This is a genomic window from Bacillus cereus group sp. MG16 (genome assembly GCF_040459875.1).
Classification (GTDB): Bacteria; Bacillota; Bacilli; order Bacillales; family Bacillaceae_G; genus Bacillus_A; species Bacillus_A paranthracis.
In genome coordinates, this window is sequence record NZ_JARVHE010000001.1 from 610,001 (window position 1) to 667,671 (window position 57,671).

The following is a 57,671-nucleotide window of genomic DNA, read 5'->3' on the forward strand; positions in this document are numbered from 1 at the left end:
ACCGTGTGCCTACAAATAGTCAGAGCCCATTAACGGGTGATGGCGTGCCTTTTGTAGAATGAACCGGCGAGTTACGATCCCGTGCGAGGTTAAGCTGAAGAGGCGGAGCCGCAGCGAAAGCGAGTCTGAATAGGGCGTTTAGTACGTGGTCGTAGACCCGAAACCAGGTGATCTACCCATGTCCAGGGTGAAGTTCAGGTAACACTGAATGGAGGCCCGAACCCACGCACGTTGAAAAGTGCGGGGATGAGGTGTGGGTAGCGGAGAAATTCCAATCGAACCTGGAGATAGCTGGTTCTCCCCGAAATAGCTTTAGGGCTAGCCTTAAGTGTAAGAGTCTTGGAGGTAGAGCACTGATTGGACTAGGGGTCCTCATCGGATTACCGAATTCAGTCAAACTCCGAATGCCAATGACTTATCCTTAGGAGTCAGACTGCGAGTGATAAGATCCGTAGTCAAAAGGGAAACAGCCCAGACCGCCAGCTAAGGTCCCAAAGTGTGTATTAAGTGGAAAAGGATGTGGAGTTGCTTAGACAACTAGGATGTTGGCTTAGAAGCAGCCACCATTTAAAGAGTGCGTAATAGCTCACTAGTCGAGTGACTCTGCGCCGAAAATGTACCGGGGCTAAATACACCACCGAAGCTGCGGATTGATACCGAATGGTATCAGTGGTAGGGGAGCGTTCTAAGGACAGTGAAGTCAGACCGGAAGGACTGGTGGAGTGCTTAGAAGTGAGAATGCCGGTATGAGTAGCGAAAGACGGGTGAGAATCCCGTCCACCGAATGCCTAAGGTTTCCTGAGGAAGGCTCGTCCGCTCAGGGTTAGTCAGGACCTAAGCCGAGGCCGACAGGCGTAGGCGATGGACAACAGGTTGATATTCCTGTACCACCTCTTTATCGTTTGAGCAATGGAGGGACGCAGAAGGATAGAAGAAGCGTGCGATTGGTTGTGCACGTCCAAGCAGTTAGGCTGATAAGTAGGCAAATCCGCTTATCGTGAAGGCTGAGCTGTGATGGGGAAGCTCCTTATGGAGCGAAGTCTTTGATTCCCCGCTGCCAAGAAAAGCTTCTAGCGAGATAAAAGGTGCCTGTACCGCAAACCGACACAGGTAGGCGAGGAGAGAATCCTAAGGTGTGCGAGAGAACTCTGGTTAAGGAACTCGGCAAAATGACCCCGTAACTTCGGGAGAAGGGGTGCTTTCTTAACGGAAAGCCGCAGTGAATAGGCCCAAGCGACTGTTTAGCAAAAACACAGCTCTCTGCGAAGCCGTAAGGCGAAGTATAGGGGGTGACACCTGCCCGGTGCTGGAAGGTTAAGGAGAGGGGTTAGCATAAGCGAAGCTCTGAACTGAAGCCCCAGTAAACGGCGGCCGTAACTATAACGGTCCTAAGGTAGCGAAATTCCTTGTCGGGTAAGTTCCGACCCGCACGAAAGGTGTAACGATTTGGGCACTGTCTCAACCAGAGACTCGGTGAAATTATAGTACCTGTGAAGATGCAGGTTACCCGCGACAGGACGGAAAGACCCCGTGGAGCTTTACTGTAGCCTGATATTGAATTTTGGTACAGTTTGTACAGGATAGGCGGGAGCCTTTGAAACCGGAGCGCTAGCTTCGGTGGAGGCGCTGGTGGGATACCGCCCTGACTGTATTGAAATTCTAACCTACGGGTCTTATCGACCCGGGAGACAGTGTCAGGTGGGCAGTTTGACTGGGGCGGTCGCCTCCTAAAGTGTAACGGAGGCGCCCAAAGGTTCCCTCAGAATGGTTGGAAATCATTCGTAGAGTGCAAAGGCATAAGGGAGCTTGACTGCGAGACCTACAAGTCGAGCAGGGACGAAAGTCGGGCTTAGTGATCCGGTGGTTCCGCATGGAAGGGCCATCGCTCAACGGATAAAAGCTACCCCGGGGATAACAGGCTTATCTCCCCCAAGAGTCCACATCGACGGGGAGGTTTGGCACCTCGATGTCGGCTCATCGCATCCTGGGGCTGTAGTCGGTCCCAAGGGTTGGGCTGTTCGCCCATTAAAGCGGTACGCGAGCTGGGTTCAGAACGTCGTGAGACAGTTCGGTCCCTATCCGTCGTGGGCGTAGGAAATTTGAGAGGAGCTGTCCTTAGTACGAGAGGACCGGGATGGACGCACCGCTGGTGTACCAGTTGTTCTGCCAAGGGCATAGCTGGGTAGCTATGTGCGGAAGGGATAAGTGCTGAAAGCATCTAAGCATGAAGCCCCCCTCAAGATGAGATTTCCCATAGCGTAAGCTAGTAAGATCCCTGAAAGATGATCAGGTTGATAGGTTCGAGGTGGAAGCATGGTGACATGTGGAGCTGACGAATACTAATAGATCGAGGACTTAACCATATAATATGTAGCAAATGTTATCTAGTTTTGAAAGAATATAAAAAACTTGTTGACTTTCAAAGTTAAATAAGTTACAATAATTCTTGTCTTAAATGAATACAGTCTGGTAATGATGGCAGAGAGGTCACACCCGTTCCCATACCGAACACGGAAGTTAAGCTCTCTAGCGCCGATGGTAGTTGGGACCTTGTCCCTGTGAGAGTAGGACGTTGCCAGGCAAATGGAGGATTAGCTCAGCTGGGAGAGCACCTGCCTTACAAGCAGGGGGTCGGCGGTTCGATCCCGTCATCCTCCACCATTTAGCCGACTTAGCTCAATTGGTAGAGCAACTGACTTGTAATCAGTAGGTTGGGGGTTCAAGTCCTCTAGTCGGCACCAGAAATCATGGCGGTTGTGGCGAAGTGGTTAACGCACCGGATTGTGGCTCCGGCATTCGTGGGTTCGATTCCCATCAGTCGCCCCATTTTTCTTAAATAAATTAATATGCGGGTGTGGCGGAATTGGCAGACGCACCAGACTTAGGATCTGGCGCCTTTGGCGTGGGGGTTCGACTCCCTTCACCCGCACTTTTAATTAAATAACTCATACATGTCTTGCGGAAGTAGTTCAGTGGTAGAATACAACCTTGCCAAGGTTGGGGTCGCGGGTTCGAATCCCGTCTTCCGCTCCAATTTTCAATATGACATGCCGGGGTGGCGGAACAGGCAGACGCACAGGACTTAAAATCCTGCGGTGGGTGACCACCGTGCGGGTTCGACCCCCGCCCTCGGCACCATATGCGCCCGTAGCTCAATTGGATAGAGCGTTTGACTACGGATCAAGAGGTTAGGGGTTCGACTCCTCTCGGGCGCGCTTTTATTAACGGGAAGTGGCTCAGCTTGGTAGAGCACCTGGTTTGGGACCAGGGGGTCGCAGGTTCAAATCCTGTCTTCCCGATATTCCCAAAAAACATGGGGCCTTAGCTCAGCTGGGAGAGCGCCTGCCTTGCACGCAGGAGGTCAGCGGTTCGATCCCGCTAGGCTCCACTTATTTTAATATCATTTATGGCGGTGTAGCTCAGCTGGCTAGAGCGTACGGTTCATACCCGTGAGGTCGGGGGTTCGATCCCCTCCGCCGCTACCATAAAGGACCTTTAGCTCAGCTGGTTAGAGCAGACGGCTCATAACCGTCCGGTCGTAGGTTCGAGTCCTACAAGGTCCACCATTAGAAGTTTATATCTCGGAGGTATACCCAAGTTCGGCTGAAGGGATCGGTCTTGAAAACCGACAGGCGGCGAGAGTCGCGCGGGGGTTCGAATCCCTCTACCTCCTCCATTTTTTCTTAATTAAATATTTTATCGTCGCGGGGTGGAGCAGTCTGGTAGCTCGTCGGGCTCATAACCCGAAGGTCGCAGGTTCAAATCCTGTCCCCGCAACCAAGGTCCCGTGGTGTAGTGGTTAACATGCCTGCCTGTCACGCAGGAGATCGCCGGTTCGACCCCGGTCGGGACCGCCATTTTTACATAAAGGCTCGGTAGCTCAGTCGGTAGAGCAGAGGACTGAAAATCCTCGTGTCGGCGGTTCGATTCCGTCCCGAGCCACCATTTTGAAGTCGCAAGCCGGCTTAGCTCAATTGGTAGAGCAACTGACTTGTAATCAGTAGGTTGGGGGTTCAAGTCCTCTAGCCGGCACCACTTTCAAAATGAGCCATTAGCTCAGTTGGTAGAGCATCTGACTTTTAATCAGAGGGTCGAAGGTTCGAGTCCTTCATGGCTCACCATTTACAATTTAATGCGGGTGTAGTTTAGTGGTAAAACAAGAGCCTTCCAAGCTCTGGTCGAGAGTTCGATTCTCTTCACCCGCTTTTCAATTATGGGCCTATAGCTCAGCTGGTTAGAGCGCACGCCTGATAAGCGTGAGGTCGATGGTTCGAGTCCATTTAGGCCCACCATAATTGTTCCGCAGTAGCTCAGTGGTAGAGCTATCGGCTGTTAACCGATCGGTCGTAGGTTCGAGTCCTACCTGCGGAGCCATATTTATAGAGAAGTACCCAAGTGGCTCAAGGGGCTCCCCTGCTAAGGGAGTAGATCGCGAACGCGGTGCGAGGGTTCGAATCCCTTCTTCTCTGCCAGTAATTGGCCCGTTGGTCAAGTGGTTAAGACACCGCCCTTTCACGGCGGTAACACGGGTTCGAATCCCGTACGGGTCATATTAAAAGAGATAGCATAATCTGCTATCTCTTTTTTGTTGTGTAAAAGTGGACTTTGGATAGTCTGCTTTTTTTTATAGATTTCTTGTATACTTTTTTCTATTTAGATCGTCTAAACTAATAGAAAGGAGAGGGCGGTGGAGTATGAAAAAGTCATTATAGAATCATCTAGAAGCATTTATAGATACTTGCTTAAAATTGGAGTAACACCAGCAGAAGCAGAGGATATCGTTCAAGATACGATACATAAAGCGTTAGTATCTGTACCGAATATGAAAATTAAGTATATAAAAACATGGTTATTTCAAGTTGCGATTAATAGGCATCGTGATGTAGCAAGAAGGCAAAAGCGTATTGAAGAAATTCCAATTGAATCTGTTCAATTAATCGGATCAAAAGGATTAGATGAACCGCTTTTAAGGAAAGAGCTTCAAGTAGAAATACAAAGCATACTTGGAAAGATGAATCCAGTATATAAACATATTCTTTTATTAAAGTATGACTATGAACTCTCATATAAGGAAATAGCAACCGTATTAGAGATGAAAGAAGAGACAGTACGTGTTTCTTTATATAGGGCTCGGAATGAGTTTAAAAAGCTGTATGGGAGGTTTGAAGATGGGCAGAGATGAGTTTGATTTTGATATAGATTCAAGTAAAGTATCAACAATGTTGAAGAAGGCGAAGCGAAGACAATTATTAAAAATAATCGTAATTTCAATTGCACTTTTTATTGTTTTATTCTTCGGTTCTATTATAGGAATTTCACAATTGAATAATAGAGCTTATCTAGCCATGGATCGTGACGTAAATATGATAAGACATATTACAAGGCCTAATACGGAAAGAGGCGTAGCAATTACTTCAAACGGTTTATTTAAAAGCACAGTAGAGTATAAAACGTATAAAGTTATTGAGGGGAAACCTGTTAAGTGGGAAGATGAAGTGTATGAGTATAAAGTTTGGAATACATTCCGCCGATTATCAAATGTAAACCCATTAACAATAGCAGATAATGTTGTAGTGGGAAATGAACGTATTAATAAAACAAGTGAATTGTATAATAATCAAACGATGGAAAGAGAGATGCAGTTTTATCTTCCATTTGCTTCATATAATAGTTATATAAATGATATAGAGAAAGTGAAGGGTGAAAATAAAGTAGCTGAATTGGCTATATCTTTTGATAAACCACATAAGGTGTCTGAAATAAAAAAGATGCTGCCAGAAGGGATTCATCCTGTTTGGTATTGGGTAGATACGTATGATGATAAAAAATCATATTCTATTGATGATATGACCGAAAGTGCTTATAATGTGTACGGCTTTAAAGCAAAACAAGGTGATATTGAATTTGGAAATGGAACAGAAAAAGATTTTCTTTTAGCAATTCAAAATGGGATTGAGCAAAAGGGAAAGTATTATGAGGAATATAAACGTATATATGATTACTTAAGAGGGAAGAAAACAAAGCCAAGCGAGGAAGATGTAAAAGTTATTGGAGTAGTTGTAACAGGAACCGCTGCGGATTTACAGAAGTTAAATGGTCAAAATTACGTAAAGGCTGCTGTGTTAGGAGCTACCGCGGAAAATAAATAATATATAGAAGAAGCTGTCTCTAAGTAGAGGTGATCTACTGGAGACAGCTTTTTTATGTTGTCATTATTGTCGAGTTTTGTCGGTAAGTCGATATATTGCAAAAATCGCCGATATAATTTGAGTTACGGTCGATAAATTTCAATAATCGGTGATATATTTGGAGTTACAGTCGATATATTCTAAAAAACGCCGATATAATTTCACTTACCGACAAAACCACAAGAAAATCCCTTTCACAATCTAAAGAAAACGCCTCCATTGAAATGGATTCCACACCTATTCCAATAACTTTACACTTTATGTGAAAAAGTTCACAAATAGGTCATAATTTGTGAAGTAATTCACAATGATACGTGCTACAATATGAGTGTAAAGAAGTTAAACAACATTAAATTAGTATTTTAATTAATTACTTAAACAATCATAAAAAATAGATGTGAACAATAGAGAGGGGAAATTACCATGAAAAAAGGTATCAATCGCGTAGTATTAGTAGGAACAGGAGCTGTAGGTTGTAGTTACGCTTACTCAATGATCAACCAAGGCGTAGCTGAAGAATTCGTATTAGTAGATGTTAATGAAGCAAAAGCAGAAGGGGAAGCAATGGACTTAAGCCATGCGGTACCATTCTCTCCATCACCAACAAAAGTTTGGAGCGGTAGCTATGCAGATTGTAAAGATGCAGATTTAGTAGTCATCACTGCTGGATTACCACAAAAGCCAGGTGAAACTCGTTTAGACTTAGTTGAGAAAAATACAAAGATCTTTAAACAAATCGTTCGCGGTATTATGGATAGCGGATTTGATGGAATCTTCTTAATCGCAACTAACCCAGTTGACATTTTAACTTACGTAACTTGGAAAGAATCTGGTTTACCAAAAGAGCGCGTAATTGGTTCTGGTACTACTTTAGACTCTGCTCGTTTCCGTTACATGTTAGGTGACTACTTGGATGTAGATCCACGTAACGTTCATGCTTACATCGTTGGTGAACACGGTGACACTGAACTTCCAGTATGGAGTCACGCTACTATCGGTGTACAAAAACTAGAAACAATCTTAGCTAACAACGAACAGTACAAACAGGAAGACTTAGACAAAATCTTCGAAAACGTACGTGATGCAGCTTACCATATCATCGAGCGTAAAGGTGCAACTTATTACGGAATCGGTATGTCACTACTTCGTGTAACTAAAGCAATCTTAAACAACGAGAACAGCGTATTAACTGTATCTGCATACCTTGAAGGTCAATACGGTGAGAAAGATGCTTACGTAGGTGTTCCAGCTGTAATTAACCGTGAAGGTGTACGTGAAATCGTAGAGCTTGAGTTAAATGAGGATGAAAAAGCGAAATTTGCTCATTCTGTAAAAGTATTAAAAGAAACAATGGCACCAGTACTATAATAATAATTGCTAAATAATCCAGAAGTGGGGAACTACTTCTTACTTCTGGATTTATATATAATTTAATATAAATTCCTTTTCCGGTTTCCCTTGTATACCCCCAATATACCCCTTTTGCTGGATCAGGGTCGTTTATAGAAAAGAGCACTCTACTTTGCGTAGAGTGCTCTTTATTATTATCATTTTTTAGGCGTTAATCCCAATTTCTTTAAAATATCTGCCAGTGTACCGCTTTTTGATTTTTCAACAGGTGTTTGTGATTTAGATGCATCAGGACCTTTCTTCAAGAAGTTCTTTTCAACGAAGCGAATATCTTTTTCGTCAACAATACCATCTTTATTTAGGTCACCGTCTTTCACAGATACTCCTTTTTTACCATAGTTGCTAGCGATAATTTCAGCATCTTTTATATCAATTACTTTATCGCCATTTACATCACCGGCAAGGTTTTCATCAAGGTGTGCATAATAATATTGGCCAAGTAGCTTACCGTCTTTTTCAGTACCAAGTTTCGTTGTTAGTCGGCTTGTTAAATGCCCTGGAACCTCTACGTATAAGTTGTAGTCGCGTTTATTAACAGGAAGTCCATTTAGTTTGAAGTATCCGTATTTATCTAGTGAGCCTTCAAACTTATGACGGTAAGAATCTGTTGCATATACTTTTACGCCAAGCTTTGTATAATCGAATTTCTCATCTAAATATCCACGTTCATTTAAGAATGCACCAGGCTTAATATTTCCTTCTACTAGTGAGTTTAAGGACATTACTGAGAATGATTGATCTTGAAGGACGCGCATTCTATTTGGCTCTGTTTCTCCTGGCTTCCAGTATACAAACACTGGTGACTCTAATTGAGCATTTGCTTCATAAAACTCATCGTTTTCTACTTTGAACGTTACATCAATGAACGGGAAATCACCATCTAATCCAGTGAAGTTTTTGTCATCGATAGCACCGCCAACTGTAACAGAGCCTGCTTCTAGTTTCGGTTCATTTACTTTTGCTGTTACCCCTTTTTCAGAAAGAAGTTTTTCAAAAGCAGGATTCAATTTCGCATTTGCAAATTTGAAGTTCTTTTCTAGGAATTTTACGTTAAATTCTCCAGCAACGAATTGTTTTACGTGTTTCGCGTTTAGGGTTACTGTGAACTCGTCCCCTTTATATACTTCTTTTTTATCATAACTAGCCTTTGCATATTGAGCTCCTTGCGGGATAAACCAATAATTATTTACACCGCTTGGATAGTCAGGACCTGCAGTTGCATAATCGAAAATATATACGCCTGTGTTCATTGGACCTTCCACTTTAAAGGATTCAGGAGTAATGCCAACTTTAAAGTCTCCGTTTGCATTAATAGGTAAAAACTTATGCAAGTATGGAGAATAGTCATAATACATAACGCCATTCGCTTCTTGCGTAATGTTTAACCCTTTTCCTTTTAAGTAGTCAACGTTTGAATCATACACATTTCCTTTAATCCATAACGCTTTTTTACCATCTTCTACTGTATAATTTTCTTCATTTAATTCATAAATACCAGGTTTTAATCCAGTTAATTTCACTTCTGGTGGTGTATTATCAATTACGACATAATCACCTTTCACACGTGCTTTTCCAGCTTTATCATAGCCAACAAACTCAATTGTGTAGTCTCCTTCTGGTAAGTTGATTTTCACATCACCAATTGGTTTTGCAGGATCATTTGTAAAAGGATACACTTTTCCGTTAAAGAAGGATTCTAAGTAGTAATACACATCCGTTTTTAGGCCACTCGTGTTTAACGTTCCAATGAAGCCGAGTGCTTTATTTGTTTTCGAATCTTTCACGATAAGGTCTAACGTTTCAAGTTCGCTATTTAATTGGAATGCCCCGTGAACATATGATTCACCATATGGATTAAACTTTGATGTATCAGTTGAAATAGCTTTTCTTGATAATATTGCATTTTCAATACCAGGTTCTGATACACGAATAGAGAACGGAATTTGGTACGTTTCTTCTTTATTTTTCGTATTTGTAATATGAATATATCCTTCATATCGGCCTTGTTTTACACCGGCTGGAACATTAATTTTTGCTTCAATTACACCTGATTTGCCAGCATCAAGTGTAATTGTTTCTGGAACAGAAACTTTTACACCGTTTGCGGTAGCGTCGTTAATAGAAGAAGATGCTGGTGTATAAGAAATTTCTGTTTTAAATTCTTTTTTCTCTTGTTTATTATGGTTTTCCACTTTTATATTTCGTTTTTGTTCAAGAGCTTCACCGTCTTTTTGATAGAACTTCCCGAATGCAATGGATCCAGTTTCTTCAGGGACTTCAATTACTTCATCATTTACAACTGTTTTTGTTGTATCTAGCACTTTAAAACTAGTTTCCGTATGAACAGCGTTGTACGCATCTACTCGTCCAGCTCCAACTTCATATACGGAATACTTTTCTTTTAAATCATCAGCTGTGTTCATAAGAGACGCCTTTACATCGAATGGAGAGTAGTCTGGGTGTTCTTGTAAAATAAGAGCAGCAACGCCCGCGATATGAGGAGAAGCCATAGATGTTCCTTGCATACGCTCGTAGGAAACGTCATAGTTTTCGCCCTCTTGTGGGTCGTTAATATATTCAGGTACTGTTGAAAGTACAGCAACACCAGGCGCTGTAATATCTGGTTTAATATCATCATTTGATGTAACAGGACCGCGTGAGCTAAAGTCTGCAAGATGATCGCCTTCTGTTTGAATATAACTAAGTTCGTCAAAGGTAAAGGATGTATTACCTTGTTCGATTTGAGCTTTTAGTTTTTCACCGTCTTCTTTCGTTAGGCGGAATGCGGGAATGTATTTTGTACTTTCGCCAACGTAGAAAGGAATTTCTCCGTCCACATTGTTATAAATAATAACGGCTTTTGCACCAGCTTGTTTTGCATTCGCAATTTTTTCATCAAATGACAGTGTACCGCGTGCAACGAGAGCGATTTTTCCTTTTACATCTTTTTTACTAAACTCGTCAGGCGTACCAATTCCTACAGATTCAATAGGTAAAGTTTGCCCCTTGAAATCTTCTATTTTATCAGTAAAGTTTTTGCCGAATAAAATTAGGTTAGGAAATTGTAATTGCCCAGCATGACCTGATAGTTTCGGTAAGGAAATAGAGCTATCACTTGCGCCGACCGTAATCGCAAATGGAGAAGCACCTGGTGATCCGAGTGTCGCTGGATTTGGACCAGAGTTTCCAGCAGCAACGACTGTAACAACACCGGAAAGCATCGCGTTATTGACAGCGATAGAAGTAGGATCAAGCGGATTGTTGCTATCGTCACCTAACGATAAGTTAATAACATTCATGCCGTCAGAAATAGATTTATCGATTGCAGCAATAATACCAGAACTATCGCCACTTCCGTATGGACCGAGTACACGATAGTTATACAGTTCAATGTCAGGTGCAACACCTTTTACTGCGGAATCTGATGTGTTTTTCTTTTGCGCAGAAACGATACCTGCTACGTGAGTACCATGCGCGGTGTAGAAGGAAGAGCCACGATCATCAAATTCAGGAGCGCCAGATTGTTGCCACTCTGTATAAGTTGTTTCCATCGGATCTGCATCGTTATTAATAAAGTCCCAACCTTTTACTGAGTTTGGATCTACCTTGCTAGAGTCTTCGCCAGGTTTTGCGCGATAGCCCTTATACACGTCTTTTAGGTCAGGATGATTGTAATCAATACCTGTATCTAATACACCAACTTTAATTCCTTTTCCGGTAATGCCTTCGCTATGTAACTTATCGACCCCAATTTGCGGAATACTATCTGTTAGTTTTTGAGGTGCTTTCTGCTCTGCTTGTTTTGGTAAATTTAGTTTCACTTCATAATCTTTCCAAATACGCTTTACAACGCCAATTCGTAACAATTCTTCTACTGTATTTGCAGGTAACGTCAGCGCAACACCATTTATCGCATGTTTATAAGAACGTTTAATTTGTACAGACTGGAAATTCCCTGACTTTACTGATGGGCTAAATTGATAAAGGCGTTTTAGTCCTTTTTGAAATTCCTCATGTTCTTGATCAATACGCGCTTTTATATTTTCAGGAGCAGCTTGTAATCCTTTTTCTTTTTGTTTTAATTCATTAATCTTTACTGGAGCCGTTTGAAATTCTACAATGATATTTACTGGTTCAGAACTACTTGTATTAATATCTGGCGAGATAGTAAAACCAGGGTTAGCATCTAACGTTTGTAATGCCTGACGCTGTTCTTTAGAAAGTTTTGATAGTAAAGACTGGGCGTTTGAAGAGTCAATTTGGTTAATAGGATTTTCAGCAAGTACATTGAACGGAAGGGCAGTTGAAAATAGAACGCCAGCCGTTACAATTCCGGTAACAAAACGATTTTTCTTTTTCATGTATAAGCCTCCGATAATTTATATTTTAAAATTTATTTCTCCGTGCCTGGTGTTTGCTCTGCATGGAATGTCCAGTTTAGCTGTAAGGAATCACCCTGGAATTTATTTTGATCTTGTTCGTTGTCTTCAAAGGAGAAGAGCACGTGTAAATAATCTGTTTCACCAGATTTAATACCGTCTATTAAGTTATGACGTTCTAAAGAAGTAGCCACATCCTCAGGTTTCATAGTTTTTAATTCTGATAGTTTTGTTTCCCACAAAATTTCATGATCATCGTTTGGATTAGATGGCTTTCCATCATTCACTAAAAATTTGACGATGATGTGATCGCCTAAATCTTCACCATCATTATTTTTCTTTGCATCTGTAACTTCATAGGATGTTTCAAGTGCTACTTTTGCAATATCCAATGACCCTTTATTTTCAAGCGTGAAATTTTTTTCAATAAAGTCACCTGGCTTTAAATCTTTCACATCAACGATTACACTTGGATTAATAGAAAGGTCTAGTGTTCCAGCTTGAAATGAGTTACTAGATGTTTCAGAATCACTGAAGTAGGCGAATACACCGCCGAATGTAAGGGATAAGCCGAGCGTTGCGGTGACAACTCCCATTCCAACCTTTTGTTTTAATGACATAAGAAAGCCCCCTAATTAAATTTTTATAGCGACTGCTCGTAACAAGGATAAATAAGTAAACATAGTAGTCCACTATGAATTATAGTTACGAAAAGTTGCTGTTCTTTATTGAGAACAAGTATATGCTTATCAATTTTCCATTTCAATACAATTGTGACGAAAAATGTTGAGAAACATTTTTTTATGGTAGATTATTTTGTTGCGATTTCAAGTGGAAAATAGCATGAAAAAGGGGATAAAACTAATAAAATAAATGTTGAGAAATAAATAGTAAGATGAAAAGTTAGTAAAAAATAAAGCGTTTTCAATGAATATTCGTCAAAATTCGATATTTTAAATAGAAATGTGAAAAAAATTCAACATTTTTAAGAAAAAAACGTATGTTTTTTATAAATTAACAAGGATATTTCAGTTTTTCGCAGAATTGGTAAAGTATAAAAAAATTCTGTCATCTTAGTGAGGTGAGCATATTGAGTGTAATAAATTGTGAAGAAGTGAAACGAGATGAGTTTCATACAGAAAAGTACTATGACAGTTATAACATCTTTGGCGCACATATTGTGACGGAAGATGAGATGCGAGGTGTACGATTTACAGTATGGGCTCCTCATGCGAAAGCAATGAGTGTTGTTGGAGATTTTAATGAATGGGATTATGAGCAACATAAGATGCTACAAGTGACAGAAGAGGGAATTTGGTCCCTATTTATACCGCATATTGAAGAAAAAGAAATATATAAATATGCGATTGAAACGATGGCTGGTGATGTCATTCTCAAGGCAGATCCGTATGCTGTGTATGCAGAAGTAAGACCGAATACGGCATCTGTAGTTTTTGATATAAAGGGATACGAATGGAATGATAAAAACTGGAGTCGTAAGAAAAAGAAAAAATCGGTTTATAAAGAAGCGATGACAGTTTATGAATTACATTTCGGTTCTTGGAAAAAGAAAGAAGATGGAACACTGTACTCTTACAGGGAAATGGCAGAAGAACTCATTCCTTATGTGGTGGAACATCAATTTACACATATTGAAATTATGCCGCTTGTTGAGCATCCATATGATCGTTCTTGGGGATATCAAGGAACGGGATATTATGCAGCAACGAGTAGATTCGGCACGCCACATGATTTGATGTATTTTGTCGATGAATGTCATAAATATGGAATCGGTGTCATTTTAGATTGGGTGCCGGGGCATTTTTGTAAAGATGCTCACGGTTTATATTTGTTTGATGGGACACCGACTTATGAATATAAAGATAAAGATGTGCAAGAAAATCCAGTATGGGGAACTGTTAACTTTGATTTAGGAAAGAGGGAAGTACGTAATTTCTTAATTTCAAATGCGTTATTTTGGATGAGATATTTCCACATTGATGGTTTCAGGGTGGATGCAGTTGCAAACATGCTGTACTGGAATAAAGAAGGACAAGAGCAAAGTAATGAGCACGCTGTTTCATTTTTACGAGAGTTAAATGAAGCTGTGTTTGCAGAGGATGAAGATTTTCTTATGACAGCAGAGGATTCAACAGCTTGGCCACTTGTAACAGCTCCAACGTATGAAGGTGGGCTTGGATTCAATTACAAATGGAATATGGGCTGGATGAATGACGTGCTGAAATATATGGAATGTGCGCCAGAGTACAGAAAATATATTCATGATAAAATGACGTTCTCTTTACTATATGCTTACTCTGAAAATTTCATATTACCGCTTTCTCATGATGAAGTCGTTCATGGGAAAAAGTCGTTATTAAATAAAATGCCAGGAGACTACTGGGATAAGTTTGCTCAACTTCGTTTATTATATGGATATTTCTTTACTCACCCAGGAAAGAAATTACTTTTCATGGGAGGAGAATTCGGGCAGTTTGATGAGTGGAAAGACCTTGAAGATTTAGATTGGAATTTACATGATTTTGAAATGCATCGTTATATGCATGATTACTTTAAAGAGCTCATAGCATTGTATAAGCGCTCCAAACCACTTTGGCAGCTTGATCATTCGCCTGAAGGTTTTCAGTGGATTGATGCTAATAATAATGAGCAAAGTATTTTCTCTTTTATCCGCCAAGGGGATAAACAAGAAGATGCGTTAGTTGTCGTATGTAATTTTACGAAAGCTACATATGAAAACTATAAAGTAGGTGTACCAGATTTTGAGTATTATAACGAGATTTTAAACAGTGATGCTGAGCAATATGGCGGATCAGGGCAAGTAAATAAGAAACGTCTGAAGGCGATTCAAGAACCGTTTCATAATCAAGCAGCACATGTAGAAATTACAATTCCACCATTTGGCGTATCCATATTACGACCAGTGAAGACGAGAAAGGGGAGCAAAAAACAAGATGGCTCAAAAACAAAAGTGCGTAGCAATGTTACTAGCAGGGGGAAAAGGTAGTCGATTAAGTGCATTAACAAAAAATTTAGCCAAGCCAGCTGTTCCATTTGGTGGTAAATATCGCATTATTGATTTTACGCTAAGTAACTGCGCGAATTCTGGTATTGAAACGGTTGGGATTTTAACGCAATATCAACCGCTAGAACTTCATAATTATATCGGAATCGGCAATGCGTGGGATTTAGATCGAGTAAGCGGTGGAGTCACAGTATTACCTCCTTATGCGGAGTCTTCGGGTGTGAAGTGGTACACAGGTACGGCAAGTGCCATTTATCAAAACTTAAACTATTTAAGTCAATATGAACCAGAGTATGTTCTCATTTTATCAGGTGACCATATTTATAAAATGGATTACAGTAAAATGCTAGATTACCATATTGAGAAAGAAGCAGACGTTTCCATTTCTGTTATTGAAGTGCCATGGGATGAGGCGAGTCGCTTTGGCATTATGAATACGAACGAAGAGATGGAGATTGTTGAATTTGAGGAGAAACCGCAATTTCCAAGAAGTAATCTTGCATCAATGGGAATTTATATTTTTAACTGGGCGATTTTGAAAGAGTATTTAGAAATGGATGCAAGAAACCCTGAATCTAGTAATGATTTCGGAAAAGATGTGCTTCCGCTTTTATTAGATGAAGGGAAGAAGCTAATGGCGTATCCGTTTGAAGGATATTGGAAAGATGTTGGTACAGTGAAGAGCTTATGGGAAGCGAATATGGATTTACTGCGCGATGAAACATCACTGAATTTAAACGACCGTGACTGGCGTATTTATTCTGTTAATCCAAACGAACCGCCTCAATATATTGCTGAAAAGGCAAGAGTAGAAGAATCACTTATTAACGAAGGATGCGTCATCGAAGGGGACGTGAAGCATTCTGTATTATTCCAAGGGGTGACGGTGGAAGAAGGTAGTATGGTTATTGATTCTGTCGTTATGCCAGGAGCGAAGATTGGCAAAAATGTTGTGATTGAAAGGGCAATTGTTGGATCGGAAATGGTTATTGAAGATGGAACAATTATTCGTCCGGAAAAAAATGTTGACGATGTAGTACTTATTGCTGAAGGGAAATAGAAAAGGGGGATGAAATGAATGGGAGAAAAAATGTTAGGAATTATTAATGCAACGGGAAGTTTTCCTTCCTTAAAGAAAGTAACAGGGCATCGTTCACTAGCGGCGTTACCGTTTGGGGGCCGTTATCGACTCATTGATTTCATGCTTTCAAATATGGTGAATTCTAATATTCATAGTGTGGCAGTTTTTACAAGCCATAAAAACCGTTCACTAATGGATCACGTTGGTTCAGGCAAACAGTGGGATTTAGATAGAAAACGAGACGGACTGTTTTTATTCCCGCCAAATTGCCAATGTGATCAAGATGAATTTGGATCTTTTGCACATTTTAGAAGACATATTGATTATTTTCTAAGAAGCAGAGAAGAGTACGTCGTGATTACGAATAGCCATCTCGTAACAGCATTACATTTTCAAGCAGTGTTAGAGCGACATATACATACGGCAGCTGATATTACGGAAGTTTGCCATGAAGGAGTTTCGCTTCAAACATACGTGTTAAAGAAACAATTATTGTTAGATTTATTTGAGTCATATAAAGATGTGGAGCAATATAGCTTATTCGATGTAGTGAGAGAAAAGCGCGGAAAATCACTACATATTGCTACATATGAGCATACAGGATATGTAGCTATTATTGATTCGATTGAAAGTTACTATAAACATAGCTTAGAAATTTTGCAACCTGCTATTTGGAAGCAACTATTTAAGAAAGAAGCACCGATCTTTACGAAAGTAAAAGATGAACCACCAACTCGTTATGTAAAGGGTGCAGCTGTGAAAAACACAATGATTGCAAACGGCAGTATTATTGAAGGTGAAGTAGAAAATAGCGTTGTCTCCCGTTCTGTTAAAATTGGAAAAGGTTCAATTGTTCGTAATAGCATTATTATGCAAAAGAGCCAAATTGGAGATAATTGTATAATAGACGGTGTTATTATTGATAAAGATGTGAAAATTGGTGACGGTGTTGTTTTAAAAGGAACTGCCGATGAGCCATACGTTGTAGAAAAAGGAAGCATTCAAAACAGTACGATTAATAGTTATTCTTAAGAAATCAGTGGGGGTTTTTCCTCCACTGATTCAAATTTTAATTTAAATGAAAACTCGAAGGGAGGAAGCTGCAAGGGAAGTAGTATAAGCTTTTCGTGCAGTGGGACAACAAGTGAATATTTTATTTGCAGTATCAGAATGTGTACCATTTGTTAAATCGGGAGGATTAGCTGATGTAGCAGGTGCGCTCCCAAAAGAGCTAAAAAAATTAGGTGTGGACGTTCGCATTGTACTCCCGAATTATAGTCTTATTCCGCAAAAATTAAGGGACGGATGTACGCTACATAAAGTAATTAACGTCCCGCTTGGCTGGAGAAATCAATATTGTGGAATTTTAAAAGGTGAGCAAGACGGGATTACGTATTACTTAATAGATAATGAATATTATTTTAAGAGGGATTCTCTGTATGGTCATTATGATGATGGAGAGCGTTTTTCTTATTTCTCGAAAGCAGTATTAGAGTGTATTCCGCATCTTGATTTCGAAGTGGATGTTCTTCATAGCCACGATTGGCATACAGCCATGGTGAATTTTTTACTGCGTGAAAAGTATCAAGATAACCCGTTATATGAGCATATTAAAACGGTATATACGATTCATAACTTGCAGTTCCAAGGTGTATTTCCTCCTGAAGTGATGTACGACTTGTTAGAACTTGGTGATGAATATTTTCATAGTGAGCAGTTAGAGTTTTATGGAAATGTGAACTTTATGAAGGGCGGTATTATCGCTTCTGATCAAATTACAGCGGTTAGCCCGACGTACAAAGAAGAAATTCAATATGAATTTTTCGGTGAGAAGTTAGATGGATTACTGCGAAAATATAATGATAAGCTTAGTGGCATTGTAAATGGAATTGATACGAGCGTGTACAATCCAGAAACGGATTCGTATATTACTGCTCAGTACGATGCAGGTTCATTATATGAAAAGAATGAAAATAAACGCGCGTTGCAGCGTTATTTTGGTTTGCCAGAAAAAGAAGATACACCAATTATTTCAATGGTAACGAGATTAACGAAGCAAAAAGGTCTTGATTTAGTACGTACTGTATTCCGAGAAATAATGGAAGAAGATGTACAATGTATTATTTTAGGATCAGGTGATTCGGAATATGAACAATTCTTTGAGTGGATGGCATATGAGTATCCTGAGAAGGTAAAAGTGTATATCGGCTTTAATGAGGAGTTAGCGCACCAAGTGTATGCGGGAAGTGATTTATTCTTAATGCCATCACTGTTTGAGCCGTGTGGCCTTGGACAACTTATCGCATTAGCGTATGGTACGATTCCAATTGTAAGGGAAACAGGCGGATTAAATGATACGGTACAATCTTATGACGAAGAAACTGGAGAAGGAAATGGTTTCAGTTTCACGAACTTTAATGCACATGATATGTTGCACACGGTTCGTCGTGCAATTGAATTTTATCATGATAAACCGGTATGGGATCAGCTTGTAAAACAAGCGATGACTGAAGATTATAGCTGGGAGAAATCAGCTCTTGCTTATAAGAAATTGTATAAAAGTCTCATGGAATAACTTGTAGGTGGTGAAGAGATGTTTACTCATGTTGAAAGTTTCAAATCAGCTTTTCTAGAAAAGTTAGAGACGATGTATGGTAAAAGTTTCAAAGACTCTACAACTCGTGATCAATACAATACGCTTGGGTATATGGTACGTGAGTATATGAATAGTCAATGGATTGCAACGAATGAAAGTTATCGGTCTGGAGAGCGAAAGCAAATGTATTACTTATCCATTGAGTTTTTACTTGGGCGTTTGCTTGGAAGTAACATATTAAATTTAGGCATCAAGGATGTATGTGAGCAAGGGCTTTCTGAGCTTGGAATTTCGTTGCAACAATTAGAAGAGGTGGAAGCAGATGCAGGTCTTGGAAATGGTGGACTTGGACGGTTAGCAGCCTGTTTCCTTGATTCACTTGCATCTTTAAACTTACCAGGTCATGGGTGCGGAATTCGTTACAAACACGGCTTATTTGATCAAAAAATTGTTGATGGTTATCAAGTTGAATTTCCAGAACAGTGGCTTCTTCATGAAAATGTATGGGAAGTAAGAAGGCATGATCAAGCTGTAGAAGTAAGTTATTTCGGCAATGTTGAACCGCTCTACATTGATGGGCGTTTAGAATTCAGGCATACAAATGCAGAAGTAATTATGGCCGTACCATATGACGTTCCAGTAGTAGGTTATGAGACGAGTACTGTAAATACACTTAGACTTTGGAATGCGGAACCAGTTCCTTTCCCACAAAATTGCAAAGATATTTTGAAATATAAGCGTGAAACAGAGGCGGTATCGGAGTTTTTATATCCAGATGATACGCATGATGAGGGGAAAATACTTCGTTTGAAACAACAGTATTTCCTCGTATCAGCAAGCTTGCAAAATATCGTTCGTATGCATAGAGAAAGATATGGTGACCTTCGTCAATTACATGAGAAAATTGCGATTCATATTAATGATACCCATCCAGTTTTGGCGATTCCAGAACTGATGCGTATTTTATTAGATGAAGAAAAACTAGCATGGGAAGAAGCTTGGCACATAACGACGCAAACGATTTCTTATACGAATCATACGACGTTATCAGAAGCTCTTGAAAAGTGGCCAATTCACATTTTTAAACCGTTATTACCGAGAATTTATATGATTATTGAAGAGATTAATGAACGTTTCTGTCATGAACTTTGGGAACGTTATCCGTATGAATGGCATCGCATTGAAGAGATGGCGATTATTGCGCATGATCTTGTGAAAATGGCTCATTTAGCAATTGTCGGTAGCCATAGTGTAAACGGTGTAGCAAAAATTCATACGGAGATTTTAAAACAACGTGAAATGCGATTGTTTTATGAGTTTTATCCAGATAAGTTTAATAATAAAACGAATGGAATCGCTCATAGACGCTGGTTAATGAAGGCGAATCCGCAACTGACAAACCTTATTTCAGAGGCGATTGGAACAGAGTGGAAGAAAGAACCGATTAAGCTTCAAGAGCTACAATTAGTTCAATACGATGCGAGTTTCCAAGAGAAATTTGCAGAGGTAAAACAAGAGCGTAAAGAGATTTTAGCAGCGCGCATTCATCATACAATGGGGATTACAATTGATCCTAATTCTATTTTTGATGTGCAAGTAAAAAGACTGCATGCTTACAAGCGACAATTATTAAATGTTCTTCATATTTTATACTTGTATAACCGTTTGAAAGAGGATGCTAGTTTTACATTTTATCCGCGTACTTTTATCTTTGGAGCGAAAGCATCACCTGGCTATTACTATGCGAAAAAAATTATTAAATTAATAAATGAACTTGCAAGGAAAGTGAATAACGATCCGTACGTAAGCCAATATATGAAAGTTATCTTTCTAGAAAACTATCGAGTGTCTGTAGCGGAAGATATATTCCCAGCGGCCGATGTAAGTGAACAAATTTCAACAGCGAGTAAAGAAGCATCCGGAACAGGCAATATGAAATTTATGATGAATGGTGCGATTACGCTCGGCACGTTAGACGGAGCGAATATTGAAATAAAAGATAGAGTCGGTGATGATAACTGTTTCATTTTCGGTTTAACAGCCGAAGAAGTTCTTCATTACTATCAAAATGGTGGATATCGTGCAAGTGATTATTATCACCACAATGGGCACATTAAGAAGGTAGTAGACCAGTTAACGAATGGTTTCTTTGCACAGTCGGGAGCTGAATTTGAAGCAATTTACGATTCTCTTGTTATTCAAAATGATGAATATTTCGTTCTGCGAGATTTTGGCCCATATGCGGAAAAGCAAGAAGCTGTTGGTAGAGCTTATGAGAACCGAACGAAGTGGCTCGAAATGTCGATTTTAAATATTGCACAATCTGGTCATTTTGCGAGCGATCGAACGATTTTACAGTATAGTAATGAGATTTGGGGTATTGGTAATACAGTTACGCAAATTTAAAGAGATTGCTACGTTGGAAAAGATTATATGAAATTTATATCGGCGATTTTTAAGATATATCGGTTTACCGACAAAATTTAACACTAATAAATAAACCGAGCTTAAACTCATTAAGCTCGGTTTTCTTTTTTGCTTAAGAAAGAAATGGGATTGCAGTATATATGATACCTGTTCCATCATATTCTCCTGTCGCAAAGTATGAAAATGTAAAGAAACCTGTAAACGTAAAAATTACAATGAGAAAAAGTGCAAAGATAAATTTTAGCATGTAAGGTCCCCTCATCCAAAAGTAACTTCATATATTATTATAGTATAAGGATATTTAATTTCCAATTGTTTACTGGTTAAAAATGAGAAGTCAGACATGTTTTGTATGTTGTCATGGCATGATTATTTGCAATCGATTTTGTGTTTTTTGTAAAAGTCATGTTGTGATGAACGTGTGCATATTCCCAGTCTTGGTCATTAAAATTTATGTTTCGAGGAGGAAGAAGTGGAACGACATCAAATAAATTGACGAAACGAAAGCTACTAGCTACTTGCAGTTTATAATAATTCCGAAAGGCGATATCTCCCACTTTTGGGGAGGCAAATGTATACAGACCGTACTGTGCGAAGGCAGTGTTTATACGCGCATCGAGTATATGTAGTGTAGCGAGTGCGCCGCCTAAACTATGCCCTGTTGCAAGAAGTTTCTTATGGGCTGGTAATGATACGAGCATATCCATAATAGAATCTCGGCAAGATTCATAAATGGAAAGAAAGCCGTTATGGACATTTCCGCTATTTAAAGCATATGGATATGGTTTTTGGTTAACGAGTGAATCGATAATCCAGTCTGTATCTGTTTGTGTCCCGCGAAAAGCTACAATAACGGTATCCTCAGATTCTAGTATGAATCCGAACCATTCTGTCGTTTGAATGGTTTTTCCTTGAAAGCCTTGTACATATTGAAAACCATCTGGTATTTCAAAAATCCCATTTTGTTTATATTGTTCATACGTTAACTCACAACAAGAAGCTAACAGTATGGCAGTATCTTTATCAAAGGATAAAGGAGTACGCATTAAGGGAGCCTCCTTAAGAAAAGGTATAGTTCAATATATGCAGTGAGGGACTTGATTCATTCTTTTAGAAAAAAACCTTAAAACTACAGTTACGTGAGGGAGTATTATATGATTCGAAGTGGTTTGTATAGTCCACCTAAATAAAAAGAGCCCTATAAGGGCCCTGTTTACTCTTTTCCATCTAATAAACGACCAAGTCCACCTAAAACGCTACCTTCACCAGTGCTTTGCGCTGCTGGGCTTGTCAGACGTGCTGCTAAGCGGCTAAGTGTTAAGGACTGAATCCAAACTGTTCCAGGTCCTTCTAACGTTGCGAAGAATAAACCTTCGCCGCCAAATAGAGCTGTTTTTACTTTTCCAACGAACTCGACATCGTAATTAACGTCTTTTGTCATGGCAACGAGACAACCTGTATCAATGCGAAGTTTTTCGCCAGGCTTTAATTCACGTTTGTATACAGTTCCGCCTGCATGCATGAAAGCAAGTCCATCACCTTCAAGTTTTTGCATGATGAAACCTTCACCACCGAAGAAACCAGTTCCTATTTTTTTCGTAAACTCAATGCCGATAGAAACGCCTTTTGCGGCACAAAGAAACGCATCTTTTTGACAAACTACTTTCCCTTGATATTCTGTTAAATCTACAGGAATAATTTTACCCGGATAAGGAGCAGCAAAGGATACGTGACGCTTGCCGTGACCTGTATTTGTAAATACAGTCATAAACATGCTTTCCCCTGTAACGAGACGCTTACCAGCGCCCATTAACTTTCCGAATAAACCTCCAGATGGTCCAGAACCATCCCCGAAGATTGTTTCCATTTCGATGTAATCTTCCATCATCATCATTGCGCCAGCTTCTGCAATAACGCTTTCTTCTGGGTCTAACTCAATTTCAACAAACTGCATATCATCGCCGTATAATTTATACTCGATTTCATGTGCTCTCATTTTTTTCACCTCGTATGTAATAGATATTTATATTGTACAGAATTTAATAGGATTAGAATACTTTAGTTTTGTTAATTTTCAAATAAAGTGGGAGGACCCAAAATTGGTTGTCAGCTCTCATCAATCGGGCAGTCAGCAAATAGCGAGATAAAATATGAATATGGAAGTTCAACATTATATTAAAATTATAAAAAAATAATGGAATGAAAGTGTTCTCATTTGACGTTTTGGATATAGCGTGATATAGTGAAGTCACTATTGAGCTACATAATGTGGTACGGAAATAAAGCACGTTGAATTAAAGGCTGTAAGCTTGTTATACATTCATGTCCTTTATATCCACCTTTTCATGTGGATTCATAGTTTCATTTTTATTTAGGAGGTACATGACATGCAAACAGGTAAAGTTAAATGGTTCAACAGCGAAAAAGGTTTCGGTTTCATCGAAGTTGAAGGTGGAGACGATGTATTCGTTCACTTCTCAGCTATCCAAGGTGACGGATTCAAAACTTTAGAAGAAGGTCAAGAAGTTTCTTTCGAAATCGTTGAAGGTAACCGTGGACCACAAGCTGCTAACGTTACAAAAAACTAATTAGCTAGCGATAAAAAGCATTCCGATTTTCGGAATGCTTTTTTTATTCTTTGGAACTCGACTCATTTGAAGATAATTCGCCCTTAAAGGTGCGGTCTTCAAAGTCATCAAGCATTTGTTCATATTCTTCATGCTCTTCTGTAGCGAAAACTTGCAGATTTTTCCCATGCATATCTGTACCGATAAAGTTTTCGAAATCCTCTACGTAGCCTACATTTTCTTCGCTATTTACGTACATGCCATTGTAGTTTTTTGAATCTTGTCTTTCTAAATCGGACGGCGTTTCGGATGTTCCATAATTGGCAACATCTTGCCATGCATCTTCTGCATCATATTCAACAGAACGATCTTCGTCATGTTTGTGAAAAGAAGGAGACAACACTTCTTCTTCGACTGGTCGTGTATTCATATTTAACTTATTTGTTGCGTGCTGGATGCATGTTGTAGCAGTCGGCATTGCTTCTAATCTTTCAAATGGAATTTCTTCACCAGATACTTCGCAAATGCCGTACGTACCCGCTTCTATTTTTTGCAGGGCATGTTTCGTATCCTCTAGCTGTTTATGCCAAAGTTCAATAAGTCCGAAGTCTTTTTCGCGTTCATATAGCTCTGTTGCCATATCAGCGGGATGGTTATCATAGCTAGATAATTCTCCAACAGATTCACGTTCAGATGCACGATCTTCATTTTCGTGTGTTTGTATCGTTTGTTCTAGTTCTTGCTTTTGTTTTTCTAAAACGGATTTAAATTGATTTATTTGTTGTGGAGTTAACATAGTCGTCCACCTTCCTACAATTCAGTTTCTTTACATAGTATGAGCGTTGCGAGTAGGAATTATGAGCTGAAATTGGTATATGAAAAAGGAGCTGCATTAGCAGCTCCTTCTTATAGAAAATATCCAAGCAATAATCCGATTCCCATGAGGAGACCGAAGATTGTATTTGTTTTTGCTGTTGCTATCATCGCAGGTACCATTTCCATTGGAATGCTTTTGCCGATAAAGCCTTTCGTCGCTTTAAATGCTTTCGGTGCACTTAAAAATACGATCAGCATCCATGGTGATACGATGCCCACGATAATTAAAGCAATTGTCCAAATGTAGGAAACGATGAACATAGAAGCAAGTACACCAACCGCTCGCTCGCGTCCAACGAGAATGGCTAACGTTTTACGACCGTTTTCTTTATCACCATCTAAGTCACGGATGTTATTAGCTAGTAAAATGGCACCAATTAAAATGGAGCTTGGAATAGATAGTAAAACGACTTCTGATGTTACAGTTCCAGTTTGAATAAAGAATGAAATCCCGATAATAATGACACCCATAAATAATCCGGCTGTTAACTCTCCAAATGGTGTATAGGCAATTGGAAGTGGACCGCCTGTATAAAGGTAAGCAACGGCCATACAAACAAGACCGATTGCAGCAAGCCACCAGCTAGAATTCATACAAATATAAACACCTAATAGTATTGCGATGCCGAAAAATCCAAATGCTAAGTTAAGCACTGTTTTTGGCTGAATGCCATCGCGAACGATAGCGCCGCCGATACCAACTGAACCTTCGTGATCAAGTCCTCTTTTGTAATCAAAATATTCATTAAACATGTTTGTTGCTGCCTGAATGAGAAGACAAGCAAGAAGCATTATAAGGAAAAGAGGGAGATGTATTTGATTTATACCTCCGACCTGCATTGCATAGGCTGTTCCGATGAAAACAGGAACGAAAGCTGCTGTTAATGTATGGGGACGTAGTAAACTCCACCAAATGCGCCAGCCTGTTTGCTTGCTTGGCTTTGGCGCCGTAGGAGAGGAATTCGTTTCGACGTTCATTTCCATGTTGAATCCTCCTTTGGTCACATATTGTACACAACTAAGTGTAGAAAAAGCATCATTTAGTGTCAACGTTTATTTTCTAGGAAGAGAAGGTGAATTTCTCAGAAATGCTAAACGTTGACAGGCCTTTCGTTTGAGGTGTATCTTAAAATCAAGCGTAATTATGACTATTTTTCGCCCATAGGGGGGAGACAATTGTGATTCAAACGAAACAAAAAGGCTTGCAGGAAGTTCTAAGTGCAGCCATTAAGCATGCAACTGATGAAAAAATATTGGTTAGTTTTGTAAAAAAAATAGACTGGATGGATCCACTTCTGTTTTATGCAGCAGGAAAAAGGATCTCATTCGAAAATAGATGTTATTTTGCAGACCCAGCTCAGCATGTAATATTTGCTGGAATTGGTTCTGTTTTCACTATAGCAACTGCTTCTCACAAACGCTTTCAAACTGCTCGTGACGAGTGGGATAAAGTAAAAGAGAAAGCATTTGTACAAAGAGAAAGATACGAATTTGGAACAGGTCCTCTTTTATTTGGTGGATTTTCATTTGACCAAGAAAAAGAGAAAACAGATTTATGGAAAGAATTTGATGATACGACATTTTCACTACCAGCATTTTTATTAACTGTAAAAAATGAAAAAGCATGGTTAACAATGAATACATTCGTTTCAGCAACAGATTGTGCAGAAACTCTTTATAACAAAATTGTTTCTTTAGAAGAGAAAATTTTTGAGGAGAGTAAATGTGCACTAGAAGGATCGAAATTAACAGTTACTTCTAAAGTAGAAGTGGATCCGAAAGGCTGGATGAAGTCCATTGAGAAAGTGCAAGATGAGATGAAGCAGGGGAACGTGCAGAAGGTTGTATTAGCGAGGGAGCTAAAAGTAGAGATGAATCATCATATTGATTCTGCGCTTGTTTTAGAAGCACTTCGCATTGGGCAACCAGATTGTTACGTATTTTCTTTTGATTATAAAGGAGCATGCTTCTTAGGAGCGACGCCAGAGAGATTAATTCGTAAAGAAGATGAGAAGTTTACTTCAATGTGTCTTGCTGGTTCAACTGGTCATGGTCAATCTATAGAAGAAAGTAAGCAAAATAGTGATGCGCTTCTTCATGATGAAAAGAATTTAGCTGAACACGGTTATGTTGTGAACATGATCAGGTCGGTATTAAATGAGCACTGCGAATCCGTTAATATTCCGGAGAGTCCCGGTCTATTAACAACGAAAAACTTAATTCATTTATATACGCCTGTAGAGGCAAAAGGCGACGCGAGTCTTTTAACGATGGTAGAAGAATTACATCCAACACCAGCTCTTGGCGGGACACCTCGTTTAGAAGCGATGAAACTAATTCGTGATGTTGAATTGTTAGACAGAGGATTATATGGTGCACCGATTGGCTGGATAGATGATGAAGGAAATGGTGAATTTGCGGTTGCACTTCGCTGCGGATTATTAAATGGCGAGAAAGCATCCTTATTTGCCGGTTGCGGGATTGTAATTGATTCAGTACCGCAACTTGAATATGAAGAGACAAGTTTGAAGTTTAGACCGATGCTTGGTGCTTTGGAGGAATTAATGAAATGAACAATCATATAGAAGCATTATCATATTATTTAGGCGCGTTCGTGGATGAACTGACGCGTCTAAATGTATGTGATGTTGTCATTAGTCCAGGCTCACGGTCAACGCCGATTGCTCTACTAATGGAACAACATGAAGGAATGAACACATATTTACATGTAGATGAAAGATCTGCAGGATTTTTTGCGCTCGGTATCGCAAAAGCGAAAAAACGACCGGTTGCATTATTATGTACGTCAGGAACGGCTGCAGCGAACTACTATCCAGCTGTATGTGAAGCTTTTCATTCGCGAGTGCCGCTTATCGTCTTAACGGCAGATAGACCGCATGAATTAAGAGATGTCGGTGCACCACAAGCGATGAATCAAATTAATTTATACGGCACGTTTGTGAAGCAATTTACAGAGATGGCACTTCCAGAAGCGAATGAGGCGATGTATCATTACGCTCGCATGACAACGCAGCGCACGATAGCAAGCGCGCTTTTAGCACCGCAAGGACCTGTTCATCTTAATTTTCCGGTTCGCGAACCGCTTATCCCGGACTTCTCATTAGAAAGTTTATGGGATAAAGGACGCGGAGAATATACAGGAGTAGTTCAGCGAGGGAACGCGGTGATGCCGAGTGAATATGTAGATTCTCTTGTAGGGCGCCTTTCACATATGGAAAAGGGGCTTATTATTTGTGGAGATGATAGTCATTCAGAAATCGCAACGTTTGCAACGCAACTAGCTGAAAAAACGGGATATCCAATATTAGCGGATCCACTTTCTAACATTCGTAGCGGGCACCACGACAAAACGATGGTAATTGACTGTTACGATACATTTTTACGAAATGAATTGTTAAAAGAAACGTGGAAGCCGGACGTTTTAATTCGCTTCGGTGGTATGCCTGTTTCGAAAGCATTAACGCAATTCATTAAAAAACAGACGAAAGCCGTTCATATCGTTGTTGACGAATCTGGACAATGGAGAGATCCGGCTCTCGTTGCAACAGAAGTTGTCCAAGCGAGTGATATTGCATTTTGCAGTGCACTAATAGAAAAAATGCCAGTTATGAAAAAGAATGATTGGTCCCAAATGTGGCAACATATAAACGAAAAAACGAAGGAAACACTTCGTGAAATGGAAACATATGATACGGCATTTGAAGGAAGAGTCATTACAGATATTGTCCGCGTATTACCAGAAGGGGCAACGTTATTTGCAAGTAATAGTATGCCAATTCGTGATACAGATTCTTTCTTCTTCACATCTGATAAAGACATTCAAGTAATGGCAAATCGCGGTGTAAATGGGATTGATGGAATCATTTCGACAGCTTTAGGAGCGAGCATGATTTGTGATCCGCTCGTATTAGTGATTGGTGATTTATCATTCTATCACGATTTAAATGGACTATTAGCTGCAAAGTTACATGAATTAAATATAACGATTGTCGTTGTAAATAATGACGGTGGTGGTATTTTCTCATTCTTACCACAATATGAGAAAAAGGAACATTTCGAATCATTATTTGGAACTCCAATTGGGCTTGACTATGAGCATGTTGTTAAAATGTACGGTGGTTCATTTAGCCGTGTAAATGGTTGGGAGCAATTTCGAGAAGAGGTACAAAAAGGAACGACGACAAAAGGTTTACACGTTGTAGAAATTTGTACGAACCGTGATGAAAACTTAACATTGCACCGTAAATTATGGGCAAAAACGCAGGATGTAATTACTACATCCTTACAAGGTGAATCAAAATGAACGTAACGCTGCAAGGTGTATCGTATGAATATGAAGTAGTCGGAAGCGGGGAACCACTTCTACTTCTTCATGGTTTTACGGGAAGCATGGAAACGTGGCGTTCTTTCGTTCCTTCTTGGAGCGAGCAGTTTCAAATCATTTTAGTAGATATTGTTGGGCACGGAAAAACGGAAAGTCCTGAAGATGTGACGCATTATAATATTCGAAATGCGGCATTGCAAATGAAAGAACTACTAGATTATCTTCATATTGAAAAAGCGCACATACTTGGCTATTCAATGGGCGGTAGACTGGCGATTACGATGGCGTGTCTATATCCAGAATATGTATGTTCTCTTTTATTAGAAAACTGTACAGCTGGGCTTGAAAGTGAAGGTGAGCGAAAAGAACGCTGTGAAAAAGATGAGCGACTTGCTCAAAAAATTGAGCGAGAAGGCATCGAAAGTTTTGTATCGATGTGGGAAAATATTCCGCTGTTTGAAACGCAAAAACGTTTAGCACAAAACGTACAAGAAGCAGTGCGAAAAGAACGACTTGCTAACAATCCAAAAGGGCTTGCAAATAGCTTGCGCGGTATGGGAACAGGGGCTCAGCCTTCATGGTGGAATGAGCTACAAAACTTAAAAATGCCTGTTCTTTTAATGAACGGTGAGCATGATGAAAAGTTCTTTCGTATATTAAAAAATATCGAAAAATGCGTCTCTGACGCGAAATTTGTCAAAATTGATGGCGCTGGCCATGCAATTCATGTGGAACAACCGGAAAAGTTTGATACAATAGTAAAGGGATTTCTAAAAACTATGCAGTGATGCTTTTTTCAGTTAAGAATGAAGTTACACTTATAGAGGAGATCAGAAATATACAAGGAGGTAGTTGTAATGGCTATTGAATGGGTAAAAGAAGGCAATTACGAAGATATTATTTATTCAACATACAATGGTATCGCAAAGATTTCGATTAACCGCCCTGAAGTACATAACGCATTCCGTCCTAAAACGGTAATGGAGTTAATCGACGCTTTTGCACATGCTCGTGATGATGCAAATGTTGGCGTTATCATTTTAACAGGTGAAGGTGGACGTGCATTCTGTTCTGGCGGCGACCAAAAAGTTCGCGGTCATGGTGGATATGTAGGTGACGACCAAATCCCTCGTTTAAATGTATTAGACTTACAACGTCTAATTCGCGCAATTCCTAAACCAGTTATCGCAATGGTAGCAGGTTATGCAATCGGTGGTGGGCACGTACTTCATATCGTATGTGACTTAACAATTGCTGCAGACAACGCTGTATTCGGACAAACAGGTCCTAAAGTAGGAAGCTTTGACGGTGGATACGGAGCTGGTTACTTAGCTCGTATGGTAGGCCACAAGAAAGCTCGCGAAATTTGGTACCTATGCCGTCAATACAACGCGCAAGAAGCGCTTGATATGGGCTTAGTAAATACAGTAGTACCATTAGAACAACTTGAAGCAGAAACAGTACAATGGGCACAAGAAATTTTAGCAAACAGCCCAATGGCACTTCGTTTCCTAAAAGCTGCATTCAACGCAGACACAGACGGTCTAGCTGGTATTCAACAACTAGCTGGAGATGCAACGTTATTGTACTACACAACTGACGAAGCAAAAGAAGGTCGCGACGCATTCAAAGAAAAACGCAGTCCGGACTTCGGTCAATTCCCTCGTTTCCCGTGATCAAACTAAAAGCGGAAGCAGCTCGTTCAGAATGTGAGGGGGATGGAGCTTCTGACGTAGAGGCGCTTTTTGCCTCGTAGGAAGAAGTGAAGCCACCGAACATTCTAGCCGCTGTAGCTGGATGAGATAAAAAGCGAAAGCGGCTCACTTAGAACAAGAGGGCGTTGGAACTCCTGACGTAGAGGCGCTTTTTGCCTCGTAGGAAGGCGTGAAACGACCGACTGTTCTAGCCGCGCTGTAGCTGGATAAGATCAAACCGGAAACAAAACAACTAAGAGACTTGATGTCATATCAAGTCTCTTTCTTTCATGAAAGGAGAATGAGTGATGGAGACGATGCCAAATTGGTTAATTCAACGTGCATTTTTAACACCAGATCGCACTGCAATTGAAATAGAGAAAGAGAAAGTTACTTTTATGCAGCTACATGAAAAAGTAGTATCTGTTTGTGAACACCTCACACATATAGGAGTGAAGCGTGGGCAAAAGGTGGCTGTTCTGATGAAAAATGGTATGGAGATGATTACAGTTATTCACGCCCTATCTTACGTAGGCGCAGTAGCTGTGCTTTTAAATACGCGTCTTTCAAGAGAAGAGCTACTTTGGCAAATGGATGATGCTGCAGTTATTTGTTTAGTGACGGATCAAGATTTTGATGCTAAAGATATTCCTGTCTATTCATTCGCCGAAATGATGAATGGACCAAAAGAGGAAGCCTCTATACAAGAAGAATTCTCTTTAAAAGAAGCGATGACAATTATTTATACGTCTGGGACGACAGGCAAACCGAAAGGCGTTATTTTAACGTACGGCAATCATTGGGCAAGCGCGGTTGGCTCTTCGCTTAATTTAGGGCTTCGTGATGATGATTGCTGGTTAGCTTGTATGCCGATGTTCCACGTTGGCGGGCTATCTCTTTTAATGAAAAACATTATGTACGGCATGCGCATTTTACTCGTTCCGAAATATGATGCTGATTTTATTCATAAAGCACTTCAAACGAGAGGTGTAACGATTATTTCTGTCGTTTCTAAAATGTTAACTGATTTATTAGAGCGACTTGGGGCAGAGACATACCCATCTTCTTTACGATGCATGTTACTTGGAGGAGGACCAGCGCCGAAACCATTATTAGAAACATGTGTAGAAAAAGGAATTCCTGTATATCAAACGTACGGTATGACAGAAACGTCTTCGCAAATTTGTACGTTGTCCGCAGATTATATGTTAACGAAAGTAGGATCAGCTGGAAAACCACTATTTCAGTGCCAACTTCGTATTGAAAAAGATGGCGTCGTAGTACCGCCATTTGCGGAAGGCGAGATCGTAGTAAAAGGACCGAACGTAACAGGCGGTTACTTTAACCGTGAAGATGCGACGCGTGAGACAATTCAAAACGGATGGCTTCATACTGGCGACCTCGGTTATTTAGACGAAGAAGGATTTTTATACGTATTAGATCGCCGCAGTGATTTAATTATTTCTGGCGGAGAGAATATATATCCAGCTCAAATTGAAGAAGTGTTGCTTTCTCATCCGGCGGTAGCGGAAGCTGGTGTTGTCGGTATGACTGATGATAAATGGGGACAAGTACCCGCTGCTTTTGTTGTAAAAAGCGGAGAGATAACAGAAGAAGAAATTCTTCATTTTTGCGAGGAGAAATTAGCGAAATATAAAGTGCCGAAAAAAGCGTGGTTCTTAGAGGAATTACCACGAAATGCTTCGAAAAAATTGTTAAGACGAGAGTTAAGACAATTAGTGGAGGAGATGTAAGTGGAGATAAAAAAAGCGACACTTCATATAACGGAAATGCCACTCGTCACCCCGTTTGCTGCAAGCTACGGAACGTATGAAAAGCGTGAGAGTATCGTCATTGAATTAGAAGATGAGGACGGGTACATTGGATTTGGCGAAGTCGTTGCGTTCTCTGAACCATGGTATACGGAAGAAACAGTGAAGACGGCGCTGCATGTACTGCAAGACTTTTTATTACCGGATTTATTAAAGACTGACATTTCCCATCCGAATGAAGTGCCGAGCTTGTTCCAGCATATAAAAAGAAACCGAATGGCAAAGGCCGGAATAGAAGGAGCTGTTTGGAATTTATATGCGAAGCGTCAAAAGAAATCGTTAGCGACAGTGCTTGGCGGAACGAAGGCTGAAATTGAAGTCGGCGTTGTAATTGGGATCAATACGATTCCGGTTATGTTAAAACAAATCGAGAAGTACGCTGAAGAAGGATACGAGCGTTTTAAAGTGAAAATAAAGCCAGAGCATGATTATGAGTTATTGAAAGAAATTCGTAAAGAGTTTCCGCATATCCCGTTAATGGCTGATGCCAATTCAGCGTATACATTAGCGGATACAGAGAAATTGAAACGATTAGATGAATTTCAATTGATGATGATTGAACAACCACTAGCGGATTACGACTTTCTTGATCATGCACAGTTGCAAAAGAAAATAGAAACGCCAATTTGTTTGGACGAAAGTATCCATAGTTTAGAAGATGCACGCGTTGCGATTACGCTTGGCAGCTGCCAAATCGTTAACATTAAACCAGGACGAGTGGGCGGATTAACGGAGTCGATTCAAATCCATAATTATTGTATGAAGCACAACATCCCCATTTGGTGCGGCGGTATGGTGGAGATGGGGATTTCAAGAGCACAAAATGTTGCCCTCGCCTCACTGCCTAACTTTACGATTCCAGGAGATATATCCGCTTCTAGTAGACATTGGGAGAAGGATATTATTTCGCCGACAGTGATGCTTGAGGGCGGGAAAGTGATGGTACCGCAAAGTGTTGATACTGAGTATGAGGTAGATCGCGGAAGGCTGGCGGAAATCACGAAGCAGTGGATTGTTTTTGAGCGGTAAGTGGAGTTTTTTTATAGCGAGGGGATTTTGTCGTTAATTGTCGGTAAGTCGATATAATTGAAAAATCGCCGATATAATTTGAGTTACGATTGATATAATTGAAAAATCGCCGATATATTTCAAGTTACGGTCGATATATTTGGAAAATCGCTGATATAATTTTATTTAAAAAGGTTACTCTAACGGGTAACCTTTTCGTATTGTACAAATGGGATAGACTAGTTTACAATCGAGCGTATAAAGTGAAACTTTAATCAGTGGGGGTATCCCCACTGATTATTAGCCCGCACCAATCGGGCTTTTATGGGCAGTTGATCTTCCACCTAACTTCTTTGATTCACCCGAATTTTGAGGTGGGAGTCTTACTGCCTGCAAATAGCGGGGTAAAGGGGGAGTAAGATGAAGCGCATTTCAATTTTAATAGCGGATGATGAGGCAGAAATTGCTGATTTAATTGAGATACATTTAGAAAAAGAAGGGTACCACGTCGTGAAGGCAGCTGACGGGGAAGAGGCAGTTCATATTATTGAAACGCAGCCAATCGACTTAGTAGTTTTAGATATTATGATGCCGAAAATGGATGGGTATGAAGTGACGCGTCAAATTCGCGCGAAGCACCATATGCCAATCATTTTCTTAAGTGCGAAAACGTCTGATTTTGATAAGGTGACAGGTCTTGTGCTAGGCGCAGATGATTATATGACGAAACCTTTTACACCGATTGAATTAGTTGCACGTGTAAATGCACAATTACGTAGGTTTCTTACGTTAAATCAGCCGAAAGTAGCGGAGAATAAATCTGCTTTAGCGATAGGCGGAGTTGTGATTGATCCTGAGCGAAGAACAGTAAATGTGTACGGAGAACAAGTTGAATTAACACCGAAAGAGTTTGATATTTTATATTTATTAGCGAGTCACCCGAAGAAAGTATACAATGTGGAAAATATTTTTCAGCAAGTATGGGCAGATGATTATTATGAAGGCGGAAATACAGTTATGGTACATATTCGTACGTTGCGGAAAAAACTTGGGGAAGATAAAAGAAAAGATAAGCTAATAAAAACAGTGTGGGGAGTAGGGTATACTTTCAATGGATAACATGATGAAAAGCTTTCGATTTAAAATGATTGCCTTATTTGCGTTAAGTATGGTGCTCGCTGCAACTGTAACTTATATAATTTATAAAGGATTGCAGTTGTATTATAAAACGATGGTTCGCTATGAAGAGCCTTTAGCACAATTTAGGTCAATCGTAAGGGAATTTGGAGACATTAACTTCTTTTTAATTTTCTTTATCCCGTTATCTATTATCTTTTTCTTCTTTTTGACAAAACCGTATTTAAAGTATTTTAGTGAGATTTCTAACGGGATTCATCATCTTGCGAACGGTAATTTTACGAATAGAGTTCAAGTTTCATCAAATGATGAGTTTGGAGATATTGCGCGTGAAATAAATGTTGCGAGTGAAAAGTTAAAAGAAGCTGTGGAAAGAGGAGACTTTGCTGAAAGTAGTAAAGACCAGCTTGTTGTGAATTTAGCCCATGATTTAAGGACACCATTAACATCCGTGTTAGGGTATTTAGATTTAATTCTTAAAGATGAGAATTTAACAAAAGAACAAATTAAACATTTTTCCACGATCGCATATACGAAATCACAAAGGCTCGAAAGTTTAATTGATGAGTTATTTGAAATTACACGTATGAATTATGGCATGCTAAAGCTGGATAAAAAGCCGATTGATATAAGTGAGCTACTTATACAGTTAGATGAGGAATTGTATCCGTTATTAGAGAAACATCATTTAGAAGCTAGATTGAATATTGATCCGCATTTGCCGATTAACGGTGATGGAAAATTGTTAGCTAGAGTATTTGAAAACTTGTTAACAAATGCCGTTCGCTACGGATACGATGGGCAATTTGTTGATCTGAATGGGTATATCGATAATGAAGAAGTTGTCGTACAAGTTATGAATTACGGAGATAGCATTCCAGAAGAAGATTTACCGTATCTTTTTGATATGTTTTATATAGGTGATAAATCGAGAACTGAGAAACGTGGCGGGACAGGCCTTGGACTGTTTATTGCGAAAAATATTGTTGAACAGCATAATGGTACGATTTCTGCTGAAAGTAATGTAGTTAGAACAATGTTTGAAGTGCGATTGCCAAAAGACGAGAACGTAACAATTTAATAAAAATTTAAACTTTACCCCACTTTTTATTTTAATAGTTTTTTCTATTCTATACGTAAGTTACGTTAAGGAGGAACTAGATATGAAAAAGTGGGTATTTATTTCTTTTTTTATCGCATGCACAATCTGTGTAGGCGTTTATATATCACCGTTGTTTCAAAAGGAAATTGATGTGAAAATCGGCGGGGAAAATAGTGCAGTAAAGGCTGGAAATATGGAAAAGGTGGAGATTACAAAAGAAGAAATTTATAAAGGGGATTTATTATTAGTTAACAAAGATTACCCAGTAAAAAAAGATAGTATTAGGTCCGATATTATAAATGTAAATCATAATAGTGAATTAGTAAGGGGCTATGTAATATTTGATAGAAACCTTCGCTTATCAAAAGGAGTTGTAAAAAAGTTTTTGAACGTGGTCGATGCGGCTGGAAAAGACGGAGTACAGCATTTTTTAATGAGTAGTGGGTATCGAGATTTTAAAGAGCAAAGTAAATTATATAAAGAAATGGGATCTGATTACGCACTCCCAGCAGGATACAGTGAACATAATTTAGGATTATCACTGGACGTTGGATCAACGCAAAAGAAAATGGAGAAAGCGCCTGAAGGTAAGTGGGTTGCAGAGAATGTATGGAAGCACGGTTTTGTATTACGTTATCCGAAGAATAAAAGTCATATTACAGGCATTCAATATGAACCATGGCATATTCGTTATGTCGGCTTACCGCATAGTGCCATTATGCAAAAGGAGAAAATTACATTAGAGGAATACTTAGACTTCCTAAAAGAGAAAAAAGAAATCACAACGGATGTGGAAGGTAAGAAATATACGGTTTCTTATTATAAAGTTTCGGGGAATAGGAAAGTGGATATTCCGGTGAATAAGCAGTATGACATTTCGGGGAACAATGTGGACGGGGTTATTGTGACGGTTCAGGAATAGATAATCTTGATTCTCCCATAATAGTGCTCTATCGTGGGAGAATCAAAATAGAGGAACAAGTACATTCCTAAATAATAGAAGAAGTAACCTTTATATGACGAGGATTGTAATTCGTACATTTTCAATGACGTTTATTCAGAGTAAAAAAGTCGGAGCTTCATCAACATTTTTCAGCCATATATACTCCTGACTATGGAAGCTATCCTTCATCCAGACATCGCCTTTATATACATTTGTTTTCTTGCGAAGCCAAGTAAGATAAGGTCCAATAACTTGAGGGTCTTCATCACGTTCATTCTGTTTTGGGAATGAGATTTGTCGCTGTTCTTCTGTTTTTATATTAATCATATAAAGTGTTGTAAACAGCGTCGGAACAGGACCTTCTTTCCATGCCTTGTTTTCTTTTGCGCGAGCCACAACGACTTTGTTTGGTGAAAGCCATTCTAAATCAAGGTCTACATAACCTATAGGTGTGTATTCCTTTTGTTGTTTTGCTGTTACCATGTCTGCAATTGTGAGTTTTTTATTTTCTACAAAAAACCTTCCTTCTCCTGAAATATAGGCCAGTTGATTGGCTGATGGAGCCCACTTCATCCAGTCTTTGAACCATAGCATGTTACCAAGCGTTCGAAAGTGTGTCCCTTTTGATGAGATAACACATAATGTATTGCTATCCATTGCCAAGGAGGCAGTAGGACTGGCCAAAAAACTAATCCACTTTCCATCAGAACTCCACTTGAAATAGTTAGCATGCACCGCAAATAAATCAGTCTCATTTGTTTGAATCGTATAAAAAGGCTTTATTTTATCTTTAGCAAGATTTGCATCGACTGGAATTTTATAAAGTAGAACCTTGTCCCATCCAGTCGGACGTAAGCAGGATTGTGAGGAAACGATAAATTCCTTTCCGTTCGGGAACCATTCGAAATCACTAACCCCAAGTGATACATTTTCAAAACCGTGCGGGCGACCATTTTTTATTTTTGTAACGTTTAATAAACCTTGATCAGTGTAAGCCAATTGATTTTTGTTTGGCGACCACTTAAAGTCAGATGTTACGACTCTTACATAAGGCTGATAGTTTATTTTCCCCTTCGTATCATAGATGAATAGGTTAGATTTTTTACCCTTTTCATCACTATCAATATAACCAATAAACCTACCATCATAAGACCATTTTGGAGAATACACATATCGATTCTTTGTGATTTGTATTTCTTGATTTCCTTTCTTTATCCATAGCTGATGATCCCGGATAAATGCAGCCGTGAGTGATGGAGGGGCTGCGCTAACCGTTGTTGGTACATACAAAGTGACTAAGGTTATAAATAATAAAATTCGAAATCTCAAGAATATCCCTCCTACTTATAGGTTGTCCGAATATGTAATGAAAACTCTCATTTTAAAAGTAGAGAAGAAAGTAATATAAAATTAAACATTATAACGTTATATTTACTTCTCCCTTTTTTTGTGTTACGCTAAACGTGTGAAAGAGATATAAAATGAAACTTTAATGTAAGCGTATTCTTATGGCTTCTTATAGAAAAGGGTGGAAGTACAATGACAGAACGATTCGTACTACGTAATGTGAAACGTGTGAACGGGGAAGAGATTGACATTGTAATTGAAAATAATAAAATCGCACAGGTGACGAAAGCTGGTGCTGGCGAGGGTGGAAAGGTTCTTGATTACTCAGGTACTTACGTATCGAGTGGTTGGATTGATTTGCACGTTCATGCTTTTCCAGAGTTTGATCCGTATGGCGATGAGGTGGATGAAATTGGCGTTAAGCAAGGGGTAACGACAATTGTTGATGCAGGTAGCTGCGGTGCTGATCGCATTGCAGATTTAGTAAAAAGTAGAGAGCAGGCGAAAACGAATTTATTTGCCTTTTTAAATATTTCTCGCATCGGTTTGAAACGAATTGATGAATTATCCAATATGGAATGGATCGATAAAGAGAAAGTAATAGAAGCAGTAGAAAAGTATAAAGATGTAATCGTTGGGTTAAAGGCGAGAATGAGTAAAAGCGTCGTTTGTGATAGTGGAATTGAACCGCTGCATGTAGCGCGCTCTTTATCCCGTGAAACATCATTACCGATTATGGTACATATCGGTTCGGCGCCTCCTCGCATTGAGGAAGTTGTACCTCTTTTAGAAAAAGATGATGTTATTACACATTACTTAAACGGGAAAGAAAATAATTTGTTTGATGAAGAAGGTAAACCGCTACCTGTGTTACTAGATGCAGTGAATCGCGGCGTTCATTTAGATGTTGGGCATGGTAATGCTAGTTTTTCTTTTAAAGTAGCAGAGGCAGCAAAGCGTCACGATATTGCCTTTAATACAATTAGTACAGATATTTACCGGAAGAATCGCGTGCACGGTCCAGTGTATAGTATGGCTCATGTTCTTTCGAAATTCCTTTACTTAGGTTATCCGCTAGAAGAAGTGATTGATGCGGTGACGAAACATGCGGCAGAATGGCTTAAGAAACCTGAGCTTGGCCGTATTCAAGAAGGAGATATTGCAAATTTAACTTTATTTACGGTGAAAGATGAGAAGATTACGTTAATAGATTCAGAAGGGGATCAGCGCATTGCTGAAAGAAGAATTGATACGAAAGGGGTTGTAGTCAATGGGTCATTCATTGAATGCTAAGTACGGATTAAAAAGAGTAATAAATGCGAGCGGTAGAATGAGTATTTTAGGTGTATCCGCTCCGACAGATACAGTTATGGATGCAATGAAACATGGGGGACAAAATTATGTGGAAATTGCTGATTTAGTAGATAAAGCAGGGGATCATATTGCGAGAATTCTAGATGCAGAGGCAGCGGTTGTTGTGAATTCAGCATCGAGCGGAATTGCGCTTTCTATCGCAGCAATTGTGACAGAAGGAAATCGCCGTAAAAGTGAAAGACTTCATCAAGAGGTCATCGCGAAAAACGAAGTGATTATGTTAAAAGGTCATAACGTTCAATACGGTGCTCCTGTTGAAACGATGATTTACTTAGGCGGAGGAAAACTTGTAGAAGTTGGCTACGCAAATGAAGGGAAAGCAGAGCATATTGAAGATGCAATTGGTGAAAATACAGCAGCAATTCTGTATGTAAAATCACATCATGCCGTGCAAAAAAATATGATTTCTGTTGAAGAAGCATGGGAAGTTGCGCAGCGAAATAATGTACCACTTATCGTCGATGCGGCAGCTGAAGAAGATATTCAAAAATATGTGAAGTATTCAGACCTTGCCATTTATAGCGGTTCAAAAGCAATTGAAGGGCCTACTTCTGGTATTGTTGGCGGGAAACGAAAATATATTGAGTGGCTGAAAGTGCAATTACATTGCATCGGAAGAAGTATGAAAGTTGGGAAAGAAACAACATTTGGCTTACTTCAAGCGCTTGATGAGTACGGAGTAAAAGAAGATAAGAGTGAGCAAGAAAAAGAGTTGTTACAAGTACTTATGCCGCTAAAGGAATTAAACGGTGTAAATGTAACGATTGTTCAAGATGAAGCGGGAAGAGCAATCTTTAGAGCCCGTATTCATATTAACGAAAAAGAGTTAAATAAATCGGCAAAAGACGTTGTGACAGCATTACGCGAAGGGGAAATCGCGATTTATACACGTGATTACGGAGTAAGACAAGGATTCTTTGATATTGATCCACGTCCACTTCAAGGTGATGACATACATGTGATTGAAGAAAAATTGAGAGAAATTGTAGGGGGAAACTAAAATGACAAACATTCAAAAACGTTTTTATAAAGGCCGCGTAGCATTAAATGTATTAGCGAACAATATCGAAAATGCGAAAGATATTTTTGAAGCAGCAGAAGGTTATGTAGTAGTGGGAGTGTTATCAAAAGACTATCCAACAGTAGAAGAAGCTGTTACAGCGATGAAAGCATACGGAAAAGAAATTGATGACGCTGTATCAATTGGACTAGGCGCAGGAGATAATCGCCAAGCAGCAGTTGTAGCTGAAATTGCGAAACATTATCCTGGTAGCCATATTAATCAAGTGTTCCCTTCAGTTGGAGCGACACGTGCAAATCTTGGCGGAAAAGATAGCTGGATTAATAGTTTAGTATCGCCAACAGGAAAAGTAGGGTACGTAAATATTTCTACTGGTCCAATTAGTGCTGCTGGAGAAGAAAAAGCAATCGTTCCAATTAAAACAGCGATCGCACTTGTACGTGATATGGGCGGAAATTCATTGAAATACTTCCCAATGAAAGGGCTAGCTCATGAAGAAGAATATCGCGCAGTTGCGAAAGCTTGTGCGGAAGAAGGATTCGCATTAGAGCCAACAGGCGGAATTGATAAAGAAAACTTTGAAACAATTTTACGTATCGCGCTTGAAGCAAATGTAGAGCAAGTTATTCCGCACGTGTACTCTTCTATTATTGATAAAGAAACTGGCAACACGAAAGTAGAAGATGTGCGTGAATTATTAGCAGTCGTGAAGAAGTTAGTTGATCAATATGCGTAAGAAAATTGCAGCATTTGGTGAAGTAATGATGCGCCTGCAAGTACCAGGATATGAATTGTTGTCGCAAGCTAACACATTAAAATACTCATTTTCTGGTACAGGTGTGAACGTTGCTGCAGCACTTTCTCATCTCGGGCATGAAGGGCTTCTTATTTCTACTTTACCGGAAAACTCGGTTGGAGATGCTGCATTATCTTACATTCAAAAATTAGGCGTGCAAACCTCGCTTGTTTCAAGAGGCGGTAAATATGTCGGCATGTACTTTTTAGAAAATGGATTTGGCGCACGTGCAAGCCGCGTTACATATTCGAATCGATTAGAAAGTAGCTTTAATACAGCATGTGAAGAAATGTATCAATTTGAAGAAATCGCGAAGGAAATTGATATTGTTCATTTTTGCGGGATTACACTTGCGATGAATGATACGGTGCGTCATCATATGAAATCTTTAGCGAAAGCAGTGAAAGAAAACGGAGGAACTGTCGTCTTTGATTGCAATTATCGTCCATCACTTTGGGGAGAAGACGGATATGAGCAGGCGAAACCGCATTATGAAGAAATGTTAGGGCTAGCTGATATTGTAATGATGAACGAAAAAGATGCAATGTTTGTTTTAGGAATGAAAACAGAAGAAACGGAGCGAGAGGCGCAACTTGTTGATCTTATTCCAAAGGTAGCTGAAACGTATAGTATCGCTACAATCGCTGGTACGCATCGCTCTATTAATAGCGATAATACACACTCGCTTCGGGGATTTATATGTAAAGACGGTACGTTCATTTTTGCAAAAACACTTACGTTTTCTGTATATGATAGAATAGGTGCTGGAGATGCTTATACGAGCGGGATTATTCATGGCGAGATAGAAGAGTTTGCACCAGAGAAAGCTGTTTCATTTGCGTCAGCAGCTGGAATGCTTGCACATACAATCGTCGGTGATACGCCAATGTCATCAGAGAAGGATATACTTCGGGCAATGACGGCATCAGTAGGTGATGTAGAAAGGTAGTGGGTGTAACGGTGAACGTAACGAGGAAAAAAGGACCATTATATTTACAAATAAAAAACATTATTCGTGATCGAATATTGCATGGTGTATATGCGATTCATACGAATATTCCTTCCGAACCGCAGTTAGAAGAAGAGTTCAAAGTGAGTAAAATTACAGTACGAAATGCGATTAAAGAACTCGCTCAAGAAGGGTATTTAGAAAAGAAAAGCGGTAAAGGAACGAAAGTCATCCGTAACACGTCTGCGACAAAACTGTCAAAGGGTAAGAAATTTACTGAAGTGTTAGTGGAAGAAGGATATAAAGTACAGAAGAAATTGCTAAAAGCAGAAATCGTCCAGAATGAAGAAGGAACAGTGCCATTTCGATTATTCGGTAAAGAGAGTTTTCGTATTGAACGTTTATATACGTTAAATGATGCACCGTACATTCATTATACGCACTATTTCTCAGCAAAAATGGCAAGTACAGATTTATCGGATTTTGATTTGCAATCGCTTTATGATTTAGTTGAAGACCGAGGCATTCATTTAGAAAACTTCAGAGATGAATTCGCTGTTGGCCTTGCACCTAGTTTCGTTGCAGAAGCATTAGGTGAAAAAGAGGGGACAGCGCTATTAAAACGTATGCGTTATTCTTACGATGAAGTTGGCGAAGTAATTGAATATAGCGAAGGCTACTACAATACAGAAATGCAGCATTATGTAGTGAATTATGACGTATAAAAAGAGGGGATTTTCCCTCTTTTTTTATAAAGTAAGGGGAATGAGAGATGGATATATACTTATTAATCGTCACGTTACTTGCAATCGCGATTGTTATTTTAGGGGTATCATGGTGGAAATGGCATGCATTTATTAGTTTAACAGTTGCGAGTTTATTTTTAGCTATTATGTCTGGACTGAATTTAACGAAAATAGTAACTGCCTATGAATCTGGTGTTGGGAGTGTACTAGGGCATTTAGTTGGTATTTTAGCCCTCGGAACAATTTTAGGGAAAATGATGTCTGATTCAGGGGCCGGCATGCAAGTTGCAGATTTCTTTATTCGATTTTTCGGCGTAAAAAAATTACCTTGGGCTATGTTATTTGCAGGGTTTGTTATAGGGATTCCCGTCTTTTTTGAAGTTGGGATTGTCATTTTATTACCACTTGTTATTTCAATTCGAAAAACAACGAAGCAAAACATATTATTAATTGCTTTACCTGTTATTGCTGGGTTATCTATTGTTCACGGGCTCGTGCCACCACATCCAGGGGCGATGACAGCAATCGGTATTTATAACGCGAACTTAGGAAAGGTACTTTTATATTCATTACTTATCGCGTTACCAACAGCCATTATCGCAGGACCGATATTTGCAAAGTGGGTACATAAAAGGGTTATACCTGAAAATGAACCAGAGCTTATTCGAGTTACGACTGTCTCAACTGATTTACCGAGTCGGAAAGTTTCATTCTTTATTATTTTATTACCAGTTGTATTGATGATTTTATCGGTCGTTGCACCTTATATTTCATTACCGAAAAAGATGACTGAATTTTTCGTCTTTGTGGGAAGCCCAGTAATTGCCTTACTTATTTCATGTTTTGCAGCATTTTATTTACTTGGAATCAGACAAGGTATTAATAAAAAGATGATTAAAAAATTAACAGATGAAAGTTTACTACCGGTCGGTTCTATTATTTTAATAATTGGTGCAGGCGGTGGATTTAAACAAATATTAATTGAAAGCGGCGTTGGAACAGCGATTGCGCAAATGGCAGAACATATATCGTTATCACCAATTGTGTTAGCTTTCATGGTAGCTGGATTAATTCGAATCGCAACAGGTTCAGCTACAGTAGCATTAACGACAGCAGCAGGGATTGTTTCACCAGTTATTCAGCATATGTCTGGTGTGAATTTAGAATTGCTCGTTATAGCAACCGGAGCAGGCTCATTAATGTTTTCTCACGTAAATGATGCAGGGTTCTGGCTTGTAAAAGAGTATTTAGGTTTGACGGTGAAGGAAACGTTTAAAACGTGGACGGTACTGGAGACATTGTTATCATTTATTGCATTTGGTTTTGCGCTTTTATTGAATATGTTTATTTAGAAGAGCCGATTTAAACGAATAGAGCACACAGAGAAAATGTAATTTTTCTGCGTGCTTTATTCGTTTTTTTGTGCTTTCTATCGCTCTATTACTTAATGAAACGGACATACTGATCTTCTCCATCGTCTTTGACAAAGACTCCTAGCTCATTCAGATCTTTACGTAAGTGCTTCTTTTTCTTCGAGTTTCCGTCTCGGATAGCATTTCGTCTTTCATACAAAATGGTATTTACATTTTTATTAAATCGCTCATCCTCTAATTTCCATAGACTATAGTCTTGCTTATAAGGATCTTGTTCCACCCATGGAAAGCCGTGCAGCAAGAAAATATCTTTAATTTTATGTGGATTTATATCAGATTTTTCACGTAACCATTCGCGGTCTTCTTGATCAATGATTACCACTTGGCCTGTATCTACAAAAACGGCTTTTACATTTGAACTGGTAATTTGCTTCTTTTGATCGTCCTTATTTACATGAATGCTTTCCGAAGTAATGTTCATTTTTAAAGCTTCACTATAAATAATTAAAGAAAATAAAATTCCTGCAATAACACCAATGAGCATGAGGATAATAGGAAGCCAGAAGGGGTTAATAAAATTTAAAAGTTCTATCATTTTCGAATCAGAAAAGAGGGGAATCTTTTTTATAATCTCTATTAATTTAGGTGAAAAATATCCGATAACGCCTAAAAGGATTGGACTTACTATAACAAGTAATTTTTCTAAAAAACCTAATCCAATGACAGATGCCTTTTTCATGTGTAGTTCATCCTTTCTTCATATATAATTTTTCAAAATCAGGGCATTTACATAGTGAGTTTCTTCACCATTTTTATGAGCTCATCCGAGTAATTTTCTATAGATATCGATGAATTCGCCTTTAGCATTCTTTCTTCAATTGCTCCTAAAATAAATGAAGCCAATGTGTCAATTCGGAAAGAGTTAGAAAACACTCCATTTTGTTGACCAGTCTTCAAAATATTTAATAACATCGTTCTAAGAGCATCATCATCTTCTTCGTCTTCGATTCTGTAATAAGGAATATTCTCTTCATTTCTTGCATTAAAGACAATCTCAATTAAGGCAATATTATTTTTGTAATGAGTTTCTTGATAAGCCAAATGTGCTTCAATAAAAGTCTCTAGTTTGTTTATTTCAGATTGGGCTAATAGTACTCGATTACTAATAAATTCATGTTGTTTCTCAACTAAAAATTGTAATGTCCGATTCATAAGATAAAGCTTATCGTTAAAATGATAAGAAATAAGTCCAGTGCTAATCTTAGCTTTTTTTGCTACCTTCGTTAAGCTTAAGTTGTTATATCCAACTTCTTCTAATGTATCAATACATGCAAGAATAATTTGTTCACGCCTAGCCTCTGCAATAAAAGAATCAGTCACGCTATTCAACTCCTGATTTATATAATTTGAATGTGTAATCAAAAAACTGATTAGTCGTTCAATTAAATTTTAGTAAGAAATTAGAAGTATGTCAAATGCTTTATGCTTACATCTTGAAAAGGCTAATTCGCCTATCGATGAAGCCCAATTCCTAAAACAAGCCCGTTTTTAGATAAGCCAAGCTTCCTATTCGCCCTGAAAACATACTATAAATGGAATCCCCTCATTTAGAGCAAGGTGAACTTGTTATGAATGATACTAAAGGAGGAATAGAGTAATGAGCGAAAAGTGTGAACACAGACATGATGATTGTAACCGCAGACACCATGGTTGCGGAGGCGGTTTTGCGCTTCTAATCGTATTGTTTATTTTATTAATCATCATCGGTGCTAGCTGCTTCGGCGGAGGCGGCGGTTATGGTGGCGGCTACGGCGGATATTGCTGCTAATTAAAAACTATTGAAAATGGCCTTGTGCAATACGCACAAGGCCATTTTATTCATATTTTGATATGCTGTGATAACTTTTTAATGTACAGAGAACGGATTAAGAAGAAGAAAATAATCTCGATAATCCCAAAGAAAGTGAGTACAATTAATAACTCTTTTAGTAAAGAAAAAGCGAACATGGTTTGTAAAAATTTAACCGCAAATAATGTGTGAATACCAGCAACGATGTAAGGAACGAAAAATAAAATTCCTAATTGAATCGTTGCAGAACGAAACATTTCTGATTCTGTTAAACCAAGCTTTGTAATCGTAATGTATTTTTGTTTTTCATTTGTTAAGTCGTTATACATACGGAAGTATAAAACACTAGCTGCACCGATAAAGAAAATAAAACCGAGAAATGCCCAAATAAAGAAAGTAGCAATTGAATTTCCTTTGCTGTATTTCAGATCATCGGCAGCTGTATAAATATGAAATGGGGGTTCAAAATTACCTTCCGCATCTTTGTGCGCCTCATAGAAGGTATCTGTATCTTTTCCAATATGTTTTAATATATTTTTCGTAGGAGCAATCGCATTTTCCCAGTTTTCAACGAAGTAATTATACACTATGGTTGTTTCAATATGAGGAATCATATTATTGAATACATCATCTTGTACAACCATTAAATAAGGGAATACGAAGGCTGGTTCAATGGATTTATTAATAAATCCTTTAATATGAAATTCTTTTTTATTAGATCCAATTGTAATTGTATTTTGTTTTGCAAATGGATTTGATACAAGATTTAAGAGCTCTGGTGAATAGCGAGAAATAATATAAACTTGTGTAGAATCCAGATGTATTTCTGGTCTCTTTAATTGTTTCGCAAGCGTGTTATAATCACTCATTTTCATAAGAGCAATGTCTTCTTTTAAAGCAGTATTTTTTAATAATGTAGATTTATGTTTGTTGTATTGAAAATTAGCATTTGTAAGCTCCGTTTCAATTGTAGCAATATGTTTTTGTTCAAGTGAATTGTCCCCATTAGACGTATATGTGAAGGGGAAAGGACGGCGTTCTAATATCATTGCTTTCGTATTACTATTAATAGCAAATACTCCGATAATAATTGTAAATGCAAGTGCAGATAGCATAGAAACGATAAAGAGTACATTAATATTACTACGAGTCCGGTTAGCTAAATCTGAAATCCATAACATATTTATTTGCTTCATATAAAACTTTCTGCGCTTCTTCAAAATAAAGATAAAGAGAAGAAACGTTTGTGAAAAGAATAAATATGTTCCTACCACTACGAGAGGTAAAATAGATAGCATAATTAAGAATACAGATCCATTTTGTGCATTTTTTTCTGTTATATAGCCTTGCGGATAACCAGCGATATAATAGCATAGTGCTAAACAAATTAAAGCAAATAATGAGATGAGTATAGACGGTCTTTTTTCCTTTTTATTATTTTTAAGTAATCGAGTTGTTTTACGAGTACGAATAAACATAGGTGTAAACGTAGATACGATAAGAAATAAAATAATAAAAGTTATTGTTGTTACGATAATAGCTTCTGTTGGCCAATATAAATAGAGGCCTTTTGCGTTTGTTAATTTAGAAGTAACGAGTAAGAAAAAGTTAGAAAAAACAAGACCGCCTTGAATACCAGCAAAAATAGCAAGCATTCCAATTATCATATTTTCAGTAAACAAAAGGCGTTTTAATTGTTTTTGAGATATACCGAGAACAGTTAAAACGCCAAATTGTTGTTTTCGTACATTTAAAAACGTCCCAATAGAATATAAGAGAAAGAAGAACGAGAACAAAACGATAACAAACTGTGCCATTCCGGTTAAGTTCATGAGCGGATCTTGTTCATGCAATTTATTCATAATTTGTAAGCGCGGATGATACGCATATACAGTAAATGAAAAGAAAACCATGATAGAAAAAGCACTACTTACAAAATAAGCGAAATATGCTTTCGAATTGCGCGAGACATTTTTAAATGCGAACTGCCAAAATGTCATCCACGTCTTCCTCCTAGTAATGCTAAAACATCTAATATTTCTTGATAAAACTTCTCACGGTACAATCCGCGGTGCAGTTCGTTGTAAAGCTCTCCATCTTTAATGAAAATAACACGGTTACAATAACTTGCTGCAAACGGATCGTGCGTAACCATTAAAATTGTTGCATCTTCTTCTTTGTTTAATTTCGTAAATAGCTCCATTACGTCAATAGCTGCTTTCGAGTCTAGGTTCCCTGTCGGTTCATCAGCTAGTAAGAGAGAGGGATGATGAATAACGGCGCGTGCTACAGCAGTACGCTGTGCTTGTCCTCCTGAAACTTCAAAAATACGTTTGTCTAAAATATGATCAATTCCAAGCTTTTTTGAAATGTTATCAAGTTTTTCATCCATTTCTTTTAATGGAATATTATCTAATGTTAAAGGTAATACGATATTTTCACCGATGGTTAGTGTATCTAGTAGGTTGAAGTTTTGGAAAACAAACCCCAATTCTTGTCGGCGGAAAATAGCTAACTTCTCTCTACGAAATGTGTGCGGTTTTTTGCCGTTAATCACGACATCACCAGCAGTCGGAGAATCAATGGTAGAAATAACGTTTAAAAACGTAGATTTACCACTTCCAGATGGCCCCATAATCGCAACGAATTCACCTTTATTTACATGTAAATTTATATTTTTTAAAGCAGTATGAGGGACTTTTCCCTCATATACTTTTGAGACGTTTTTTATGTGTAATACTTCTTCCATAGTAATCACCTTTCTATCTTTTAAAACTTAATGTGTTGTGATAATTTTTGCATATAAAAGGAACGAATTAAAAGGAAAAATAAAATTTCAACTGTTCCAAAAATCATAAGTACGACTGTAATCTCAGCGAAGAACGAGAGATGTAAAACTTCTTGTAACATCTTTGTCGCGAACATCGTATGGATGGATGCCATAATGTAAGGCACGAAGAAAAGAATCGCAAGCTGAATTGTCGCTGAATGTTTCATTTCAGTTTCCGTTAAACCAATTTTCGTAATCGTTACATACTTTTCTTGCTCATTTGTTAAATCTGTATACATCCGGAAGTAAAGAACACTGCCAGCTCCGATAAAGAAAATAACACCTAAGAAAGTACCAATTAAGAAAAATGAAGCGACATTTAGTTTTGTTTTATATAGAGAATCGCTCGCTTCACTTGCATGGAAAGGCGGGTGCTCTGCTTGAATTGCTGCATTGTCGTTATGGATTTTTGTTATAAACGATGAACCGATATTATGTGCTTTTTCCCAATCTGTAACTTTGAAGTTATATACACTCATTTGCTTGGAAACGGTCGATAATGCTTCTACATTTTCATCAGATAGTATGAGCAATTGGTATATTAAGCGATTTGGGAATGGATTATAACTTTTATATTCTTTCACTTGTAGTTGTAAATTGTTTTGCGTAAGTGTAAGAGTATTTTTCTTGTCTTTATTGTGAAGCGTTCCAATAACTTGATCATCTAAGTCTTTCATAAGAATATAAGATTCATTCTTATTTACCGTGAGTGTCTCCCAATTTAAAGCCTTAGCAAGTACATTATAGTCACTTTGTTTAATGGCATAATAGAGCTGCGTGTTATTTTCAGCTGAAGATACTTCATATATATCCGTTTTAAATTTTGTATAAGTAAAGTGCTCTTCATTAAATTTTTGTTCTAACCAGTTTAAATGTTCATCCGCCAACGTATTTTCAGTATGTGATAAATATGTAAAAGGAAAAGGATTTTCTCTTACTGTATCAAACTTCATAAATTTACCAAATCCATATAAGAATGTAATCATAGTAAAAGCAAGTGTTGATAGCATCGCTACAATAAAGAGCATGTTAATGTTTGTCCGAATGCGCGCTGCTAAATCAGAAATCCAAAGCATATTAATTCGCTTCATATAAAATGTTCTTCGCGTTTTTAATATACGAATGAGTAAAAAACTAATTTGTGAAAAGAAAAAGTATGTTCCAGCTGTAACAAGTGACGGAATGAGAAATATACTGGTGGCGGCGTACAAAAGCCCAACTACGTCGCCGAGCGACATGAAATATAGCGGATTGGCTGCTAGCACGTATCCAGATATTAAACATATCGCACCAAATAGAGAGATGAGCACAGATGCTTTTCTTTCTTTTTGTTTTGTTCCTTCTTTTAAAAGACGTACAGCCTTTCTCGTACGAATGAGCATCGGTGTAAAAGATGATACGAGAATAAAGAGTCCGAGAAAGATGATGATAGTTAAAATAATGGCGCTTGTAGGCCAATATAAATATAAGCCAGGTACATGTGTAATCTTGGCGGTAACTAATAAAAAGAACTGCGAGAAAACAAGTCCAAGTTGAATGCCAAAAAATATAGAAAGAACACCAATTAACATATTTTCTATAAATATGAGTCGTTTTAATTGTTTTTGAGAGATGCCAAGTACTGTTAAAATCCCAAATTGCTTTTTTCGTACTTTTAAGAAAGTACCGATTGAATATAGTAAAAAGAAAAATGAAAAGAATACAATGACAACTTCTGAAATTGTCATTAATATGTTCAGAGCATAATTTACGTCTGTCATATGCAATTTAGGATGAAATAAGTAAACTGCAAATGAGAAAAAAATAGCAATGGAAAACGCACTGCTTACAAAATAGGCGAAATAAGCTCTGGCGTTCCGCGAGACGTTTTTAAATGCAAACTGCCAAAATGTCATTCACCTAAACCTCCTAATATAATGAGCATGAAAAAGGAGGGAAGAGATCCCACCTTTTTTATGTAATAACCTTTTTAATGTGTATTAGTATATTGTGATAGCTTTTGCATATAAAGTGAACGAATGAATAAGAAAAATACAATTTCAACGAATCCAAAAATAATAAGAACGGCTGAAACTTCCTTGAACAAAGATAAGCCAATTACATCTTGTAGCATTTTCGTTGCGAACATTGTATGAATGGATGCCATAATGTACGGAACGAAAAATAAAATACTAAGCTGAATGGTTGCAGATCGTTTCATCTCTTTATCTGTCACACCGATCTTAGAAATCGTTATATATTTCTCTTGTTCGTTCGTTAAATCGGTATACATTCTAAAATAAAGAACACTACCAGCACCAATGAAGAAAATAACTCCTAAAAATGTACCGATTAAGAAGTATGCAGCACTACCAGATGTTATTCTATATAACGATCCTGCTGATTCAAAGGATCGAATAAGAGGTCCTTCATACTGGAATTTGTTTCGATCTTTTTGCACTTTTTCTATAAAATTATCAGCAATCTCATATGTCTGTTCCCAGTTTTGAATTTTGTAATTATATGCTGATATATGCTTTACCGTGTTAGGTAAGTTGTTCACGACAATATCAGGCAATACGATCGTTTGATATGAAAAGTCAGATGGAATTGCACTGATATGTTCATAGCCTTTTACTTTTAATTTCGTATTTGTACTAGAGAGTGTAATGTAATCTCTTTTATAGCTTTGCTCAAATTCATTGAATATAGTGATATAAGACGTCCCCGTTAAAACATATGCCTCGTTATCATTTATAAATAGTTGTTTCATTCGTAAAGAATTCGCAAGTTTGTTATAGTCACTTTGCTTAATTGCGTATACGTCATTATAAATAGCTATACCTTTATCTTCTTCTAGCGGTGTTTTATATATATCAGCTGTTATTTTCTCATAAGGAAAATGCTCTTTTTTTAATTGTTGCTCAAGCCAATTTAAATGCTCTGTAACAAAAGGATTCGCATCATAAGAAAAATAAGAAATTGGGAAAGGCGAAGTTCGATTAACGTCTAGCTTAATAAATTTTCCGAACCCATATAGGAACGTAATCATTGTGAAAGCGATAGTAGATAGCATTGCTACAATAAAAAGCATATTAATATTCGTTCGAATACGGTTTGCTAAATCAGAAATCCAAAGCATATTAATACGTTTCATATAAAACTTTCTTCTTTTCTTTAAAATATAAATAAGTAAGAAACTAATTTATGAAAAGAAGAAATATGTACCGATTGTAACGAGCGTTGGAATGACGAAAATACTTGAAACCATATATATAACACCTATTTGTGGGCTTACTGATACGAAATATTTAGGATTTCCAGCTAACGCATAGCCACCAAATAAACAAATCGCACCAAATAAAGAAATAAGTATGGACGGTTTTCTTTCTTTTCGTTTTTTACTATTTATTTTTAAAAGGTGTACCGCTTTTTTTGTACGAATGAGCATCGGTGTCAATGTAGATACAACGATAAAAAGACTAAGGAAGACGATTGTCGTTAAAATAAACGCGTTAATAGGCAAGTATAAATATATGCCCGGTACGTGCGTAATTTTTGCTGTCACTAATAAGAAAAATTGCGAGAAGACAAGTCCAAACTGCATGCCGAAAAAGATAGATAAAATACCGATTAACATATTTTCCATGAAGACGAGACGGTGTAATTGTTTTCTAGATATTCCTAAAACGGTCAAGACACCGAATTGTTTTTTTCTAACTTTTAAAAAAGTACCAATGGAATATAGTAAAAAGAAGAAAGAGAAAAATACAATTACTACTTCTGAAAATATCATTAATCCTGAAATTTCAGATACCGTGCCAAATTTTTGTAATTTTGGATGGAATAAGTAAACAGCAAATGAAAAGAAAACGGCAATCGAAAAGGAACTACTTACAAAGTAAGCAAAATAAGCTCTCGAGTTGCGCGAGACGTTTTTAAATGCAAATTGCCAAAAGGTCATAAATTATACCTCCGGTTAGAAGATATAGAAGTAGTTTTATTGCAAAAAATGTATGAGAGTGAGTTCTCATACATTTTGCTTGCATATGTTACGATCATGCTTCGGTCACCTTCTCCGTATGTTCTGAGTGTTTATTTGCAGCGTTGTGGAAGATGATTTTAATCGTCGTTCCTTTCCCAACTTCAGAATCTAGTTTGACAGAGTGACCTAAATAATCACAAATTTTACTTACGATATAAAGTCCCATACCAGTAGATTCTCCGAATGTACGACCATTTTTCCCAGTGTAAAACGGTTCGAATACTCGTCGAATATCTTCTTGCGGAATACCAACACCTTCATCACGAACTTCTAAAATAATATCTTTTCCGTTTCGATAAGCGGATAAGAATACTTTCTTTCCGCGCTCACCAGAGTAACGAACGGCATTTGTCATTAACTGATAGATGATAAATTTTAGCCATTTCGCATCAGAAGCAACCTGTAAATCAGAATGAACTTCTAAAACAGGGAAGACTCCGTTTCGGATAAATAGTTCTTTTAATCCATTAATGTTTTTCGTTACCGTATCTTTTAATGAAATCGTCTCAACATGGAAGTCTTCATGGAAGTTATTTAACCTTGCCATGTATAAAGCCATATCAAGCCCTTGGTTTAGACGTTCTAATTCTTTTTTGAATTTCGGAATTAAATGTTCATCTTCCATTTCGAGCACCATCAGCTGCATAACAGAAACGGGCGTTTTCATTTGATGCACCCAGTGGTTAATGAATAATTGATGTTCTTGTTGTTTTACTTCATACGATTGTAGTTCTTTTTGGAAGAGACGATACTGCGTGCGCACGAGTTCATTTACACCGTGAGGCATCGGAGCAGTTGCTCTTTCAATAAACGCATCTTCCATTTTTTCTGGTTGTTCACTTAATCTATGGTACATTCTACGATTACGAACGTAACGATAAGCGAGGAAACAAATAAATAAGTATAAGCTTAAAACAACGAAGTAAAATTTATTATTTTGAAATCCATCTACTGCATCATAAAGAACGAAGATGATACCGAAGTTTAATATGTACAGTAGAAAAAATGCAAAATGATCACGTAAAAATAGCTTCATGCTTATTCACTCCAAGTTGCGTTAAAACGATACCCAAGTCCGCGCACTGTTTCAATAGCATTTTCAATACCAAGCTCATTGAACTTTTTACGAAGACGCGTAATGTTTACGTTTAATGTGTTTTCTTCAACGAAGCTCTCGTCATCCCAAAGCGCAGCTAACAAATCTTCACGGCTCGCTGTACGAGGGAATTTAGATAATAACATTTCTGCTAAAATAGCTTCTTTCTTCGTTAAAAGAACTTGCTCAGATCCGAAGTGAATTTCAGGACGTTCTGGGAATAGTTTTAAACCTTCTACTTCAACGATACGTTCAGAAATATTTGGCGCATAATCACCGTAAATACGGCGTAATTGACCTTTAATTTTTGCCATTACAACGTCATAGTGGAACGGTTTTGTAATATAATCATCCGCACCGCTTTCAATCGCCATAATTTGTTCCATCTCACCAGCACGCGCTGAAATGAAAATAATTGGACAAGTAGATTCATGACGGATTTGGCGGCACCAGTAGAACCCATCGAATTTTGGTAAGTTTACATCAAGTAAAACAAGATGTGGTTTCACAGCGTTAAACGATTCCATAATATCATCGAAATTCTCCGCTACCACAGCCTCATAACCGTACTTCTGAATGTGAGATTGCAGTAATGATGAAATATTTGGATCGTCTTCAACGATTAAAATTTTATACATATGTATATTCCTCCTAAAAAAACAATTGTAGCTATAGTGTATCATGTGTTTCAAGTCTTTTCATTATGTTGAAAGATAAGCTAATAAACAGTATAGGGCAAAAGCGTAAAAAGTAAAAAGGGCCTCGTATATAATTGACAATCAACTGAAATCATTTTAATATTTAGATAAATATCTAAATGTCTAATTATCGAAAGGAAGAAAGACATTGAATCAAGCGTTCAAAGCATTAGCAGATCCAACAAGGCGAAAAATTTTAGACTTGTTAAAAGAAGGTGATCTAACCGCTGGTGAGATTGCTGAACATTTCAATATGACAAAACCAAGTATTTCACACCACTTAAACGCACTTAAAAATGCTGAACTTATTCAAGATGAAAAGAAAGGGCAATTCGTTGTGTACTCTTTAAACACAACTGTATTTCAAGATTTATTAACTTGGGTGTTTACGTTTACGAATAAGGGGGAAGAGGGGAAATGAGGAAGCATATATTTCCGTTATTATTAATTGCTGTAACGATTATTGCATGGTGTGCTGCATGGCCTTATTTACCGGGAGAGGTTCCGAGTCATTGGAACATTGATGGTGAAGTAAATGGGCATATGTCAAAAATGGGAATGTTGATTTTTGATGTAGCAATTATGATTTTTATATATGTATTAGTAACTGTATTGCCTAAGGTAGATCCAAAGTACGAGAACTATAAAAAATTTCCTAAAGCACTTGGGAGGATTAATGGAGCAATTTTATTTTTCTTATTTACTATTAATATGATGACACTAGCAAATGCTTTAGGGTATAACGTTCCAGTTGGAATTTTTGTGAACATAATGGTCGGTATCCTTTTTGTTGTACTCGGCAATTATATGCAACAATGTAAACCAAATTTCTTCATAGGTATTAAAACGCCGTGGACGTTAAGTAGTGAGGAAGTGTGGAGAAAAACACATCGGTTAGGATCAAAGATTATGATGATTGGTGGTATTGTAATCATATTTTCCGCGTTTCTTCCGGGAATGTGGAAAATGATTTGCTTATTAAGTGTTGTAGTCGCACTGGTTGTTGGTACGATGGTATATTCTTATGTTGCTTATAAAAAAGAAATAGGGGCCTAATAAAAAATTATGGGGGAGAGAGGATGAAAAGACACGTATTACCATGGAGTTTAATTATTGGCATTGCAATTGGATGGTATATTGTATGGCCATATTTACCAGAACAAATTCCACGCCATTATAATGCAGCAGGAGTAGTAGATGGATATTTTTCTAAAATAGAAGCAAGTTCATTCTCGATAGGTAGTATGATAGTGCTCTATATGATATGGCTAGTTTTTGGATTCATAAAAGATAAGTCTACCCAGCAATCCAAAGTCCTTTCCGCAATCCATTATGCAATTCTTTTAATAGGATTCGGTTGTAACTTATTTGCACTATTAGCCGCGTCTAATTATATTGCATCGGGCTCAATTGTATTTAATTTTGGACTTGGAACATTGTTTCTTGTACTAGGTAATTACATGCAACAAACGAAGCCGAACGGGTTAGTAGGCATTCGAATGGACTGGACATTAGAAAATCCTGTAGTTTGGAGAAAAACACATAGATTTGCTTCGAGGGTATTTGTAATAGGTTCACTTTGTATATATGCAGGGGCTTTGCTTCCAGATCCATTTAATATTTTTATGGGGATTGGAATCATATTAATATGTATTATCGTATCAACAATAAAGTCATATAGTATTTATAAAGAAGAGTTGAAAATGTAAACAAAGCTGCTTTTCCTTTTAGGGAAGAGCAGCTTTGTTTTTTTATCACTTCTTCAAAACCGGTATCCAAATTTCACTTTTAAAGTTTGGAGAAGATATGTCTTTCTGTTCATTCCACAATACTTCCGGTCCTTCCGCTAGTTCATAGTTCGAAGAAGGGAACCATTCAGAATAAATACGTCCCCATACATTTTGTAGTGCATCAGGAAATGGACCGACAGCTTCGAATATAGCCCATGTTGAAGCTGCGACTTCAAGTTGCGCGAATTGCTCTGGACAATCCTTTGTTGTGGCTACTCCAATATAGTGATCAAGTTCTCCTTTTTCCTCCATTCTTCCTTCAGAAAAATTAGTAGAAGCACTAATAATTCCAGTAGGTTCAATGTTTGAAAGGGACTTTAATGTTTGAATAGACTCTGGGTTTAAACTTTTCCACATAGAAGCAATTTCTTCATTTACACCGTTAAAAACGATTGGTACTCGTTTTGTAATACCTATAATTCGAAAGGGCTCTTTTTCTTCAATTCGATAGTTCATTTCATTTCCTCCTTGAATGGATAATTGGAAGGTCATTGGTGAATAAGCCTTCAAAGAATGGCTACTATTTCGGGCCTCTGAAGGTGTTATACCGTGCAAGTTTTGAAATGCACGAGCGAATGAATCTGGTGAGTTGTATCCATATTTTATAGCGATATCAATGACTTTTACATTGTTGTTTTTTAGTTCAAAGGCAGCGAGAGTAAGACGTCTACAGCGAATATATTCTGATAGTGATATGCCAGCTAAAAAAGAAAACATTCTCTTGAAATGATATTCGGAGCAGTAAGCTATTTTTGCGACTTCTTTAAAATCAATTTCATGTGTAAGGTTGTTTTCGATATACTGCATTGCAGCATTCATATTTTTAAGTGAATCCATATTATGACCTCCTCTGTACATAGAATAGCAGGAATGAAATAGCTCCATCCGACATTTCGTGCACAACTTTGTAGGTGCATTTTTTACCTTGCAAAATTGTAATGTTCCTGTAAGGAGAATGAATGGATGGTATGATATCCCAATGTTATAGTAACAAAGTACTTTAATTCATTACGTTAACTTTTTGATTTCTTTACTTATGTGCCTTACATAACTGTCATGTTTGTGTAAGAAACATCGATAGTGGCAAGAGTAGAGAGTGTATATAGTTGAAAATAGAGAATAGAAGAAATGAGGGATGTCGAGATGA

44 protein-coding genes, 22 tRNA genes, 2 rRNA genes and 2 pseudogenes (2 of these 70 running past the window's edge) are annotated in these 57,671 nt (G+C 38.1%); 53 read left to right on the forward strand and 17 right to left on the reverse strand.

What is annotated here, in order from left to right:
* From QCI73_RS03030 to QCI73_RS03160, 27 genes are all read left to right on the forward strand, one after another.
* A 23S ribosomal RNA gene (locus QCI73_RS03030) occupies positions 1–2,363 on the forward strand (it extends 560 nt beyond the left edge of the window).
* 102 nt (positions 2,364–2,465) lie between these two features.
* Positions 2,466–2,581 (forward strand): 5S ribosomal RNA (rrf, locus tag QCI73_RS03035).
* A 4-nt stretch (positions 2,582–2,585) separates the two neighbouring features.
* Positions 2,586–2,661 (forward strand) — tRNA-Val (locus QCI73_RS03040).
* Between the two features lie 4 nt (positions 2,662–2,665).
* Positions 2,666–2,741 (forward strand) — tRNA-Thr (locus QCI73_RS03045).
* Between the two features lie 9 nt (positions 2,742–2,750).
* Positions 2,751–2,826, forward strand: a tRNA-His gene (locus tag QCI73_RS03050).
* A gap of 22 nt (positions 2,827–2,848) precedes the next feature.
* Positions 2,849–2,929, forward strand: a tRNA-Leu gene (locus QCI73_RS03055).
* A gap of 29 nt (positions 2,930–2,958) precedes the next feature.
* Positions 2,959–3,033 (forward strand) — tRNA-Gly (locus tag QCI73_RS03060).
* 16 nt (positions 3,034–3,049) lie between these two features.
* Positions 3,050–3,138: transfer RNA gene (locus QCI73_RS03065), tRNA-Leu, on the forward strand.
* Positions 3,139–3,141: 3 nt separating this feature from the next.
* Positions 3,142–3,215: transfer RNA gene (locus QCI73_RS03070), tRNA-Arg, on the forward strand.
* Between the two features lie 10 nt (positions 3,216–3,225).
* A tRNA-Pro gene (locus QCI73_RS03075) sits at positions 3,226–3,299 on the forward strand.
* 16 nt (positions 3,300–3,315) lie between these two features.
* Positions 3,316–3,388: transfer RNA gene (locus tag QCI73_RS03080), tRNA-Ala, on the forward strand.
* Positions 3,389–3,408: 20 nt separating this feature from the next.
* Positions 3,409–3,485, forward strand: a tRNA-Met gene (locus QCI73_RS03085).
* Positions 3,486–3,489: 4 nt separating this feature from the next.
* A tRNA-Ile gene (locus tag QCI73_RS03090) sits at positions 3,490–3,566 on the forward strand.
* A 17-nt stretch (positions 3,567–3,583) separates the two neighbouring features.
* A tRNA-Ser gene (locus QCI73_RS03095) sits at positions 3,584–3,676 on the forward strand.
* Between the two features lie 27 nt (positions 3,677–3,703).
* A tRNA-Met gene (locus tag QCI73_RS03100) sits at positions 3,704–3,780 on the forward strand.
* A 1-nt stretch (position 3,781) separates the two neighbouring features.
* Positions 3,782–3,857, forward strand: a tRNA-Asp gene (locus tag QCI73_RS03105).
* Between the two features lie 12 nt (positions 3,858–3,869).
* Positions 3,870–3,945, forward strand: a tRNA-Phe gene (locus tag QCI73_RS03110).
* 14 nt (positions 3,946–3,959) lie between these two features.
* Positions 3,960–4,035, forward strand: a tRNA-Thr gene (locus QCI73_RS03115).
* 10 nt (positions 4,036–4,045) lie between these two features.
* Positions 4,046–4,121: transfer RNA gene (locus tag QCI73_RS03120), tRNA-Lys, on the forward strand.
* Positions 4,122–4,134: 13 nt separating this feature from the next.
* Positions 4,135–4,205 (forward strand) — tRNA-Gly (locus QCI73_RS03125).
* A gap of 10 nt (positions 4,206–4,215) precedes the next feature.
* Positions 4,216–4,292, forward strand: a tRNA-Ile gene (locus QCI73_RS03130).
* Positions 4,293–4,299: 7 nt separating this feature from the next.
* Positions 4,300–4,374 (forward strand) — tRNA-Asn (locus QCI73_RS03135).
* A 7-nt stretch (positions 4,375–4,381) separates the two neighbouring features.
* A tRNA-Ser gene (locus QCI73_RS03140) sits at positions 4,382–4,472 on the forward strand.
* Positions 4,473–4,478: 6 nt separating this feature from the next.
* Positions 4,479–4,550: transfer RNA gene (locus tag QCI73_RS03145), tRNA-Glu, on the forward strand.
* Positions 4,551–4,687: 137 nt separating this feature from the next.
* The gene (locus QCI73_RS03150; RefSeq protein WP_327922252.1) at positions 4,688–5,182 is read left to right on the forward strand and encodes an RNA polymerase sigma factor; all 495 of its coding nucleotides are present in this window, start codon (positions 4,688–4,690) and stop codon (positions 5,180–5,182) included.
* The gene (locus tag QCI73_RS03155; protein ID WP_000532178.1) at positions 5,169–6,149 is read left to right on the forward strand and encodes an anti sigma factor C-terminal domain-containing protein; all 981 of its coding nucleotides are present in this window, start codon (positions 5,169–5,171) and stop codon (positions 6,147–6,149) included. Before QCI73_RS03150 ends, QCI73_RS03155 begins: the two co-directional genes overlap by 14 nt.
* Before the next feature lie 462 nt (positions 6,150–6,611).
* On the forward strand, positions 6,612–7,556 hold the full coding sequence (locus tag QCI73_RS03160; protein WP_000715338.1) for an L-lactate dehydrogenase: 945 nt from the start codon (positions 6,612–6,614) through the stop codon (positions 7,554–7,556).
* 179 nt (positions 7,557–7,735) lie between these two features.
* Here QCI73_RS03160 and QCI73_RS03165 read toward each other — a convergent pair whose 3' ends face one another.
* Both QCI73_RS03165 and QCI73_RS03170 read right to left on the reverse strand, forming a co-directional pair.
* A complete protein-coding gene (locus QCI73_RS03165; RefSeq protein WP_353822484.1) occupies positions 7,736–11,959 on the reverse strand; it encodes a S8 family serine peptidase in 4,224 nt (1,407 codons plus the stop codon).
* A 32-nt stretch (positions 11,960–11,991) separates the two neighbouring features.
* A complete protein-coding gene (locus tag QCI73_RS03170; RefSeq protein ID WP_029440288.1) occupies positions 11,992–12,597 on the reverse strand; it encodes a CalY family protein in 606 nt (201 codons plus the stop codon).
* Positions 12,598–13,067: 470 nt separating this feature from the next.
* On the opposite strand from QCI73_RS03170, the gene glgB reads away from it, so the two are divergent.
* From glgB to glgP, 5 genes are all read left to right on the forward strand, one after another.
* On the forward strand, positions 13,068–15,005 hold the full coding sequence (gene glgB / locus QCI73_RS03175; protein ID WP_353822485.1) for a 1,4-alpha-glucan branching protein GlgB: 1,938 nt from the start codon (positions 13,068–13,070) through the stop codon (positions 15,003–15,005).
* Entirely contained in the window at positions 14,953–16,083 is a 1,131-nt protein-coding gene (gene glgC / locus QCI73_RS03180; protein WP_000057612.1) for a glucose-1-phosphate adenylyltransferase, read from the forward strand. Before glgB ends, glgC begins: the two co-directional genes overlap by 53 nt.
* An 18-nt stretch (positions 16,084–16,101) precedes the next feature.
* On the forward strand, positions 16,102–17,136 hold the full coding sequence (gene glgD, locus QCI73_RS03185) for a glucose-1-phosphate adenylyltransferase subunit GlgD (protein WP_000504147.1): 1,035 nt from the start codon (positions 16,102–16,104) through the stop codon (positions 17,134–17,136).
* A 112-nt stretch (positions 17,137–17,248) separates the two neighbouring features.
* Complete coding sequence (gene glgA / locus QCI73_RS03190) at positions 17,249–18,679, forward strand: glycogen synthase GlgA (RefSeq protein ID WP_327922638.1); 1,431 nt, start codon at positions 17,249–17,251, stop codon at positions 18,677–18,679.
* An 18-nt stretch (positions 18,680–18,697) separates the two neighbouring features.
* The gene (glgP, locus tag QCI73_RS03195; RefSeq protein ID WP_070807064.1) at positions 18,698–21,106 is read left to right on the forward strand and encodes a glycogen phosphorylase; all 2,409 of its coding nucleotides are present in this window, start codon (positions 18,698–18,700) and stop codon (positions 21,104–21,106) included.
* A 133-nt stretch (positions 21,107–21,239) separates the two neighbouring features.
* On the opposite strand, the gene QCI73_RS03200 is transcribed toward glgP, so the two are convergent.
* The 3 genes from QCI73_RS03200 to QCI73_RS03210 form a co-directional block, all read right to left on the reverse strand.
* Positions 21,240–21,374, reverse strand: a complete 135-nt coding sequence (locus QCI73_RS03200; RefSeq protein WP_000911070.1) for a hypothetical protein — start codon at positions 21,372–21,374, stop codon at positions 21,240–21,242.
* Between the two features lie 76 nt (positions 21,375–21,450).
* A complete protein-coding gene (locus QCI73_RS03205) occupies positions 21,451–22,173 on the reverse strand; it encodes a lipase family protein (RefSeq protein ID WP_001260122.1) in 723 nt (240 codons plus the stop codon).
* Between the two features lie 167 nt (positions 22,174–22,340).
* Positions 22,341–23,123: a TIGR00266 family protein gene (locus QCI73_RS03210; RefSeq protein ID WP_001201259.1), complete on the reverse strand. Its 783-nt coding sequence runs from the start codon at positions 23,121–23,123 to the stop codon at positions 22,341–22,343.
* Positions 23,124–23,514: 391 nt separating this feature from the next.
* On the opposite strand from QCI73_RS03210, the gene cspD reads away from it, so the two are divergent.
* A complete protein-coding gene (gene cspD / locus QCI73_RS03215; RefSeq protein WP_001193054.1) occupies positions 23,515–23,715 on the forward strand; it encodes a cold-shock protein CspD in 201 nt (66 codons plus the stop codon).
* Between the two features lie 43 nt (positions 23,716–23,758).
* Here cspD and QCI73_RS03220 read toward each other — a convergent pair whose 3' ends face one another.
* Positions 23,759–24,490, reverse strand: a complete 732-nt coding sequence (locus QCI73_RS03220) for a yteA family sporulation protein (RefSeq protein ID WP_000957375.1) — start codon at positions 24,488–24,490, stop codon at positions 23,759–23,761.
* A 110-nt stretch (positions 24,491–24,600) separates the two neighbouring features.
* Positions 24,601–25,554 carry a 1,4-dihydroxy-2-naphthoate polyprenyltransferase gene (locus QCI73_RS03225; protein WP_000425747.1) on the reverse strand — a complete coding sequence of 318 codons (954 nt, stop codon included), beginning with the start codon at positions 25,552–25,554 and terminating at the stop codon, positions 24,601–24,603.
* A gap of 194 nt (positions 25,555–25,748) precedes the next feature.
* On the opposite strand from QCI73_RS03225, the gene QCI73_RS03230 reads away from it, so the two are divergent.
* The 9 genes from QCI73_RS03230 to QCI73_RS03270 all read left to right on the forward strand — a co-directional run bounded on the left by QCI73_RS03230 (position 25,749) and on the right by QCI73_RS03270 (position 36,610).
* Positions 25,749–27,143: an isochorismate synthase gene (locus tag QCI73_RS03230; protein WP_353822486.1), complete on the forward strand. Its 1,395-nt coding sequence runs from the start codon at positions 25,749–25,751 to the stop codon at positions 27,141–27,143.
* The gene (gene menD, locus QCI73_RS03235; RefSeq protein WP_353822487.1) at positions 27,140–28,894 is read left to right on the forward strand and encodes a 2-succinyl-5-enolpyruvyl-6-hydroxy-3-cyclohexene-1-carboxylic-acid synthase; all 1,755 of its coding nucleotides are present in this window, start codon (positions 27,140–27,142) and stop codon (positions 28,892–28,894) included. The genes QCI73_RS03230 and menD overlap by 4 nt, the downstream gene beginning before the upstream one ends.
* Entirely contained in the window at positions 28,891–29,703 is an 813-nt protein-coding gene (gene menH / locus QCI73_RS03240; RefSeq protein WP_262724714.1) for a 2-succinyl-6-hydroxy-2,4-cyclohexadiene-1-carboxylate synthase, read from the forward strand. Before menD ends, menH begins: the two co-directional genes overlap by 4 nt.
* Before the next feature lie 69 nt (positions 29,704–29,772).
* Positions 29,773–30,591 carry a 1,4-dihydroxy-2-naphthoyl-CoA synthase gene (gene menB / locus QCI73_RS03245; protein WP_000963876.1) on the forward strand — a complete coding sequence of 273 codons (819 nt, stop codon included), beginning with the start codon at positions 29,773–29,775 and terminating at the stop codon, positions 30,589–30,591.
* 326 nt (positions 30,592–30,917) lie between these two features.
* The gene (locus tag QCI73_RS03250; protein WP_200730835.1) at positions 30,918–32,363 is read left to right on the forward strand and encodes an o-succinylbenzoate--CoA ligase; all 1,446 of its coding nucleotides are present in this window, start codon (positions 30,918–30,920) and stop codon (positions 32,361–32,363) included.
* The gene (gene menC / locus QCI73_RS03255; protein ID WP_200730836.1) at positions 32,364–33,470 is read left to right on the forward strand and encodes an o-succinylbenzoate synthase; all 1,107 of its coding nucleotides are present in this window, start codon (positions 32,364–32,366) and stop codon (positions 33,468–33,470) included. It begins immediately after the preceding gene.
* Between the two features lie 399 nt (positions 33,471–33,869).
* Complete coding sequence (locus QCI73_RS03260; protein WP_200730837.1) at positions 33,870–34,568, forward strand: response regulator transcription factor; 699 nt, start codon at positions 33,870–33,872, stop codon at positions 34,566–34,568.
* Positions 34,561–35,667 (forward strand): HAMP domain-containing sensor histidine kinase, encoded by a 1,107-nt coding sequence (locus QCI73_RS03265; protein ID WP_200730838.1) that lies wholly within the window; start codon positions 34,561–34,563, stop codon positions 35,665–35,667. Before QCI73_RS03260 ends, QCI73_RS03265 begins: the two co-directional genes overlap by 8 nt.
* An 82-nt stretch (positions 35,668–35,749) precedes the next feature.
* Complete coding sequence (locus tag QCI73_RS03270; RefSeq protein ID WP_327922260.1) at positions 35,750–36,610, forward strand: M15 family metallopeptidase; 861 nt, start codon at positions 35,750–35,752, stop codon at positions 36,608–36,610.
* A gap of 121 nt (positions 36,611–36,731) precedes the next feature.
* Here QCI73_RS03270 and QCI73_RS03275 read toward each other — a convergent pair.
* Positions 36,732–37,960 (reverse strand): annotated as a pseudogene (locus QCI73_RS03275) (translocation protein TolB).
* A gap of 210 nt (positions 37,961–38,170) precedes the next feature.
* Here QCI73_RS03275 and QCI73_RS03280 point away from each other — a divergent pair.
* The 6 genes from QCI73_RS03280 to gntP are packed head-to-tail and all read left to right on the forward strand — an operon-like array spanning position 38,171 to position 44,216.
* The gene (locus QCI73_RS03280) at positions 38,171–39,271 is read left to right on the forward strand and encodes an amidohydrolase/deacetylase family metallohydrolase (RefSeq protein ID WP_048557005.1); all 1,101 of its coding nucleotides are present in this window, start codon (positions 38,171–38,173) and stop codon (positions 39,269–39,271) included.
* Complete coding sequence (locus tag QCI73_RS03285) at positions 39,249–40,352, forward strand: DgaE family pyridoxal phosphate-dependent ammonia lyase (protein ID WP_000510086.1); 1,104 nt, start codon at positions 39,249–39,251, stop codon at positions 40,350–40,352. Before QCI73_RS03280 ends, QCI73_RS03285 begins: the two co-directional genes overlap by 23 nt.
* Before the next feature lies 1 nt (position 40,353).
* Positions 40,354–41,109 (forward strand): 2-dehydro-3-deoxy-phosphogluconate aldolase, encoded by a 756-nt coding sequence (gene dagF, locus QCI73_RS03290; protein ID WP_000181911.1) that lies wholly within the window; start codon positions 40,354–40,356, stop codon positions 41,107–41,109.
* Positions 41,102–42,118 carry a sugar kinase gene (locus tag QCI73_RS03295; RefSeq protein WP_327922262.1) on the forward strand — a complete coding sequence of 339 codons (1,017 nt, stop codon included), beginning with the start codon at positions 41,102–41,104 and terminating at the stop codon, positions 42,116–42,118. The genes dagF and QCI73_RS03295 overlap by 8 nt, the downstream gene beginning before the upstream one ends.
* Positions 42,118–42,843: a GntR family transcriptional regulator gene (locus QCI73_RS03300; RefSeq protein WP_000539282.1), complete on the forward strand. Its 726-nt coding sequence runs from the start codon at positions 42,118–42,120 to the stop codon at positions 42,841–42,843. The genes QCI73_RS03295 and QCI73_RS03300 overlap by 1 nt, the downstream gene beginning before the upstream one ends.
* Before the next feature lie 47 nt (positions 42,844–42,890).
* Positions 42,891–44,216, forward strand: a complete 1,326-nt coding sequence (gene gntP, locus QCI73_RS03305; RefSeq protein ID WP_353822489.1) for a gluconate permease GntP — start codon at positions 42,891–42,893, stop codon at positions 44,214–44,216.
* Positions 44,217–44,304: 88 nt separating this feature from the next.
* Here the strand turns inward: gntP and QCI73_RS03310 are convergent, their stop codons facing one another.
* Both QCI73_RS03310 and QCI73_RS03315 read right to left on the reverse strand, forming a co-directional pair.
* A complete protein-coding gene (locus QCI73_RS03310) occupies positions 44,305–44,976 on the reverse strand; it encodes a YqeB family protein (protein WP_014893450.1) in 672 nt (223 codons plus the stop codon).
* 47 nt (positions 44,977–45,023) lie between these two features.
* Positions 45,024–45,617, reverse strand: a complete 594-nt coding sequence (locus QCI73_RS03315; protein ID WP_353822490.1) for a TetR/AcrR family transcriptional regulator — start codon at positions 45,615–45,617, stop codon at positions 45,024–45,026.
* Between the two features lie 277 nt (positions 45,618–45,894).
* Here QCI73_RS03315 and QCI73_RS03320 point away from each other — a divergent pair, with 277 nt between their 5' ends.
* Positions 45,895–46,065 (forward strand): YjcZ family sporulation protein, encoded by a 171-nt coding sequence (locus QCI73_RS03320; protein ID WP_353822491.1) that lies wholly within the window; start codon positions 45,895–45,897, stop codon positions 46,063–46,065.
* A 50-nt stretch (positions 46,066–46,115) separates the two neighbouring features.
* On the opposite strand, the gene QCI73_RS03325 is transcribed toward QCI73_RS03320, so the two are convergent.
* The 6 genes and pseudogenes from QCI73_RS03325 to QCI73_RS03350 form a co-directional block, all read right to left on the reverse strand.
* Positions 46,116–48,086: an ABC transporter permease gene (locus QCI73_RS03325; protein WP_353822492.1), complete on the reverse strand. Its 1,971-nt coding sequence runs from the start codon at positions 48,084–48,086 to the stop codon at positions 46,116–46,118.
* On the reverse strand, positions 48,083–48,835 hold the full coding sequence (locus QCI73_RS03330; RefSeq protein WP_353822493.1) for an ABC transporter ATP-binding protein: 753 nt from the start codon (positions 48,833–48,835) through the stop codon (positions 48,083–48,085). The genes QCI73_RS03325 and QCI73_RS03330 overlap by 4 nt, the downstream gene beginning before the upstream one ends.
* Positions 48,836–48,855: 20 nt before the next feature.
* Entirely contained in the window at positions 48,856–50,811 is a 1,956-nt protein-coding gene (locus QCI73_RS03335; RefSeq protein ID WP_327922265.1) for an ABC transporter permease, read from the reverse strand.
* Positions 50,812–50,885: 74 nt separating this feature from the next.
* Positions 50,886–52,859: pseudogene (locus QCI73_RS03340) on the reverse strand (FtsX-like permease family protein).
* 94 nt (positions 52,860–52,953) lie between these two features.
* Positions 52,954–53,976: a sensor histidine kinase gene (locus tag QCI73_RS03345; protein ID WP_353822494.1), complete on the reverse strand. Its 1,023-nt coding sequence runs from the start codon at positions 53,974–53,976 to the stop codon at positions 52,954–52,956.
* Between the two features lie 2 nt (positions 53,977–53,978).
* A complete protein-coding gene (locus QCI73_RS03350; protein WP_000276737.1) occupies positions 53,979–54,674 on the reverse strand; it encodes a response regulator transcription factor in 696 nt (231 codons plus the stop codon).
* A gap of 208 nt (positions 54,675–54,882) precedes the next feature.
* Here QCI73_RS03350 and QCI73_RS03355 point away from each other — a divergent pair, with 208 nt between their 5' ends.
* The 3 genes from QCI73_RS03355 to QCI73_RS03365 are packed head-to-tail and all read left to right on the forward strand — an operon-like array spanning position 54,883 to position 56,443.
* On the forward strand, positions 54,883–55,155 hold the full coding sequence (locus QCI73_RS03355; RefSeq protein ID WP_001070526.1) for an autorepressor SdpR family transcription factor: 273 nt from the start codon (positions 54,883–54,885) through the stop codon (positions 55,153–55,155).
* Positions 55,152–55,790 carry an SdpI family protein gene (locus QCI73_RS03360; protein WP_353822495.1) on the forward strand — a complete coding sequence of 213 codons (639 nt, stop codon included), beginning with the start codon at positions 55,152–55,154 and terminating at the stop codon, positions 55,788–55,790. Before QCI73_RS03355 ends, QCI73_RS03360 begins: the two co-directional genes overlap by 4 nt.
* Positions 55,791–55,813: 23 nt before the next feature.
* The gene (locus QCI73_RS03365; RefSeq protein ID WP_353822496.1) at positions 55,814–56,443 is read left to right on the forward strand and encodes an SdpI family protein; all 630 of its coding nucleotides are present in this window, start codon (positions 55,814–55,816) and stop codon (positions 56,441–56,443) included.
* Positions 56,444–56,488: 45 nt separating this feature from the next.
* On the opposite strand, the gene QCI73_RS03370 is transcribed toward QCI73_RS03365, so the two are convergent.
* Complete coding sequence (locus tag QCI73_RS03370) at positions 56,489–57,361, reverse strand: AraC family transcriptional regulator (protein WP_053563479.1); 873 nt, start codon at positions 57,359–57,361, stop codon at positions 56,489–56,491.
* Positions 57,362–57,667: 306 nt separating this feature from the next.
* On the opposite strand from QCI73_RS03370, the gene QCI73_RS03375 reads away from it, so the two are divergent.
* Positions 57,668–57,671: the 5' portion of an ABC transporter ATP-binding protein gene (locus QCI73_RS03375; protein ID WP_000859655.1), read on the forward strand. It continues 767 nt past the right edge of the window; 4 of the gene's 771 nt are visible here — the first part of the coding sequence; it begins with the start codon at positions 57,668–57,670; its stop codon lies beyond the right edge, outside the window.

Bases quoted from the DNA above. Each gene is read 5' to 3' on its own strand.
- QCI73_RS03260 (WP_200730837.1), top strand. From the start codon at position 33,870: ATGAAGCGCATTTCAATTTTAATAGCGGATGATGAGGCAGAAATTGCT.
- QCI73_RS03225 (WP_000425747.1), bottom strand. From the start codon at position 25,554: ATGGAAATGAACGTCGAAACGAATTCCTCTCCTACGGCGCCAAAGCCA.
- QCI73_RS03345 (WP_353822494.1), bottom strand. From the start codon at position 53,976: ATGAAGCTATTTTTACGTGATCATTTTGCATTTTTTCTACTGTACATA.
- QCI73_RS03170 (WP_029440288.1), bottom strand. From the start codon at position 12,597: ATGTCATTAAAACAAAAGGTTGGAATGGGAGTTGTCACCGCAACGCTC.
- QCI73_RS03365 (WP_353822496.1), top strand. From the start codon at position 55,814: ATGAAAAGACACGTATTACCATGGAGTTTAATTATTGGCATTGCAATT.
- QCI73_RS03330 (WP_353822493.1), bottom strand. From the start codon at position 48,835: ATGGAAGAAGTATTACACATAAAAAACGTCTCAAAAGTATATGAGGGA.
- cspD (WP_001193054.1), top strand. From the start codon at position 23,515: ATGCAAACAGGTAAAGTTAAATGGTTCAACAGCGAAAAAGGTTTCGGT.
- QCI73_RS03250 (WP_200730835.1), top strand. From the start codon at position 30,918: ATGGAGACGATGCCAAATTGGTTAATTCAACGTGCATTTTTAACACCA.
- QCI73_RS03295 (WP_327922262.1), top strand. From the start codon at position 41,102: ATGCGTAAGAAAATTGCAGCATTTGGTGAAGTAATGATGCGCCTGCAA.
- menB (WP_000963876.1), top strand. From the start codon at position 29,773: ATGGCTATTGAATGGGTAAAAGAAGGCAATTACGAAGATATTATTTAT.
- QCI73_RS03310 (WP_014893450.1), bottom strand. From the start codon at position 44,976: ATGAAAAAGGCATCTGTCATTGGATTAGGTTTTTTAGAAAAATTACTT.
- QCI73_RS03320 (WP_353822491.1), top strand. From the start codon at position 45,895: ATGAGCGAAAAGTGTGAACACAGACATGATGATTGTAACCGCAGACAC.
- glgC (WP_000057612.1), top strand. From the start codon at position 14,953: ATGGCTCAAAAACAAAAGTGCGTAGCAATGTTACTAGCAGGGGGAAAA.
- QCI73_RS03265 (WP_200730838.1), top strand. From the start codon at position 34,561: ATGGATAACATGATGAAAAGCTTTCGATTTAAAATGATTGCCTTATTT.
- QCI73_RS03285 (WP_000510086.1), top strand. From the start codon at position 39,249: ATGGGTCATTCATTGAATGCTAAGTACGGATTAAAAAGAGTAATAAAT.
- gntP (WP_353822489.1), top strand. From the start codon at position 42,891: ATGGATATATACTTATTAATCGTCACGTTACTTGCAATCGCGATTGTT.
- QCI73_RS03155 (WP_000532178.1), top strand. From the start codon at position 5,169: ATGGGCAGAGATGAGTTTGATTTTGATATAGATTCAAGTAAAGTATCA.
- glgP (WP_070807064.1), top strand. From the start codon at position 18,698: ATGTTTACTCATGTTGAAAGTTTCAAATCAGCTTTTCTAGAAAAGTTA.
- glgD (WP_000504147.1), top strand. From the start codon at position 16,102: ATGGGAGAAAAAATGTTAGGAATTATTAATGCAACGGGAAGTTTTCCT.
- QCI73_RS03280 (WP_048557005.1), top strand. From the start codon at position 38,171: ATGACAGAACGATTCGTACTACGTAATGTGAAACGTGTGAACGGGGAA.
- QCI73_RS03210 (WP_001201259.1), bottom strand. From the start codon at position 23,123: ATGAGAGCACATGAAATCGAGTATAAATTATACGGCGATGATATGCAG.
- QCI73_RS03350 (WP_000276737.1), bottom strand. From the start codon at position 54,674: ATGTATAAAATTTTAATCGTTGAAGACGATCCAAATATTTCATCATTA.
- dagF (WP_000181911.1), top strand. From the start codon at position 40,354: ATGACAAACATTCAAAAACGTTTTTATAAAGGCCGCGTAGCATTAAAT.
- menD (WP_353822487.1), top strand. From the start codon at position 27,140: ATGAACAATCATATAGAAGCATTATCATATTATTTAGGCGCGTTCGTG.
- QCI73_RS03370 (WP_053563479.1), bottom strand. From the start codon at position 57,361: ATGGATTCACTTAAAAATATGAATGCTGCAATGCAGTATATCGAAAAC.
- QCI73_RS03165 (WP_353822484.1), bottom strand. From the start codon at position 11,959: ATGAAAAAGAAAAATCGTTTTGTTACCGGAATTGTAACGGCTGGCGTT.
- menH (WP_262724714.1), top strand. From the start codon at position 28,891: ATGAACGTAACGCTGCAAGGTGTATCGTATGAATATGAAGTAGTCGGA.
- QCI73_RS03360 (WP_353822495.1), top strand. From the start codon at position 55,152: ATGAGGAAGCATATATTTCCGTTATTATTAATTGCTGTAACGATTATT.
- QCI73_RS03270 (WP_327922260.1), top strand. From the start codon at position 35,750: ATGAAAAAGTGGGTATTTATTTCTTTTTTTATCGCATGCACAATCTGT.
- QCI73_RS03205 (WP_001260122.1), bottom strand. From the start codon at position 22,173: ATGCGTACTCCTTTATCCTTTGATAAAGATACTGCCATACTGTTAGCT.
- QCI73_RS03220 (WP_000957375.1), bottom strand. From the start codon at position 24,490: ATGTTAACTCCACAACAAATAAATCAATTTAAATCCGTTTTAGAAAAA.
- QCI73_RS03200 (WP_000911070.1), bottom strand. From the start codon at position 21,374: ATGCTAAAATTTATCTTTGCACTTTTTCTCATTGTAATTTTTACGTTT.
- QCI73_RS03325 (WP_353822492.1), bottom strand. From the start codon at position 48,086: ATGACATTTTGGCAGTTCGCATTTAAAAATGTCTCGCGCAATTCGAAA.
- QCI73_RS03160 (WP_000715338.1), top strand. From the start codon at position 6,612: ATGAAAAAAGGTATCAATCGCGTAGTATTAGTAGGAACAGGAGCTGTA.
- QCI73_RS03335 (WP_327922265.1), bottom strand. From the start codon at position 50,811: ATGACATTTTGGCAGTTTGCATTTAAAAACGTCTCGCGGAACGCCAGA.